48 protein-coding genes, 1 rRNA gene and 1 pseudogene (1 of these 50 running past the window's edge) are annotated in these 57671 nt (G+C 45.0%); 26 read left to right on the top strand and 24 right to left on the bottom strand.

Annotation, left to right across the window (positions count from 1 at the left end; genetic code table 11):
* The 4 genes from G517_RS0104115 to G517_RS0104100 all read right to left on the bottom strand — a co-directional run.
* Positions 1-282, bottom strand: the 5' end (the start) of a protein-coding gene (locus tag G517_RS0104115; RefSeq protein WP_028303359.1) for a 3'-5' exonuclease. Its footprint begins 453 nt before the window's first position; only the first 282 of its 735 coding nucleotides appear in the window; it begins with the start codon at positions 280-282; its stop codon lies beyond the left edge, outside the window.
* A gap of 72 nt (positions 283-354) precedes the next feature.
* Positions 355-2289 carry a putative nucleotidyltransferase substrate binding domain-containing protein gene (locus G517_RS0104110; RefSeq protein ID WP_028303358.1) on the bottom strand — a complete coding sequence of 645 codons (1935 nt, stop codon included), beginning with the start codon at positions 2287-2289 and terminating at the stop codon, positions 355-357.
* Between the two features lie 189 nt (positions 2290-2478).
* On the bottom strand, positions 2479-4110 hold the full coding sequence (locus G517_RS0104105) for a BCCT family transporter (protein WP_028303357.1): 1632 nt from the start codon (positions 4108-4110) through the stop codon (positions 2479-2481).
* A 294-nt stretch (positions 4111-4404) separates the two neighbouring features.
* Positions 4405-5187, bottom strand: coding sequence for a phosphotransferase (locus tag G517_RS0104100; RefSeq protein ID WP_028303356.1), 783 nt, complete (start codon positions 5185-5187; stop codon positions 4405-4407).
* Positions 5188-5450: 263 nt separating this feature from the next.
* On the opposite strand from G517_RS0104100, the gene thiB reads away from it, so the two are divergent.
* The 3 genes from thiB to G517_RS0104085 are packed head-to-tail and all read left to right on the top strand — an operon-like array spanning position 5451 to position 8840.
* Positions 5451-6467, top strand: coding sequence for a thiamine ABC transporter substrate binding subunit (thiB, locus tag G517_RS0104095; RefSeq protein ID WP_036590331.1), 1017 nt, complete (start codon positions 5451-5453; stop codon positions 6465-6467).
* Positions 6468-6469: 2 nt separating this feature from the next.
* A complete protein-coding gene (locus tag G517_RS0104090) occupies positions 6470-8149 on the top strand; it encodes an ABC transporter permease subunit (RefSeq protein WP_084632056.1) in 1680 nt (559 codons plus the stop codon).
* Positions 8142-8840, top strand: coding sequence for an ATP-binding cassette domain-containing protein (locus G517_RS0104085; protein WP_084632055.1), 699 nt, complete (start codon positions 8142-8144; stop codon positions 8838-8840). The genes G517_RS0104090 and G517_RS0104085 overlap by 8 nt, the downstream gene beginning before the upstream one ends.
* Before the next feature lie 63 nt (positions 8841-8903).
* Here the strand turns inward: G517_RS0104085 and G517_RS0104080 are convergent, their stop codons facing one another.
* Complete coding sequence (locus G517_RS0104080) at positions 8904-11123, bottom strand: EAL domain-containing protein (protein WP_051206013.1); 2220 nt, start codon at positions 11121-11123, stop codon at positions 8904-8906.
* 603 nt (positions 11124-11726) lie between these two features.
* Between G517_RS0104080 and G517_RS0104075 the strand changes: the two genes are divergently transcribed.
* Both G517_RS0104075 and G517_RS0104070 read left to right on the top strand, forming a co-directional pair.
* Complete coding sequence (locus G517_RS0104075; protein ID WP_028303351.1) at positions 11727-13565, top strand: Na/Pi cotransporter family protein; 1839 nt, start codon at positions 11727-11729, stop codon at positions 13563-13565.
* Positions 13566-13817, top strand: coding sequence for a hypothetical protein (locus G517_RS0104070; RefSeq protein ID WP_028303350.1), 252 nt, complete (start codon positions 13566-13568; stop codon positions 13815-13817). It abuts the gene before it with no gap.
* A gap of 74 nt (positions 13818-13891) precedes the next feature.
* Here the strand turns inward: G517_RS0104070 and G517_RS0104065 are convergent, their stop codons facing one another.
* Both G517_RS0104065 and G517_RS0104055 read right to left on the bottom strand, forming a co-directional pair.
* Positions 13892-15124 carry a multidrug effflux MFS transporter gene (locus G517_RS0104065; RefSeq protein WP_051206011.1) on the bottom strand — a complete coding sequence of 411 codons (1233 nt, stop codon included), beginning with the start codon at positions 15122-15124 and terminating at the stop codon, positions 13892-13894.
* A 444-nt stretch (positions 15125-15568) separates the two neighbouring features.
* Positions 15569-16942, bottom strand: coding sequence for a sigma-54 interaction domain-containing protein (locus tag G517_RS0104055; RefSeq protein ID WP_028303348.1), 1374 nt, complete (start codon positions 16940-16942; stop codon positions 15569-15571).
* A gap of 389 nt (positions 16943-17331) precedes the next feature.
* On the opposite strand from G517_RS0104055, the gene G517_RS0104050 reads away from it, so the two are divergent.
* From G517_RS0104050 to G517_RS0104025, 6 genes are all read left to right on the top strand, one after another.
* A complete protein-coding gene (locus G517_RS0104050; RefSeq protein WP_028303347.1) occupies positions 17332-17613 on the top strand; it encodes a hypothetical protein in 282 nt (93 codons plus the stop codon).
* On the top strand, positions 17610-19208 hold the full coding sequence (locus G517_RS0104045) for a cytochrome ubiquinol oxidase subunit I (RefSeq protein WP_028303346.1): 1599 nt from the start codon (positions 17610-17612) through the stop codon (positions 19206-19208). The genes G517_RS0104050 and G517_RS0104045 overlap by 4 nt, the downstream gene beginning before the upstream one ends.
* Positions 19205-20344, top strand: a complete 1140-nt coding sequence (gene cydB, locus G517_RS0104040) for a cytochrome d ubiquinol oxidase subunit II (protein ID WP_028303345.1) — start codon at positions 19205-19207, stop codon at positions 20342-20344. The genes G517_RS0104045 and cydB overlap by 4 nt, the downstream gene beginning before the upstream one ends.
* A gap of 100 nt (positions 20345-20444) precedes the next feature.
* Positions 20445-20564, top strand: coding sequence for a cytochrome bd-I oxidase subunit CydX (cydX, locus tag G517_RS20415; protein WP_028303344.1), 120 nt, complete (start codon positions 20445-20447; stop codon positions 20562-20564).
* Between the two features lie 130 nt (positions 20565-20694).
* Positions 20695-20970, top strand: a complete 276-nt coding sequence (locus G517_RS0104030; RefSeq protein ID WP_028303343.1) for a cyd operon YbgE family protein — start codon at positions 20695-20697, stop codon at positions 20968-20970.
* 178 nt (positions 20971-21148) lie between these two features.
* Positions 21149-22072 carry a DNA ligase gene (locus tag G517_RS0104025; protein ID WP_084632053.1) on the top strand — a complete coding sequence of 308 codons (924 nt, stop codon included), beginning with the start codon at positions 21149-21151 and terminating at the stop codon, positions 22070-22072.
* Positions 22073-22255: 183 nt separating this feature from the next.
* Here G517_RS0104025 and alr read toward each other — a convergent pair whose 3' ends face one another.
* The 3 genes from alr to G517_RS0104010 form a co-directional block, all read right to left on the bottom strand.
* A complete protein-coding gene (gene alr, locus G517_RS0104020) occupies positions 22256-23335 on the bottom strand; it encodes an alanine racemase (RefSeq protein WP_028303341.1) in 1080 nt (359 codons plus the stop codon).
* A gap of 119 nt (positions 23336-23454) precedes the next feature.
* Positions 23455-24708, bottom strand: coding sequence for a D-amino acid dehydrogenase (locus G517_RS0104015; protein WP_028303340.1), 1254 nt, complete (start codon positions 24706-24708; stop codon positions 23455-23457).
* Positions 24709-25222: 514 nt separating this feature from the next.
* Positions 25223-26728 (bottom strand): aldehyde dehydrogenase, encoded by a 1506-nt coding sequence (locus G517_RS0104010; RefSeq protein WP_028303339.1) that lies wholly within the window; start codon positions 26726-26728, stop codon positions 25223-25225.
* 301 nt (positions 26729-27029) lie between these two features.
* On the opposite strand from G517_RS0104010, the gene G517_RS0104005 reads away from it, so the two are divergent.
* On the top strand, positions 27030-28382 hold the full coding sequence (locus G517_RS0104005) for a ferredoxin reductase family protein (RefSeq protein WP_028303338.1): 1353 nt from the start codon (positions 27030-27032) through the stop codon (positions 28380-28382).
* Positions 28383-28430: 48 nt separating this feature from the next.
* On the opposite strand, the gene speB is transcribed toward G517_RS0104005, so the two are convergent.
* On the bottom strand, positions 28431-29387 hold the full coding sequence (gene speB, locus G517_RS17665; protein WP_051206009.1) for an agmatinase: 957 nt from the start codon (positions 29385-29387) through the stop codon (positions 28431-28433).
* A 151-nt stretch (positions 29388-29538) separates the two neighbouring features.
* Here speB and G517_RS0103995 point away from each other — a divergent pair, with 151 nt between their 5' ends.
* Positions 29539-30492, top strand: coding sequence for a LysR family transcriptional regulator (locus G517_RS0103995; RefSeq protein ID WP_028303337.1), 954 nt, complete (start codon positions 29539-29541; stop codon positions 30490-30492).
* 16 nt (positions 30493-30508) lie between these two features.
* On the opposite strand, the gene G517_RS0103990 is transcribed toward G517_RS0103995, so the two are convergent.
* Positions 30509-30970 carry a bacteriohemerythrin gene (locus G517_RS0103990; protein WP_028303336.1) on the bottom strand — a complete coding sequence of 154 codons (462 nt, stop codon included), beginning with the start codon at positions 30968-30970 and terminating at the stop codon, positions 30509-30511.
* 389 nt (positions 30971-31359) lie between these two features.
* Between G517_RS0103990 and G517_RS17660 the strand changes: the two genes are divergently transcribed.
* Complete coding sequence (locus tag G517_RS17660; RefSeq protein WP_102043346.1) at positions 31360-32748, top strand: cytochrome c; 1389 nt, start codon at positions 31360-31362, stop codon at positions 32746-32748.
* Positions 32741-33655 carry a c-type cytochrome gene (locus G517_RS0103980; RefSeq protein ID WP_028303335.1) on the top strand — a complete coding sequence of 305 codons (915 nt, stop codon included), beginning with the start codon at positions 32741-32743 and terminating at the stop codon, positions 33653-33655. Before G517_RS17660 ends, G517_RS0103980 begins: the two co-directional genes overlap by 8 nt.
* Before the next feature lie 168 nt (positions 33656-33823).
* Here G517_RS0103980 and G517_RS17655 read toward each other — a convergent pair whose 3' ends face one another.
* Both G517_RS17655 and G517_RS0103970 read right to left on the bottom strand, forming a co-directional pair.
* Positions 33824-34726, bottom strand: coding sequence for a DMT family transporter (locus G517_RS17655; protein ID WP_036590329.1), 903 nt, complete (start codon positions 34724-34726; stop codon positions 33824-33826).
* Between the two features lie 119 nt (positions 34727-34845).
* Positions 34846-36918 (bottom strand): alkaline phosphatase D family protein, encoded by a 2073-nt coding sequence (locus G517_RS0103970; protein ID WP_245543190.1) that lies wholly within the window; start codon positions 36916-36918, stop codon positions 34846-34848.
* 391 nt (positions 36919-37309) lie between these two features.
* Between G517_RS0103970 and G517_RS0103965 the strand changes: the two genes are divergently transcribed.
* Entirely contained in the window at positions 37310-38638 is a 1329-nt protein-coding gene (locus tag G517_RS0103965) for a sensor domain-containing diguanylate cyclase (protein WP_084632052.1), read from the top strand.
* Here the strand turns inward: G517_RS0103965 and G517_RS17650 are convergent.
* Positions 38635-39783, bottom strand: a complete 1149-nt coding sequence (locus tag G517_RS17650; RefSeq protein WP_157833142.1) for a GGDEF domain-containing protein — start codon at positions 39781-39783, stop codon at positions 38635-38637. The genes G517_RS0103965 and G517_RS17650 overlap by 4 nt on opposite strands.
* 352 nt (positions 39784-40135) lie before the next feature.
* Here G517_RS17650 and G517_RS0103955 point away from each other — a divergent pair, with 352 nt between their 5' ends.
* Both G517_RS0103955 and G517_RS0103950 read left to right on the top strand, forming a co-directional pair.
* The gene (locus G517_RS0103955) at positions 40136-41128 is read left to right on the top strand and encodes a response regulator (RefSeq protein ID WP_028303332.1); all 993 of its coding nucleotides are present in this window, start codon (positions 40136-40138) and stop codon (positions 41126-41128) included.
* Positions 41125-42090, top strand: a complete 966-nt coding sequence (locus tag G517_RS0103950; protein ID WP_245543189.1) for a GGDEF domain-containing protein — start codon at positions 41125-41127, stop codon at positions 42088-42090. The genes G517_RS0103955 and G517_RS0103950 overlap by 4 nt, the downstream gene beginning before the upstream one ends.
* 111 nt (positions 42091-42201) lie before the next feature.
* Here the strand turns inward: G517_RS0103950 and G517_RS0103945 are convergent, their stop codons facing one another.
* Together G517_RS0103945 and G517_RS0103940 are read right to left on the bottom strand one after the other, a co-directional pair.
* Positions 42202-42861 (bottom strand): DUF1826 domain-containing protein, encoded by a 660-nt coding sequence (locus G517_RS0103945; protein WP_028303330.1) that lies wholly within the window; start codon positions 42859-42861, stop codon positions 42202-42204.
* A gap of 113 nt (positions 42862-42974) precedes the next feature.
* The gene (locus tag G517_RS0103940; protein ID WP_028303329.1) at positions 42975-43469 is read right to left on the bottom strand and encodes a hypothetical protein; all 495 of its coding nucleotides are present in this window, start codon (positions 43467-43469) and stop codon (positions 42975-42977) included.
* 227 nt (positions 43470-43696) lie between these two features.
* Here G517_RS0103940 and G517_RS0103935 point away from each other — a divergent pair, with 227 nt between their 5' ends.
* Positions 43697-44137 carry a universal stress protein gene (locus tag G517_RS0103935; protein ID WP_036590328.1) on the top strand — a complete coding sequence of 147 codons (441 nt, stop codon included), beginning with the start codon at positions 43697-43699 and terminating at the stop codon, positions 44135-44137.
* A gap of 165 nt (positions 44138-44302) precedes the next feature.
* Here the strand turns inward: G517_RS0103935 and uup are convergent, their stop codons facing one another.
* The gene (gene uup, locus G517_RS0103930) at positions 44303-46240 is read right to left on the bottom strand and encodes an ATP-binding cassette ATPase Uup (protein WP_028303327.1); all 1938 of its coding nucleotides are present in this window, start codon (positions 46238-46240) and stop codon (positions 44303-44305) included.
* Positions 46241-46357: 117 nt separating this feature from the next.
* On the opposite strand from uup, the gene G517_RS17645 reads away from it, so the two are divergent.
* Positions 46358-46858 (top strand): DUF1499 domain-containing protein, encoded by a 501-nt coding sequence (locus G517_RS17645; protein ID WP_051206005.1) that lies wholly within the window; start codon positions 46358-46360, stop codon positions 46856-46858.
* Between the two features lie 125 nt (positions 46859-46983).
* On the opposite strand, the gene G517_RS0103920 is transcribed toward G517_RS17645, so the two are convergent.
* Positions 46984-47937, bottom strand: coding sequence for a chemotaxis protein CheV (locus tag G517_RS0103920; protein WP_028303326.1), 954 nt, complete (start codon positions 47935-47937; stop codon positions 46984-46986).
* Positions 47938-48045: 108 nt separating this feature from the next.
* Here G517_RS0103920 and G517_RS17640 point away from each other — a divergent pair, with 108 nt between their 5' ends.
* Positions 48046-48930 carry a TatD family hydrolase gene (locus G517_RS17640; protein WP_051206003.1) on the top strand — a complete coding sequence of 295 codons (885 nt, stop codon included), beginning with the start codon at positions 48046-48048 and terminating at the stop codon, positions 48928-48930.
* Positions 48899-49393 carry a hypothetical protein gene (locus G517_RS0103910; RefSeq protein WP_028303325.1) on the top strand — a complete coding sequence of 165 codons (495 nt, stop codon included), beginning with the start codon at positions 48899-48901 and terminating at the stop codon, positions 49391-49393. Before G517_RS17640 ends, G517_RS0103910 begins: the two co-directional genes overlap by 32 nt.
* Before the next feature lie 83 nt (positions 49394-49476).
* Here G517_RS0103910 and G517_RS17635 read toward each other — a convergent pair whose 3' ends face one another.
* From G517_RS17635 to G517_RS0103895, 3 genes are all read right to left on the bottom strand, one after another.
* The gene (locus G517_RS17635; protein WP_084632050.1) at positions 49477-51189 is read right to left on the bottom strand and encodes an ABC transporter permease; all 1713 of its coding nucleotides are present in this window, start codon (positions 51187-51189) and stop codon (positions 49477-49479) included.
* A 167-nt stretch (positions 51190-51356) separates the two neighbouring features.
* Positions 51357-52400, bottom strand: a complete 1044-nt coding sequence (locus G517_RS0103900; RefSeq protein ID WP_028303324.1) for a Fe(3+) ABC transporter substrate-binding protein — start codon at positions 52398-52400, stop codon at positions 51357-51359.
* A 284-nt stretch (positions 52401-52684) separates the two neighbouring features.
* Complete coding sequence (locus G517_RS0103895) at positions 52685-53236, bottom strand: elongation factor P hydroxylase (RefSeq protein WP_051206001.1); 552 nt, start codon at positions 53234-53236, stop codon at positions 52685-52687.
* Between the two features lie 271 nt (positions 53237-53507).
* Here G517_RS0103895 and G517_RS17630 point away from each other — a divergent pair, with 271 nt between their 5' ends.
* Positions 53508-54896, top strand: coding sequence for an MATE family efflux transporter (locus tag G517_RS17630; RefSeq protein WP_036590327.1), 1389 nt, complete (start codon positions 53508-53510; stop codon positions 54894-54896).
* A 110-nt stretch (positions 54897-55006) separates the two neighbouring features.
* On the opposite strand, the gene tusA is transcribed toward G517_RS17630, so the two are convergent.
* The gene (gene tusA / locus G517_RS0103885) at positions 55007-55249 is read right to left on the bottom strand and encodes a sulfurtransferase TusA (RefSeq protein WP_028303322.1); all 243 of its coding nucleotides are present in this window, start codon (positions 55247-55249) and stop codon (positions 55007-55009) included.
* A 270-nt stretch (positions 55250-55519) separates the two neighbouring features.
* Between tusA and G517_RS21350 the strand changes: the two are divergent.
* The 3 genes and pseudogenes from G517_RS21350 to G517_RS0103875 all read left to right on the top strand — a co-directional run.
* Positions 55520-56170 (top strand): annotated as a pseudogene (locus tag G517_RS21350) (methyl-accepting chemotaxis protein); the annotation flags it as partial.
* Positions 56150-56623: a CZB domain-containing protein gene (locus G517_RS21345; RefSeq protein WP_425413771.1), complete on the top strand. Its 474-nt coding sequence runs from the start codon at positions 56150-56152 to the stop codon at positions 56621-56623. The pseudogene G517_RS21350 and the gene G517_RS21345, both read left to right, overlap by 21 nt.
* A gap of 67 nt (positions 56624-56690) precedes the next feature.
* The gene (locus G517_RS0103875) at positions 56691-57476 is read left to right on the top strand and encodes a TSUP family transporter (protein WP_084632049.1); all 786 of its coding nucleotides are present in this window, start codon (positions 56691-56693) and stop codon (positions 57474-57476) included.
* A gap of 92 nt (positions 57477-57568) precedes the next feature.
* Here the strand turns inward: G517_RS0103875 and rrf are convergent.
* A 5S ribosomal RNA gene (gene rrf, locus G517_RS0103870) occupies positions 57569-57671 on the bottom strand; the annotation flags it as partial.

The raw sequence follows: 57671 nt of genomic DNA, 5'->3' as shown, positions 1-57671 counted from the left end.
TAACACCCAATGCTGCGACAAACGACAGCGAATACGCTCTAGTGTAAACGGCACAAGCCCAATACTGACGATACCGTTTTTTTGCGGATTAAGGCCGGTGGTTTCAAAATCCATCGCCACAAAAGGTACCTGATTTAAGGGGGTATCAGGCGCCACACAGCCTGCTTGGTAAAATGTCTTAAGTAGCGGATGCTGCGCTTGCTCGGCTAATTTAAGATACAGATCCGGCCAAGCCAGAGCCGTAGGTTCAGGCTTTTTCTTATCAGGAATCAGGTGAAGCATTATCGTTTTTAACCCTTTGTTTTTAAAACCTTGCTTCTTAACTCTGTTCTTTAACTCAGTAATCCGGCGTAATCAGTTCGCCCGATTCGGTTGGTAACGGAATTTCAGAAACTTCTGGGCATCACTTAAAATCTGAAAAGCTTCCTTCAAATTGCGGCGTTCAAAATGAGACATATTCTCCGGCTCAATATTGTTATCCGGCTCTTGCTCGGCTTCTATATCCAATGCTTGATGGCGAATCCGAACCGTGGAAATAAATTCCATCGCATCCCGAAGGTCAGGCCCGCGATCAGGGGGTAAAATCCCCGCATCAATCACATCATTTAACCGGTCAAAGGAGTTTGTTGCCCGTGACCCCACCGCCAAAGCATGAACACGGATCAAGTCTGCTAAAGGTGCTGTCCCACGCCGTTTTAAGTTAATGGATTTTTTGTGTTGGCCATCTTGCTCCATGACAAAGGTCTTAAAAAAGCCTAAAGGCGGCGTTCGGTTAAGGGCATTGCGAGCCATACACGCTAAAAAGCGCTGACTGCGACGAGCACGGCGACTAATCAACCCCTGTAGCTGATCAGCCCATTCGGTATGACCCCAAACACCGTCAAGATCAAAAAAGATATTACTGTTCAAAAGGGATTCTGCTGTTGGGCTATCAATCCAGTCAGTAAAGTATTGCTCCCAAACCTTTTTGGGCTGCCGCCACTGTTGATTGGTTGCCATCACATCACCGGTACAGTAACTGTAACCGCAGGCGGCGAGGCCATCACAAACAAACTGCGCTAATTGTTTAAAATAGCCATCGTGCAATTCAGGATCGAAACTGTCATCAAGAATCATAGCGTTATCTTGATCCGTAACAATCAGCTGTTCATCCCGCGCCATCGAACCTAGGGCTAAAAAGCAATAGGGGATAGGCGGTGGGCCAAACGTCTCTTCGGCTAGCTCTAACAATCGCTGTTTAAAGCTTCGTCCAATAACCGCCATAGCAGAGCCGATCATATGAGAATTAGCATCTTCGTTGACCATACGCACAAAACTTGATTGCACATCGGTCTGCAGGGCCGCAAGTTCCTCAACGGTCTGCTGGCGGAAAATACTGCTGACGACAAATAAGCTATTACGGGATTCATAGCGCACTAGGTCAGAAAGAGCAACGACACCAATCGGGCGACCTTTTTTTAAGATAGGCAGGTGGTGCACATTCGTACGTAACATGGTGAGCATGGCTTCAAACACATACTCATCACTGTTAATCATCACCAAGCCTTGAGACATAATCTCAAGAACCTGTGTATCAAAAGGTAAGCCTTGGGAAACAACACGGGTGCGCAAGTCTCGATCGGTAATAATGCCGCAAACAGTATGCTCGCTACCATCCGCACCGGACACAGAAGCTTTTGGCCCGATAAAAGTAGACTCATCCGCCGCAGGATCATTCGCTTCTACCTGAATAATCAGTAGCGATGAAACACCCTCTTCTGTCATTCGTTGGGCTGCTTCCTGAACACTGGCGGTATTAGGCATAACGACCGGTTCACGGGTAATTAGGGTGCTTATTTTTGAGGTTAAAAGCTCGTTGGTATCTTCCCGCCGTGAAACCGCCTGTCGAAGTCGGGTTTGATCTCCAACTTCAAAGAAATCCGCAAACTCTTCGTGTTGATCAAACAGTTCCCGAAAAACAGATTCCGGCAGAAAATAGATCAAAGTATCTTCAATCGCTTTAACAGGAAAACGAACTTTTTGCTTTATCAGCAAGCTTTGGTAAGCAAATAGCCCACCTTCACTCATGCGGTTGTAAAGCTCGCCATTTCTACGGTAAATCTCTACAGCGCCACTGCGCACAAAGTAAATATCGGTGACCGTATCACCGACCTCTAGAATTTGAGAACCCGCTTTAAAATAGGCGATCTCAACTTGTCGACTTAATGCCGAAAGCACATCTTCTGGCAAGCTCTTGAACGGCACAAAGCGGCGCAGATATTCGAAAATTTCAACCTGTTCAACTTCCATTGCAAGAGTCTCCCCACCGCCCCAAAGCGATTAATCAAAGTTACAAAGATAAACCAGAACTACAAAGATAAACTAGGCTCATAGTAACTCAGTCTGTCTGCCAAATAGCAAAAAGGGTAGTGAATGCAAAGCATTCCTACCCTTTTCTTTTGGTACTTCGTACTTCTTGATCTAATCTAGCACAAAAGTTTAGACACTTTTTGGCTCAGACGACAATCCCTTAATCAAAGAGATACAAGCTACCAATAACAGAATGGTGAACGGGAAGCCGGTCGATACAGCCATCGCCTGCAAGGCTGTTAAGCCGCCGCCTAAGATTAAAGCAATGGCGACCAAACCTTCAAAAGTACACCAGAAAACACGCTGAGGCTTAGGTGAATCAATTTTACCACCTGCGGCAATAGCATCAATCACAAGTGAGCCGGAATCCGAAGAGGTCACAAAGAACACAATCACAAGCACAATGGCAATCAGTGACGTGATCTCAGACATCGGTAGCGCATCAAGCATGCTAAATAACTGTAGCGGTAATGCCGCATCAGCCACGGCGTTATAACCCTCATTAACCAATTGGTTAATCGCGGTCTCACCAAAGGCCGTCATCCATAGCACGCAAGCCATAGAAGGAATTAATAGTACGGATACCATAAACTCACGCACAGTACGGCCACGGGAAACCCGAGCGATAAACATACCGACAAAAGGTGACCATGAGATCCACCATGCCCAATAGAACGCAGTCCAGCCAGAGGTAAAGTTCACATCTTCACGCCCTACAGGGTTCGCCAGAGCCGGTAAATTTTGCACATAACTCCACAAGTTAGTGAAGAATCCGGTAAAAATAGCCAGGGTTGGGCCAACGATCACCACAAACAACAGCAGCAAGCCAGCTAAGACCATATTGATCTCAGAAAGGCGCTTCACACCCGCATCAAGACCGGCTAGAACAGAAATTAACGCCAAGGCGGTAATACCGATAACCAGCAGAATCTGAGTGGTGGTGCCCATAGGGATGCCAAACAGATAGTTTAAGCCAGCTCCGGCTTGAGATGCCCCTAAACCTAGGGATGTTGCCAAACCAAACAGCGTGGCAAATACGGCAAGAATATCAATAAGGTGCCCAGGCCAGCCCCATACTCGCTCACCTAAAAGCGGGTAAAAAACAGAACGCATGGTCAGCGGTAGGCCTTTATTGAACGAGAAAATAGCCAAGCTTAAAGCAAGAACCGCATAAATAGCCCACGGGTGCAAAGCCCAGTGGTAGATAGTAGCGGCCATACCAAGTTTAGCCGCCGCAGCCGCATCACCTGCAGCCGCCCCTAAAGGTGCCCAGTCGGTACGGACACCGTTTTCCATACTGGTTCCGGCAAAGGAAGACCCAAAATGTGACAGCGGCTCAGATACGCCATAAAACATTAAGCCAATGCCCATTCCAGCGGCAAACAACATTGAGAACCAACCGGCATAGGTATAATCCGGTGTCGCTTCTGTACCACCAATTCTTACCTTACCCAAAGGAGATACAACCAAAAACAAGCACACTAAAACAAATATGTTTCCTGCACTTAGGAAAAACCAGTCTAAGTTTGTTGTTAACCAAGAACGCATCGCGCCAAAAATAGGAGCCACTTGATCTTGAAAAATGAGGGTTAGCAGTACGAACGCAACGATCGCCAACCCAGAAATCATAAAGACTCGGTTATGGATATCGAGGCCAAAAGGCCCAATTTGCAACGCGACGTTGTCTTGACCGACTTGGTAATCCGTATTAATCGGATTCACTTCGCCGTCAGGGGACATAATGTCCTTGTTGTCACTCATAAAAATATTTGCCCTATTTATTTAAATCTATCATTCCATCGTTCGCTATGACGGCTACTTAAAGGCTCTGTTCGCCATAAAAAAAATCGCCTATATAAAAGCGATTTATGGCGCGGTCAAAGTCATTAAGATAGAAGAAAAGCCTTACAATAGAAGCGGTTTATTTACTTACATACCTAAACATTATAGCACAAATAGATTGCCTTTTGGCTACACTGCCGACATTTCCACTGAAATATCCACTTGTCGCCCCTAATGCCAAAAAGCCTACTGCCGATAGATAAAAGCCCGTGATCAATGGCGGGCTTTATGCCAAAGCGTCTCTAGTAAACGGGCTGCTTCTTGGGCTTGCTGCAGTCCTAGTTCAAACATAGGTGCCGTCAAATGACGAAAGGCAGGTAACGCTCTTAGCTCTTTAGCGGAAATACTACAATGGCGGTATAGTGTGGCGGCATCAAACCATGGATTACCAATACCCGCGTATTCCCAATCAATAAGAACCAGCTGATCATTTCGCCAACAGCAGTTACCGGGATGAAGATCATGATGGGTATAACAGCGAGGAACGTTAGGCAAAGAAACAAATAGCTGCACCAATCGATTCAAAAGATTAAGCCAATGCAGCGGGTCTGATTCTTTATTCAAACAACGTTGGTAGTGCTCAAATAACTCGGGATAATCTAGGCTAGCTCGTTTTCTTTGTGCGGTATCCGCAGGCAAGGGTATTTCTTGCAGGTTTTTTACTGCCGTTAATAACTGGTATCGAATATTATCCGTAATAGCGTCGACACCAAGGCTTAGTCCGTGATGAGCCATAAGGCACCAGCCTAAATCAGGACGATTGCATAGCACCTGCAACCCCCAAGGCTGTCCTTGAATACGCTCTAATACCTCCGCCTCTCGTTGCCGAGAAACGCCAAACGCAAGCCCATTACGGGCATTAATGCGAAGAATCAGAACTTGATCATGGCTACTGCCCTGATAAAGCCTGTTACTGGTTCCTGCACGGCTCACCGGCATCCAATGAACATAGACATTCAACTGCCGGTTTACCTGTTCAAAAATTGCTTCGTGCATAGCGAGTCCGGTCAGTTTCCGATATGATTCATCTCATTTTTACACTGCGCGTTTTACGAAGTGTTCACTTTTTTTTACGACATCTTTACAACGCATTAACTGCAGCACAAATACATTAGCAAACAGCGTATTGCATCCTGTGGCGCAGTGTAACGCGCCACACTAAAAATTAAACGGATAATTCACTTCTGTTTCTTTCAATATGTAACATATTAAAAATAATGCTTCCCGTAATCCACCTCTCAACAGGGATAGAACTGTATATGAAGACTGACCTTACTCGCAAAAATCTTACCTGCAGAAAAGTATTTATCGCAATAGGGCTGCTATTTGCCAGCTTACAGGTACAGGCAGCCAAATCCGAACTCAATATTTATACCTACGACTCGTTTGTTTCTGAGTGGGGGCCAGGGCCGCAACTGAAAAACATTTTTGAAGCCCAATGCGACTGCAGCCTGAACTTTATCGCTGTAGAGGATGGTGTCAGTATTTTAAACCGTGCCCGTATTGAAGGTAAAAAAACCAAAGCGGATGTATTACTCGGCCTAGATAACGCTCTTATCGAAACCGCTCGTCAGCAAGCATTAGTACAGCCCCATAGTATTGATGTTGGTCATTTATCCCCAAGCCTGAACTGGCAAGACGATACCTTTGTGCCCTTTGATTATGGCTATTTTGCTTTTATCTACGATAGCAATAAAATCAAAAAACCGGCGACCTCTCTTGCCCAACTGATTCATTCTGACGCACAGGTTATTTATCAAGACCCTCGCACCAGCACCCCAGGCCAGGGCTTAATGACTTGGATGAAAGCTGTTTACGGTGACCAGGCAGCATCACAGTGGCAAACATTAGCCAGCCATACCGTGACCGTCACAAAAGGTTGGTGGGAAGCCTACAGCATGTTTTTAGAAGGTGGCAGTGATTACGTTCTCAGCTATACCACCTCACCGGCTTACCATGTGATTGCTGAAGAAAAAACACACTACAAAGCGGCACTCTTTGACGAAGGCCATGTGGCCCAAGTGGAAGTTGCGGCAATTAGCCGTTACAGCGATAAAAAAGAGTTGGCGAATCAATTTCTAGCTTTTTTGATCTCGCCAGAAGCACAAAGTATTATCCCCGTGACGAACTGGATGCTGCCTGTTATCGACAACGCAGAGCTGCCTGCAGCCTTTGACCAGTTGATCGAACCTAAAACCATCGGCTTCTCCCCAGAAGTGCTGGCGGAGAAACGCAGTGCATGGCTGCGGGAATGGCGTCAAGCGGCTAGCCGATAACAATGCGCAAAATCGCTAACAACCCTTCTCTTAACCTGTCGCAGAAACTTGGCCTGTCGCAAAAACAGCCGTCAAGCTCGCTGCTCAGTCGATGTCTGTCCCGATGCTTGCCCCTAGCCGTTGGCGCGGCTTACGGGCTAATTTTGCTGATGACAGGTTTGGCCTTCTATGGCTTAATCGGTTTCGACCAAGCACGGCTTCAGCCTGAGTTACTGGTCGACCCTTATATACTGCAAATTTTAGGCTTCTCCTTAGAACAATCGATATTAAGCGCCCTGTTCTCCGTTGCTCTAGCACTACCCATCGCACGGGCATTGCACTTTATTCCTCAGCTACAGGCGTCTAAACCGGCATTCTTAAGCCTTTGTTTATTAAGCTTTGTTATGCCCACCCTAGTACTGATCACCGGATTGGTCACACTACTGGGACGCTCAGGGGTTATCACGCCGTTATTACCTGACGATTGGAACCTATACGGTCTAAATGGCATTCTTATTGCCCATATTTATCTCAATACGCCCTTAGCGGTTCGCGTATTAAGCCAACAGATGAGCCATATCCCCGATTCTAGCTGGCGACTGGCCCAACAACTAGGATTAAGCCGCTGGCAGCAATTCACTCACGTTGAGTGGCCTGCGCTAAAGCCCAGCCTATTAATGCTCTTAGGCTTTATTTTTGTACTCTGTTTTAATAGTTTTTCAGTCGTCCTTGCACTGGGAGGCGGGCCGGGGTCAACCACGTTAGAGGTCGCTATTTATCAAGCGTTAAAATACGATTTTAATCTTAGCGAAGCACTCACTTTAGCGTGGCTTCAGTTTACGTTAGCGGGTTTAATTTTTGCTTTAATTGCTCGAATGGGCAAGCTCAACTGGCTTAGCGCCGACACCGCCAGTCAGCGTTTACAGCCACGGTTATCAACCCTCAGCGAATGGATTCATCAAACCTTGTACGGCTTGGCATGGGTGATATTGCTGCTACCCATTCTTGCGCTATTACCTGCTGTATTCGATGCGTCAATAGCAAAGCTCAATATTAACAGTCTCATCAGCGCTGCGGGTTATTCATTAGCCCTAGGACTGATCGCTGCCCTAATCGCAATGACATTAGCGTGGCTATTACTGATCCCTATACGCCAAGCCAGCCTTAAACGACAAGAAAATCGGCGTATTATTTATCAATGGCTGGCAACCCATTCTTTGGTTGCCCCTGCAATGGTGTTATCAGCGGGGCTATACATTTTATTACTGCCTAGAATCGACCTAGACCGCTGGGGCATGGTATGGCTTATACTGATTAACAGCGTATTGTTATTGCCTTTTATTATCGCCCAGTTAAAGCCTAGGCTGCTGCAATTTGATCAGCAATATAGCCGTTTAAGTGAAAACCTCCATCTTAATTTCACCCAAAAAATACAGGTGATATGGCCCTTTGTTCGCCCAATAACCCTAGGTAGCTTTGCGTTGGCGCTTTTATTGGCGTTAGGCGATGTTGCGGTATTTTCCATTTTTGGCGATAGCCACTACACCACACTACCTTGGCTTATTTATGGGTATGCCGGTAGCTATCGCATGGCAGAGGCCGCCGTTGCATCTTTAATACTTCTTAGTCTTTGCGCTCTATTGGTTTATCTTTTTGAGCGCAATACCTCAGCAAAAAACAAACGGAAATCCACTCATGGCTGACACAATAAAGCCCGCCAGCATCATCGCGCCCTCCGGCACCATCAGTCACAAGACGACAGTTCATACTCTATCCCAAGGGCTTATCGTTGATCAGCTAAAGGTTGTCCTTGATGGATACCCGCTGCACTATGATTTAGCTTTAGCCCCGTATGAGTGTTTGGCGATTCAGGGGAAAAGTGGTGTGGGGAAAAGTACGCTACTGCATACCTTGGCAGGCTTTGAAACAGCTAAGAGCGGTCAAGCTTTTTGGCAAGGTCAGGATCTTCTGGCATTACCCGCTCATAAGCGCCCTATCAGTATGCTATTTCAAGAACATAACCTATTCGAGCATTTAAGCGTATTAGCCAACCTACGCTTGGGATTCCAGAGCCAACCCGATATCCGCTTAATTCAACAAGCGGCAGAGGCATTAGATATTGCAGACCAACTGAGCAAGCAACCAACCGAGCTATCTGGCGGACAGCGCCAGCGTATTGGTTTAATTCGCACCTTACTGCGCCCAGAACCGTTGATTCTATTGGATGAGCCATTTGCTGAACTGGATCAAGATACTCGTCGAAAAGCCGCACGCTGGACCGCAGATGTCGCAAGAAAAAATAACAAGACACTCATCTTAGTCACTCATCAAGATGAAGATGCCGAGCTAATTGCCGATCGCACCTTGCAGCTCAAAGCCTCAGCAGAGCAGTAACAGGAAAACCAGCAATAAGAAAACGAATAGCAGAAAGAGGAAAGAAGTGAAACCGTCTTTTTCTTAATCTTCCGCTTTAACGTAGGCAATAACCTGAGGTGCAGGCTCACTAAATAGATAACCTTGAGAAAAACGAATCCCAAGAGATTCAACGACTCGTTGCACCGACTCCGAGTGTACAAATTCAGCCACCACAGGAATGCCCGCATTTTGTGCAAAAAATACAATCGCCCGAGTAATTTCATAACTCGTGCTATCAGTATCAATCGACTTAATGTATTTCGCATCAATTTTTATCATATCCACATCAAGCTCTAAAATTCGCTCGAAATTGGAATACTCAGTACCAAAATCGTCAATTGCTAACCGAAAGCCTTGTGCCTTAAGAGAAGCTAGCTGCTTCACATGGTTTTTCTTACCTGCAGCACTAACACCTTCAAGAATCTCTAATGTTATTCGACGAGGCGGGATACCGTATGTTTCACATCGCTGTACAAGATACTCTTCTAAATAATGATGGCTTAAATCATCTTCTGTAATATTGATAGAAAAATCACACTGATTATGCGCCATTACCTGACAGCTTTTTTCAATCACCGTACGGGTAATTACCGGCAACAAACCAGATAGTTTAGCCGGCTGAAGAAATTGATAGGGGCCATAGACTTTGCCATCAATTTGCATACGAATCAGGCATTCATAATAATTAATATCGCCACTATCATTATCTCGAATGCCTTGAAAATAAGGCACCAAGCAATCTTCATTTAACGCTCTGTGTAGCAGTGCGTTCCACTGCATATATTCAAGACGCTGATGCTGCTCAAGCTCATCCCGTTGATCAGCATACTGATAAAAACGACCTCGACCACCCTCCTTTGCTTTCTTTAAAGCCAGTAATGCTTTACGAATAAGATCGTCAGCACCTACTGCACCACCATAAGAAAAACTGATGTTAAAGCTAAGATTATCTACTTGAAGTTGGTTTAAGAAAAAATTTTCACGTACTTTATTGAAGACCGCCTGCAAAGACACCTCTTCATCATAATGCACCGCAAACTCATCGGCATTTAAACGATAAATGCATGCACCTTCTAAAACAATCTTCAAACGATCCGTAATCGCGGCCAGTAAACAGTCGGCAAAATCTAAACCATAGGCTGAATTAATCAGGCTAAAATTATTAACATTTAGCACTAACAGGGCGCTATCACAACCACAAACATCCAGTGCTTCTTGCAGTTGATTTTTATTTGGCAAGCCTGTTAACGAATCTGTTTTCAGGGCTTCAACGTGACGGTCTCGCTCGCTTTTAATCTCGGTTAAGTCCGCAAACACACCCACATAATTTTGAATAACGCCCCGATCATCACGCAGCACACTCAAGCTAAGCCATTGAGACCATTGCCGCCCATCTTTGCATTGGTTAATCACCTCACCAGACCAGCGCCCTTGCTCCAGTAACTCTTGCCACATACTTTGGTAAAAGTCTTTAGAGTGAGATCCTGAAGAAAGAAAGCTCGGATTGCGACCCATTACCTCTTCATGGGTGTAACCTGTAACCTGCTCAAAAAAGGGATTGACCTCTATAATGTTATTGTCGGCATCAGTAATAACAACCCCTTCCGATGCGCTTTCAATCGCCTTTCCTAGCAATTCAAGGCGCTTGCGCTGTTCCGATATCGCTTCTTCTTGCTGCTGACGCGCTAAAACCAAACCGGCCATATCAGCACCAATCTGCAAAACTCGGCAATGAAAGCTCGATGGCATTCTATTTTCAAAAGAAGAAAGCGCAAAACTGCCTACCGCTTGCTGCTCAGGATTACGTATCGGCATAGACCAACACGCCCGCAGATTAAAGCTTTCGGCTAAATGACGCAGATCCGCCCAACGTTCATCAGACAATGTATCACGGACAAAAATAGGTTCATTACGAAAAATCGCATTACCACAGGAGCCACCACGAGGCCCAACCACCAAACCCGACAATGCTTGATGTTGCTCTTGAGGAACACTCGGTGCCGCTAAAAGGCTCAAGGCATTCTCTGCAGAATCATACACCATTAAAGTAGCAACGGAGTTTGGTAGTAACTGTTCAGCTAAAAGACACAGATTATCTAAAATAGACTGACAGGATTTATTAGTGACGACATCATTAAAAACAGACTGCTGGAACTGAAGGACTTGCTCTTGCTCTGCCGTCGTAATCGGCACTTGGTCAGCACCACTACGAGCACACAGATCAGCATCTAGAGTACTTTTATGCATAGCACTTAATCTCATTGTGCAAATTCCTTCCGTAATCATCTGTCATCACTGTTTCCATCAAGCCCCATCCTCTTTAGCTATTACGATCAACCGTTACCTATTTAAAGCCAAGCCTGATAAAACATCAAAAGTCACTCGTTACAGCAATCACAGTACCAAACCAACCGATTATCGGCGTACCTAGGTAGACTTATGTATTAGAATGAAACATTCTAGCAACATTTAGATACATAAAGAATCAAATTCCAATCAATGTCTTTGTTCAAAAAATATTTTTTATTTTTGAACAAAGTCGCATATTTTAAGAAAAATGCTTCCTTTTGCCCCAGTACCCATTTATAGGCTGCAACTAATGACACTGCCTGTCACATTAGAGCCAAGGCTCTTATAAATATCACCCCACAAATCAACCTACCAGATATTTTATGTAAAGCTTATCTTCCTTTTGCCTGTGATATGTGACAAAAAAATGACTTTGATAACGTAAACCTACCTTTACCCTCTAGCCAATACTGTTACATAGCCCTTTATCTGCTATGGTTATGCCAAACACCACCTATAAATCAACATGTTAATACCTCTGGGTATGGGCCCAAGCCCGCAAGGATAGCCCCATTTATGATGCGAAAAATTATTCTCCCTACCATTTTAGCCGTACTGGGTTACGGCTTTTGGCTGAGCCCTGACTTTAAAGTCATCACCGCTGGCGTAGCCATCTTTCTGTTCGGTATGCTCGCTCTTGAAGAGGGCTTTAAAGCCTTTACTGGCGGCTTACTCGAAAAACTACTAAAAAGAACCACAAACAAACTCTGGAAAAGCCTTAGCTTTGGCGTTGTTTCCACAACTTTGATGCAATCCAGTTCCTTGGTATCGGTTATCACCATCTCTTTTCTTTCTGCGGGCTTAATCTCGTTAACTGCAGGTGTTGGTATTATTTTTGGTGCCAACCTAGGAACAACCACAGGCGCGTGGCTCGTTGCAGGCCTTGGGCTAAAAGTCAAAATCTCCGCTTATGCCATGCCAATGCTGGTCTTTGGTATTCTACTGATCTTCCAAAAAAGCAAAGAACTAAAAGGCATTGGTTATGTGCTGGCAGGTTTAGGTTTTCTTTTCCTTGGTATTCATTATATGAAAGAGGGCTTTGAGGCCTTTAAGGATACTATTGATCTAACAGCCTACGCCGTTGAAGGTTATGCTGGGGTATTTCTTTTTACACTGATAGGCCTATTTGCAACGGTCGTTATGCAATCAAGTCATGCCACCTTAGTCCTGATCATCACCGCTTTGTCGGCGCAACAGATCACGTATGAAAATGCCTTGGCACTCGCCATTGGTGCCAACGTTGGCACCACTATTACCGCGATCATTGGCTCTTTAAGCGCCAATTTTGAAGGTAGAAGGCTAGCGATTGCTCACTTGATCTTTAATGCGACAACAGGCTTCGTAGCCATTCTATTTATCTATCAGCTAACAGCAGCGGTTGATAGCGTAAGTGCGATGATCGGCATTGCCAATGATAACTACACACTAAAACTGGCTGTCTTTCATACCATCTTTAATAGTATTGGTGTTGCCTTAATGTTGCCGGTGATACCTGCAATGGTGCGCTTCTTACAACGCGTTATTCGTGATGATAAAGCATCTGAAACATCAATGCCTCGCTATCTAAATCAAGCGGCAACAGGCTTACCTGAAACAACACTTGCGGCAGTGCGCCAAGAAACATTACACCTCTACGACAACGCCGTAGGTATTATTGCAGGTGGCTTAAGCTTAAAGCTTGATGATATTCATGGCAGCCAGCCATTAGAAGAGGTCATATTTAACTCTCGTAACGTGATCCCCACCAACATTGATCAGCAGTATCAAGATTCGGTGAAATCGCTATATGCGGCCATTGTCGATTTCAGTAGCGATTATCAAGGCGCGATGTCATCCAGCCAAGTTGAAGAGCTTTTCCGCCTAAGAGCCGCAGGGCGAGATATTGTAGAGGCCATCAAAGATACCAAGCATCTACAGAAAAACTTATCCCGCTATTTTTTAGCCGAGAACCCTTATATTCAGCATGAATATAACACCATCAGAATGCGCCTAGCGTCGGTGCTAAGAGAGCTACACAAGGTTAGAAACAAAAAGGGGAATGACTCCACTATCATCTTATCTCTTGATCGCCTTCGATTAGATATGGAAGAGTATGACCAGAACCTGAACCAAAGCCTAAGTAGCCTAATACGCCAGAAGCTTATTAATGGCCCTATGTCCGTATCCTTGATGAACGACAGCGGTTATGCCTCTGATGTCACTCGCAAGCTCGTCATGATGGGCGGGACTCTATTCTCGCACAGTGATTTAACGGTAAAAAACATTGAACAAAGCCTGTCATTGGATGACGAAGAACTTAGCGAAATGATGCGCGAGCAACAAAAAAATGCCCAAAGGAACAGGAGCGATGCTTAAATGAATATAAAAAAGCTTATCCGCAAAGCTGAGGTCATGCTTCAGTCAGAAGAAGAAGCCCGCAAAGATAAGAAAATTCAGATAAAAAAAATTATTAGAAAACTGCGTAAGCATGAGAAAAAGCTTAAGCACGAATATACCGAATGCAATGACTTTGAAGAAAGTCGTCAGATTAAGCAAGAGATCGCCCTTGCTTACAATCAGCGAAAGAAAGGTATTAAAATGCTAAAAAGCCTGAAAAAGAAAAAATAGGCAAACGCAGCCCCTCGTACCCCCCCCTTCTTATTCAAAAGAAGGGGACTTGAATCTATGTCACTTACGGTCAATCAATCACTACTCGTCTCTGCCCGCACCTTGCGGGTAACAAGCCATGCGCTTAAAGAAAATATCGCAAACGCAGTAAACAATGGATATAAAGTGCCATTATAGGTTTGCCCAAAAAGCATCCCCATTAACATTGAAATAAAGGTTGTCGCAGAGCCAATCACCGATGATGCAACCCCTGCAATATGTCCCATGGGCTCCATCGCTAACGCATTCATATTGCCAAATAATAAACCAATACAACTAAAAACAAGCGCACCAAAAATCATAAAGAGCCATAAGGGTACAACGCCATCCATAACACTCAAAATCGCTAGAAATATCACCGCACAGGAAAACATCATCATCAGCGCACGATTAGCAATCAGCGTCATACCGTACCGAATAACTAAACGTCCATTCATAAAAGAAGCTAAACCAACCGACAGAGCCAAAACAGCAAAGTAGATAGGAAAGGCCGCGTCTACTTGAAAAATCTCTTTAAACAACAGTTGCGCAGTGGAAAGATAAGACACAAACGCCCCAAAAATCAGCCCTGCACCAAAAATATAAGATAAGGTGACTTTGTGCGAGAGGACCTCCTTAGTGTTATGCCAAATAGTAGCAACAGACATTGCTATACGTCGATCCGCAGGTAAGGTTTCTGGCTGACGAAGAGCAAACCAAGCTAAGGTGATTAGCGTTAGTACAATAAAGAATTCATAAATACCACGCCAATCGGCAATAAATAACACTGCTGCACCAATGCTCGGAGCAAGGGCTGGCATAATAATAAAAACCGCCATCACAAAAGACATCACCCGAGCCATCTCCCGTCCTTTATATCGGTCGCGAACCAAAGCAACAGCCACAACCTTAGGCCCAGAGACCCCAATACCTTGGATAAACCGCCCCACAAGCATCATTTCGTAACTGGATGAAAAAGCAGAAACTAACGAACCGACCAAGAAAATCAGTAAGCCAAGATAAATTGAAGGTTTGCGCCCTACCGCATCTGATATTGGGCCGTAGGCGATCTGACCAAATGCTAGACCACCGAAAAGTGCCACCACAATCCACTGTAAATCTTTCACATCTTTAACGGCAAAATCATCCCCGATCGCACTCATCGCAGGCAGTACGGCATCAATCGCAAGGGCAACCATCGACATGAGCAATGCTAATAATGCAATAAACTCAGCAAACGAAGGCTTAAAGTCAGAAGCAGAAGCTTCACCAGAAGAATGAGGGGTCATAGAAAACCTATAAATAAGAAAACACAACGGGCTTTGCGCCCTAAGGAAAACAGATGCAGAGGCGCGTATTTTAGCAGCTCGACTGAAAATGCGCCCAAGCAATAATTATTCATAAAGCACGAACTGTTTAGTGCTCATCGGTAACGCGCTTGCGGTTATGAGTAGGAAAAATATCTAGCATTTTGGCGAAAACTAAACGCACGTTGTCAGGCTTAATGTGCGGTTTACCCATCCTCAATGTTCGGATAAGCTGCAAATTCAATAAATGATGGGAATCATGACCGCTTATTTTTTAAAATAAGCAGACAGCGGTGATACCCCTCTATATCAATATTTTTTAGGAGCTACTATTTTGGGTAACAATCCTTTTATGCAGAAAATAGTGTTAGTCGTTATCTCCTTAGCACTGATCGGTGTTATGGGAATGCGTTTGCTGGGAAAAGCTTAATAGGCTTTGGCCTGTTTGAGCTTACGGTATAACGTGCGTTCACTAACCTGTAACAGCCTCGCTAACATGGCTTTGTCACCTTTTAATTGATGCAAAGCCCACTCCAGATAGGCGGACTCTAATTCATCAATAGGCAGAATACGGTTCTCATAAAAAGCCTGCTCAAAGCGGTTTTTATCTTCTCCTCGATCAAGGCTAATTCCGCCATCAATAGCAGCGCCAGCACTTACATGGCCTGTATTTTGGCAAGTATCGGGTAGATGCTTCTCTTCAATCCAGTGATCATCAACCAATAAGCAAGCACGCTCTAAAATATTACGCAGTTCTCGAATATTGCCAGGAAAAGAGTAACGCTCAAGCAATGTCATCGCATCCGGCGTAACCTGAATATCTCGCCCCTTGGCAAACTGAGGTAACAGACTTTCAACCAAAAGCGGAATATCCACCATCCGCTCACGCAATGATGGTAAAACCACAGGGAAAGCATTAATCCGATAATAAAGATCCATGCGGAACGCCCCCTTCTCCACTTGCTGCTCAAGATTACGATGCGTTGCGCACACTAAACGGAAGTTGGCCTTTAACGGCTCAATACCTCCCACACGACGATAAGTGCCGGTTTCTAATAAACGCAATAACTTAACCTGTAGTGATAATGGAATATCACCAACTTCATCCAGAAAGAGTGTTCCACCACTAGCAGCTTCTACTAAACCTGTTTTGCGACTATGGGCACCAGTGAACGCGCCTTTTTCATGACCAAACAACTCACTTTCAAATAGCGTTTCCGTTAAACCAGAGCACTCAACCGGTACAAATGCCCCTTGGTTGCGCGGACTTCCCTGATGTACCGCCTGCGCCATAAGTTCCTTACCCGTGCCGGATTCCCCTAACAGTAAAACGGTGGTTTCACTAGGTGCGGCCCGCTCAATTAGCGCCAGCGATGCCATAAATGCAACGGAACGCCCGATCAATCCTTGTCCTCCGGCCCTAGGGCTGGCCAATTTGCTATAGCGCATAACCTCAAGATAATAACGGGTCTCACCGTCAGCGGCCTCTACAGGGTGTAGTTCAACATCAACATGCTCTTCACCCTGCGGCGTATGGTGAAGATGAAACACCCTTTGCGCCTTATTGCTTTGCATACACTGTCGCATCGGACAGGATTCTCCCATTTGATCACAGGGCCTGTCGTAATGATGGGACACTTCATAACAGTGACGTTTTGCCACGCTGACATCACCATAGGTCTGGCGGTATGCTGCATTTGCTGAAAGAATTCGATAATCTGCCGATAATAAAACAGCGGGATCGGGGTAGCTTTGCAACATCGAAACCAGCTCTGTCGGTAAACGATTTGGATCTGTCATTAAGAGTTCCTAAAAAGTCCTTAAATTTAATGAAAGAATTCAACTCGGCAATGCAATACCAAGCCAAGCGATTAATGATTCAATCAGAGCCCCGTTACTGCCGTCAGTTATGGCACAACTAAGACAGTATTGTCACAACTGACAAAAAACAAAAATAAACAGTTGTCTCGATCTCTTAAAAAAACCTATAAAAATCAATAAGATACAAAAAAAGAGAAACAGGCATAAACCTTGCTACAAAGCTAGTCAAAGGTATCACTTTTGATTGTTAGTTCTGGGAAGGCGATGCTTGCTGTCGCCATCAATCACTGCAGGATCAGAATGCTATGCAACGGAATACGCTGTTTTCACAAACACGGTGTTTTTGCACAACTGTGTGGGAAAACTCAATGTTTGCAAAACATAAATTAGTACGAGAACTCAGTCTCATACTTCTGGTAAAGCTGATATTGCTCTATGGCATTATCAACTTTATTGTTCCTTCCGCCACTGTCATTAATGACAGCGATGTTGGCGCTCGCCTGCTTAATACCCGAATGCTTCCGCAGCCTTCAGAGACGGCCACTGTTAACCAACGTGACGCTGTCTCTCAATCTGCTCCGGCATCTTCCAATCCATCTATGGCGACTACGTCAGACGTTGACATTACTTCACCACGGGAAACACCATGATTACAGAAGAAGTTGTTGATCTGTCCCGGTTACAGTTCGCGATAACCGCGCTGTATCACTTTATCTTTGTCCCCCTGACCTTAGGCTTAGCCTTTTTACTGGTCATTATGGAATCTGTCTATGTGATGACCCGTAAGCAGGTCTACAAAGACATGACCCAGTTTTGGGGCAAACTCTTCGGGATTAACTTTGCCTTAGGGGTAACCACGGGCCTAACAATGGAGTTCCAGTTCGGCACTAACTGGGCTTATTACTCGCATTATGTGGGTGATGTCTTTGGTGCGCCATTGGCCATTGAAGGTTTAATGGCTTTCTTTTTAGAATCCACCTTTATCGGCCTATTCTTCTTTGGCTGGGATCGATTATCCCCTCGCCGCCATCTAATGGTGACATTCCTAATGGCCTTAGGTTCGAATCTATCGGCCCTTTGGATTTTAATCGCCAATGGTTGGATGCAAAATCCAGTCGGTGCAGAATTTAGCTACGAAACTATGCGCATGGAGATGACCAGCTTCGCCGATCTGGTATTTAACCCCGTTGCTCAAGTGAAATTTGTACACACAGTTGCAGCCGGTTATGTCACAGGCTCTATGTTTGTACTGAGCATCAGTGCCTATTATCTGCTGAAAAAGCGTGATCTACCGTTTGCTCGCCGCTCATTCGCCATCGCATCTGCCTTTGGCTTGGCTTCTATTCTATCGGTCATTGTACTCGGCGATGAGTCCGGTTATGAGCTAGGTGATGTTCAAAGAACCAAGCTAGCCGCCGTAGAAGCCGAGTGGGATACACACCCTGCTCCAGCGTCATTTACTCTATTTGGCATTCCTAATCAGGAAACCATGACCACTGATTATGCCGTTAAAATTCCTTATGCCCTAGGTTTGATTGCGACCCGCTCTCTAGATGGCCAAGTGACCGGCATTAAAGATCTTATTATCGCACACGAGATCCGCATTCGTAACGGTATGATCGCCTATGATCTACTGACAAAACTGCGTGCCGGCCAAACCGATGAGGTAACGATCGCCGCCTTCGAAGCGGTCAAAAAAGACCTAGGTTATGGCCTCCTGCTAAAACGCTATACCGAGAATGTGATTGATGCTACCGAAGAACAGATAAAATTGGCAGCCCAGGATACGATTCCTAACGTTACGCCGCTTTTCTGGAGCTTCCGTATTATGGTCGCCAGTGGCTTTACCATGCTGCTAATCTTCGCGCTGGCCTTCTACTTTAACGCCACCCGTAAACTGGAAAGCAAGCCGCGTTTCTTAAAAGCCATTGTTTGGGCGCTACCCTTACCTTGGATTGCCGCTGAAACCGGTTGGGTTGTCGCAGAATATGGCCGTCAACCTTGGTCGATTGGTGAAATTTTACCAACGCACCTAAGTACCTCAACCCTTGAGGCCAGCAATCTCTATATCAGCATTGGTGCTCTGGTTTCTTTCTATACACTGCTGCTCGTGATTGAGATGTACTTGATGTTTAAGTTTGCACGCCTTGGCCCCAGTGCGCTGCATACAGGTCGATATCATTTTGAAGAGAAAAGCACTGATAACAAGTCTCATCAGGTTCCATCTGAAGGAGGTGCGGTATGATTATGGATTATGAAACGCTCAAGCTAGTCTGGTGGATATTGGTTGGCGTATTACTCGTCGGCTTTATGATCACCGATGGCTTTGATATGGGTGCCTGCGTATTACTGCCTTTTCTGGGTAAAACAGATACAGAACGCCGTATTATCATTAATACCGTTGGCCCCCACTGGGATGGTAATCAGGTTTGGTTTATTACCGCTGGCGGCGCGCTCTTTGCGGCATGGCCTGCAGTTTATGCGGTGGCATTTTCCAGTTTTTACTTTGCGATGATGCTGGTGTTGTTTGCTCTTTTCTTTCGACCAGTAGGCTTTGACTACCGCAGTAAAATTGCAGATCCACGCTGGAGAAGCACTTGGGACTGGGGTTTATTTATTAGTGGCTCCGTACCTGCGTTAGTTTTTGGCGTGGCTTTTGGTAATCTTTTATTGGGCGTCGACTTTTATCTGGATGATTTTTTACGCCCTAATTATACCGGTAGTTTCTTTGGCCTATTCCACCCCTTTGCTTTGCTTTGTGGTGTGGTAAGTTTATCTATGCTTACAGCTCATGGGGCTATTTGGCTACAGATGCGCGCCGACCAACCAATTGCTGATCGCGCAGGTCGAGCAGGTATCATTGCACTTATCATCATGCTTGCTGCCTTTGCTGGTGCGGGTCTTATGCTGCTGCAAGGTATGCCAGGCTTACATATCGATATGATGCCGGCGAAAGATGCGATGCCGAATCCTTTAAGCAAGCAGGTGAGTATTGTGGATGGGGCTTGGCTTTCAAACTACGCCACCTATAGCTGGATGATAGCCGCTCCTGTGGCGGGATTTGTTATGGGTTTGCTCACGCTATTACTGGTAAAAGCTCGCCGCTCTGGTTTGGCATTTGCCTGTAACAGCCTAACGATGACGGCAATCATCAGCACAGCAGCATTCTCATTATTCCCGTTTGTATTACCATCAATGACAAGCCCGAATAGTAGCTTAACTCTTTGGGATGCAGCGTCTAGCCACTTAACCTTGAACGTTATGTTTATCGCCGCAATGATTTTTGTACCCATCATTTTGCTTTATACCCTTTGGACATATCGAGTGATGTGGGGCCGTGTGACGAGCAAGCAGATTGAAGGCAACCCGCTTTCTTATTAATTTAAAGCTTTATTTATCCGAGCAGGTTTCCCATCAAGAGTATAGCGCCTTATCTATAGGTAATGAGTTGATGGTTAACCTGCTAAAAAGGAGATTGATTATGTGGTATTTTGCTTGGATTCTGGGTGTGCTTCTGGCTATTTCATTCGGCATTATCAATGCGATGTGGCTAGAATCTGATCCCGATTTCGATTTGGATAACGACCAGCCACAGGGCTAAGCCTTACACTGATATCAAAGAAGCCTCTGATCAATGCGTAATAACGCAGACCTGCAAAAAGGGTCGTCGGTCAGGGGCTTTCTTAAATTGAACCATTACATCGCTAAAATTGAGCCAGTAGGTAACTTAGATGTTAATCCCCTATCCCAGGTCATATTGGAGCCAAGGGCTTTCTCTTATCAGCGCTATTATTATTAGCGTAGTGCTAACAGCCTACCCTAAGCTTATTGCGGAATCGATTCACGAAGTGGATCATGGTCTATTCACTCTTTTTATGTGGGCCGTTAGTGCAGGCTTTATTCATGGTGTCGGCTTTGAACCAAAAGGCAACCTTTGGCGACTGCTATTTAATCCGATGATAGCTTGGGCTCTGATGGGTTACGGTCTTGTCCAATTTCTGTCGTAATTTTTTGAACTGTTGTCTTTTTCACATATCGCCCTGCCCACCCCGTCAAGCCTTCCGTCGCTGCCATATTAAATAGATCATTATCAAAAAAATGGCAGCACACCCTTGCAGGTTTACGTTATAGGATCTAGCTTGAAAGGGAATAAACATTCAATAATCACTCAAGGAGGATGTGATCATGGCAAAACCGTCAATAGGCCAGCAGTGCTTATACTTAAGAGCGGCGCTACCCATCAATATAACCCGAGTGTTAAACCCGTTATGGCTTAGCCTAGGTGTCAGCAGCTTATTGCTGCCTAATTTTGCAGCGGCAAGTCATCATGGTGTCGCAGAAGTCTTGCCATTGATGTTAGCTAAGCATTATCAGCAACAGGATAACATTAGCGATTACTGGGTTAGCGAGAAACTTGATGGCGTCCGAGCCTTCTGGGATGGTCAGCAGCTAAAAACGCGGCGCGGGCATATTATTCATGCACCAACATCTTTTCTGGCCGCCCTACCCAAAGTCGCCCTTGATGGGGAGTTATGGTTAGGCCGCAGGCGCTTTGCAGAACTATCAGGCTTAGTACGCCAACAAAACCCTGATGAGCAAGAATGGAGCAAAGTACAATACCGTATCTTTGATCTACCGGAACAACTCACGCCTTTTGATCAGCGTTATGCAGATATTCAGCATCTGTGCGAACAGATCGGACGCCCTTGGCTGCAACCGGTTGAACAGAAAAAGCTCCCCAGCCGACAGGCGCTTAACATCTATCTTCAACAACTAACCGATGCTGGAGCAGAAGGTTTGATGCTCCACCGAGGCAGCGCACTACATCAAGTGGGACGCTCTGATGACCTCTTGAAAGTTAAACTCTACGAGGATGCTGAAGCCGTGGTTTTAGGCTATACCCAAGGCAAAGGGCAATATCAAAATATGATGGGAGCATTACGGGTGCGGTTAGCGAACGGTCGAGAGATGAAGATTGGCTCAGGATTCAGCCGGGAAGAACGGCAATCACCGCCACCCATTGGCAGCACCATCACTTATCGTTTTAATGGATCAACAGCAACAGGCTTACCACGGTTTGCTCGCTTTATGCGTATACGACCTGATTAGCCATCTCGCCGGATTCAATAGAACACCATCAACATATAAAAATGCCGCTGCCTCGGTTTAAGAGACAGCGGCTTTGCTTGTTCAGTCGTTCAGCAGAACCCTAGTAGTTAGTAGGGCCATGTATAGTAGGTAGGATCGTGTACGATAGCCCACTGTTAAACAGCGATTAAGCTATTCAATAAACTATTTTTTATAAACCCGAGGCACTCGCGTTGTAATACCAGTAAACAGGGTATACGAGATGGTATCAGCACACGCTGCAACTTGATTAACGTCCACTTGATTCCCCCATAGCTCAACAGGATCACCCACTTTTGCATCAGGCTGATCAGAGAGATCAACGGTCATCATATCCATAGAAACCTTACCGATAATACGCGTCATCTTGCCATTTACCGCGACGGGGGTTCCATCAACCGCATGGCGCGGATAACCATCCGCATATCCCATGGCGACAACACCAACCCGCGTAGGATTTTCGGTAATAAAACGGCGACCATAACCGACGGACTCACCTTTTGGTAATTCCCGAATCGCTATAAGTTCAGAGCTTAGTGTCATCACTGTCTCTAAACGTGCGGCATTAGCCGTGTCTTGATCTAAAGGAGATGCGCCATAAAGCATAATACCAGGACGAACCCAATCACCATGGGTTTCAGGCCAATGCAATGTTCCTGCGGAGTTCGCCATACAATGGGCGATGTCAAAACGATCACAGGCATGATGAAAGTTCTTAATCTGCTGCTGAGTGTAATCGGATTCCAGCTCATCGGCACAGGCAAAGTGTGTCATCGCGATCACGTCAGAGATATGATCCAGTTTCTGCAAGCGGGCAACAGCCTTAGCAAAACCCTCGGCATCAAAGCCTAAGCGGTGCATACCAGAATCAAACTTAATCAACACCGGCAACGGCTGCGAAAAAGCATACTGTTCTAATGCATCCAACTGCCATTCACTGTGTACAGCCGTCATCATTCGATAGCGGTTGATCGGCTCTAATTCATCCGCTGTAAAAAAACCTTCCAGCAAAACAATCGGCGGCTCAATACCGGACTCAGCCAGTTGCAGGGCTTCCTCAATACAAGCAACACCAAACGCATCGGCAACATCAGATAAATAATGTGCGGCTTCAATAGCACCATGCCCGTAAGCGTTCGCCTTAATAATGGCAACTGCTTTACGGCCTGAGGCCAGCTCTTTAGCCAATAGATAATTATGTTTTAATGCAGCCAGATCAATAACCGCTTGAGCAGCCCGAGCCATGAGCAGGTCTCCGTATGTGTTCAGGAATAAGATTTAAGTCATTAACAATGCTTGATTTATCAGCCGATAGCCTCTTCCTTTACACGCAAAGCGACTATCGGTGAATTATATTCGTTATTTTAGCGGTAACGAGCCACATCTAGATCTGTTGGGTCTATCTCAGGTGTATTCCCTGAAATCAAGTCCGCCAGTAAACGAGAAGAGCCACAGGACATGGTCCAACCCAAAGTACCGTGACCGGTATTTAACGACAGATTAGAAAACTTGGTCTTACCAATAATCGGCGTACCATCAGGCGTCATAGGTCGCAGTCCTGTCCAGAATTCCGCTTTTTCTACATCACCGCCGTCAGGGAAAACATCAGAAACAACCATAGCAATAGTAGCGCGACGCTTCTCAGGCAGATCAAGATTATAGCCTGATAACTCTGCTGTTCCGGCGACACGAATGCGGTCATCAAAGCGTGTAATGGCAACTTTATAGGTTTCATCCATAATGGTCGAAACGGGGGCGGCATCATAATTCGTGATCGGCAACGTTAGTGAATAGCCTTTAACCGGATACACCGGTAGATCAATCCCTACGTGTTTCATTAGGTGCCTAGAGAAGCTCCCCATCGCCACAACATAGTGATCGGCTTTCAGTAGGCCTATCGATGTTTTAACCCCTGTAATTTGACCTGCATTATCTTCTAAGCCATGAATATCGGTATCAAATATAAATTTAACCCCCATCTCTTTGCAGAGATCGGTTAGCTTATTAGTAAAAGCAAAACAATCACCGGTTTGGTCGCCAACCATCCGTAAAGCACCGACAAATTTTTCTTTTACGCGATCTAATGCAGGCTCATATTGAATCGCACCAGCCATATCAAGCTCTTGGAAATCAACACCAAATTCACGCAGCACTTTAATATCCTGCTGAACCGCTTCTACCTGCTTCTCTGTACGGAATAGCTGAGTAAGGCCTTGCTGGCGATCTTCATAACGAATGCCGGTTTCTTCACGTAATGCATCAATGGCTAACCGTGAATATTCAGAAACACGAACCATGCGAGACTTATTCACCGCATAACGACTTTCTGTGCAGTTAGCTAACATCTGAGTCATCCACGCATATTGAAATGGCTCTAAGGTTGCTGACATTTTTAGCGGCGCATGGGTTTGAGTTAGCCATTTCATCGCTTTATAAGGAATGCCCGGTGCCGCCCACGGCGTAGAATAACCAAAAGAAACCTGCCCTGCGTTAGCGTGGCTGGTTTCCATCGCAGGGGAAGACTGACGATCAACAACGGTTACCTCATGGCCCTGTTTTGCCAAGTAGTAGGCCGTGGTTACACCCACAACACCGCTGCCCAAAATCAGAATATTCATAGACGTACCCACCCCATCGCATTTAGGTTTAAAACACAGGTTGTTTTCTATACTCAGCGGAAGCCAAGCAGATGATTTTTCTATAGCGCCAGCTATATGCCAGCGAATGGCTATAGACTATTACAGTTCATTCAAAAAATGACACTCATTTAAGCCACATAAAAAGCAAAAACAACTATTAGTTTTATGTTTTTTAGGTTAAATACACCAAAAAAAACAGCAGAGCAGATCATGCACCTTTTAATAGATATATTCTCTTTATTATCAATAGGTTAAAAGAGTTAGGTAGTAAAAAATAAGGAGAAAGCCAAACCAGAAGGAAAAATAGAGATAGGCGAATATTAAGCTGGAAGGTACCTTGCAACTTAACCTGATTGAGATAAAAAAGCACCCAAAAGATGCTAGAGGGTGCTAAGGCCAAGAAGATCCCACGGGAGTGAGGTTTCTTGGTATGAGCATGAACAGAACACTCAGGTTAATTTATGGTACGAGGGTTACTCGATTAACCGGTGATTTAGTCGATATTGATCCAGACATTTTTAATCTCAGAGTATTTATCCAAGGCGTGCAGGGATTTATCTCGTCCGTTACCAGATGCTTTTACGCCACCAAATGGAACCGTGGTATCACCTTCACCCCATGTATTTACCCAGACCATACCGCTATGAATTTTACGACTTACTCGGTGAGCTCGAGATAGGTTTGATGTCCAAATAGCCGCACCTAAACCGTATTGAGAGTCATTAGCTAACTCGATCGCTTCCGCTTCGGTCTCAAAATCACACACCGCAAGCACTGGGCCAAAAATCTCTTCTTTCACGAAGGTCATACCGTTGTGGGCTTCGGTCACAATCGTTGGCTTAACAAAGAAACCTTTTCCGTCTTGATACTCAGGCTCACCACCCAGAATCACATCACCGCCTTCCTCTATTGCCGAGCGAATATAGCGGCTTACGGTATCCAATTGCATTTTGTCAACCAACGGCCCCATGTTGGTATTCGGGTCGAGGGGATCACCGGGCTGATAGCCTGATGCCGCTTTAACCAAGGCTGCGATAAACTCTTCTTTGATGCTTTTCTGTACATAGATACGGGAACAGGCAATACACACTTCACCTTGATTAGAGAAGATCGCGGCAGCGGCACCAGCAGCAGCTTTTTTAATATTGTCGCAATCCTCAAAGATCAAGTTAGGTGATTTACCACCGGCTTCTAGCCAAACCCGTTTCATGTTCGATTGACCGGCGTACTCCATTAACATACCCGCCACGCGGGTAGAGCCGGTAAAGGCCAATACGTGTACATCATGGTGCAAGGCTAAAGCTTTACCAGCGGTGTGGCCGTAACCAGTGACGACGTTAAATACGCCATCAGGAATACCCGCCTCGGTAGCCAACTGAGCTAAGCGCAGGGCACTTAGGCTCGTTTTCTCAGAGGGTTTCAAGACAACGCTATTACCCGCAGCCAAGGCTGGAGCGATCTTCCAGCTGACCATCATCAACGGATAGTTCCACGGCGTAATAGCCGCCACAACACCTACAGGCTCACGGCTAATCAGTGCCAGAGAGCCCGGCGCCGTTGGTGCAATCTCACCATACACCTTGTCGATGCACTCTGCTGTCCAGCGGATGCAATCGATCGTGTCCGGCACATCAATGGCCATCATCTCAGAGATCGATTTCCCCATATCCAAGGTATCCAGCAGAGCAAACTCGTGCTGGTGTTGCTCAACTAAAGCCGCCAGTTTTAACAATACATTTTTACGATGTTTGGGAGAGGCTTCAGCCCACTCTCCGCTGCGATAGGCCGTTAGCGCAGAAGCAACTGCCTTATCAATATCAGCCTTATCGCAACTGGCTACATCAACCAGATGTGCCTCTGTCGCCGGATTAATGCTGGTAAACGTCTCGCCACTTTCAGCATCACAAAACTGTCCATTGATATACGCCTGACCATGCAGGGTTAGCATTTTACTGAGTTCAAACCACTCGTTATGGGTCGCAGGTGCTTTAACTGTCATTGTCTACCTCAGCTTAAATTTGGTTCAGTTCAGATCATAAGATCTTTTCTTTGATATTAGCCAGTTTAGAAAGGGGTGATGGCAAGAGCTATACCCCTCAAGGGATAGAGGAAAAAGCCTACTGCATCAAACCTTACTTCTAAAATAATCTCTAATTAATCACTCTGTTAAATGTGACTGACAATTTTCTTTTTTAAGGGTATTTTAATCTTAAAAATCGAGAATATTTAATCTAGCCAGAATTAAGCAATAACAGAGTCTCAAGCCCTTCTATTTCAGTCATTTCACAGGTTTTGTCATTATGGATCGATATAAAACAGCATTTTGGAGCCTATTGGCGGTATTAACAGTTAGCTGGCTAATGGCAGATACCTTCCTGCCCGAGCCTTTAACTTATTTCTCATTCCGACATGTTTTTACGCAATACTCTGGGGTAATGGCTATTGGGGTAATGAGCTTGGCGATGATTTTAGCAACTCGCCCTACTTGGCTGGAACCTTTTCTAGGCGGCTTAGATAAAGCTTACCGTCTGCACAAATGGCTAGGCATTACGGCACTGGTGATGGGGTCACTGCACTGGTGGATGGCTAAAGGTACAAAATGGATGGTGGGCTGGGGCTGGCTGACAAAACCAGAGCGCAACCCCCGTAGCGAACAGGTGTTACCTCCTCTACAGGACTGGCTAAATAGCCAACGTGGTCTGGCGGAAGATATAGGGGAGTGGGCATTTTATGCCATCGTGCTATTTATTGTGCTGGCTCTAGTGAAGCGTTTTCCATATCGCCTGTTTCGTAAAACTCATATTTGGATTGCTATTGCCTATTTATTCCTGGTTTTCCATAGCGTTGTTTTGATGAATTACGATTACTGGTCACAACCGATTGGCTGGGTTTCTATGCTACTTTTAGTCAGCGGAAGCATCTCTGGGATATGGCTGTTAACAGGAGAAGTAGGCTCCAAGCGGATCGTCAAAGGTAAAATCGCTCATATTAAGCATTATCAAAACACCCTTGAAGGTCAGATCAAACTTGATCCATCCAAACAGTGGCAAGGACATAAAGCTGGACAGTTTGCCTTTGTTACCTCAAATGCTAAAGAAGGCCCGCACCCTTACACCATTGCCTCCGCATGGAACCCTAAAGAGTCACAGTTGACCTTTATGATCAAAGAGTTAGGCGACTGGACGCAGCAGCTTAAAACTCGACTAAAAATTGGCACCGAGGTAACAATAGAAGGCCCCTACGGCTGCTTTGATTTTGATGATAAGAGCAACCAACAGATCTGGGTCGCTGCAGGTATTGGCATTACGCCCTTTATCGCTCGGTTAGAGTTCCTTATACAGAGAAACAAGCAGAAACACATTCAAAATGGTCGCCGTATCGACCTCTTCTTTTGCCTTGAGAAACCAAACCCCGACCTTATTCGGAAGGTTGATTTACTGGCGAAAACAGCCGGAGTCAACCTATACCTCACCATAAGCTCTCTTGATGGCCGCTTAAGTGCAGACCGAGTACGAGACCAAATTGTTGGCTGGAGTCAATCCAGTATTTGGTTTTGCGGCCCCAAGGCTTTTGGTAAAAGTCTGAGAAAAGATTTCCGGCACTTCGGCCTATCAAACCATCAAATTCATCAAGAGCTATTTGAGATGCGTTAAGCGTCGCTAGAGTGAATACTGGCTTTCTATTTTACCCGCAGGCGGCTATCACTTAGCCGCTTGCTTATTGGCCGCCAGTACATAGAGGTACTCTAGCGACAAGGTGGCCGCTGCCAGTGCAGTGATTTCCGCATGATCATACACGGGTGCCACTTCAACCAAATCCATACCAATAAGATCAAGCCCCTGTAGCCCTCGTACCATTTTTAGGGCGCAATCAATACTGATACCCGCGGCGACAGGTGTCCCTGTACCCGGCGCAAAAGCAGGGTCTATACCGTCAATATCAAAGCTTAAATAAACTGGCTTATCCCCCACACGCTGACGTATTTTTTCCAATACGGCATGAGGGCCATGATCACCAACCCAAGCGGCATCTAACACTTCAAACGGATGGCCCTCATAGGTATAAGCGGTACGGATACCGATCTGAATCGAGTGCTCGGTATCAATTAACCCTTCTTCTACCGCACGATGGAAAATCGTGCCGTGGTCATACTGACTACCACCTGAGTAGGTATCCGTATGGGCATCTACATGAATCAAGGCAACAGGGCCGTATTTTTTCGCATAAGCGCGCAATATCGGCAGCGAAATAAAGTGATCGCCACCAAAAGTAAGGGCGCTTTTTCCAGACGCTAAAATGTTACCAATATGAACCTCTAAAGCATCAACCATGGTTTGTGGTTCGCCATGCTTAAAGCGCACATTGCCGCTATCAGTCACGGCAAGATGATCATCTAAAGCGAAAGTCCAAGGCCACCGTGCCCCTTCCCAAATTAGGTTCGCAGATGTTTGACGTATCGCCTGAGGCCCTAAACGAGAACCTGAGCGTCCTGATGTTGCCATATCAAAGGGAACACCACTGACCACAACATCAGCCGTTGATGCGGGAATATCTCGCTCCAAAGGAAACTGCATAAAGGTCATGCCCAGTTCGCCGTAAAGAGGAAGATCGGCATTCGCAACATGGCCTGCATGAAGAGCGGCGGCGGTGGTCGTCATAACCTGTACTCCTAAACTTAAATTCTGATCGCTTTATTGCGTTCATTACACTTAACGCTAGCTTAGGCTTGCAAAAATAATTAGTGAAACGCATAGTTATAATAGACCTATGCATAAAATTAATACCAATAAGCTATGACCAGGGTATACGATGAATTCGTTACGTCAATTTGATCTCAATTTACTGGTTTTATTTGAAGCGCTCATCACCGAACGCCACGTCAGTCGTGCTGCTGAAAAAGTTTTTCTCAGCCAGTCCGCCATGAGCCATGCTCTAAATAGATTGAGAGAGCAGCTGGATGACCCCCTTCTGATTCGCACCGAAAATGGATTACAACCCACCCCTCGCGCCCTTGAAATGTTACCAGAAGTGCGCAACGCCCTGCGCCAAATAGAGCGCAGCCTAGCGCCACCAAATGCCTTTGCACCAGAGAACAGCCAACGGGACTTTGTGATCGCTTGTACAGACTACTTTGAGGCGGCCGTTTTTCCACAGATGATGAGTTATTTTCAGGTTATAGCCCCCAATATCACGATAGAAGCCCGCATGATTATTGATGATGCCTTTCTGTCTGATTTGGAAACAGGAGCCGTTGACCTAGTGGTGGGAATGGATATTTGCGAATCCATACCGAGCCATCTTGAAGCTCAAAGCTGGATAACAGAACAACAAATTTGCCTATTAGCTAAGGACAATGAGACCCACCTAAAACAGTTGAGTTTAGAGGACTATATTCAGCGACCCCATATCGTGTTTTCTGATCTAGCAGGGAGTAATGCCAACGCGATTGATCATTGGTTGGCTGAAAGAAAACTTAGCCGTCGCGCCATCGCTCGCACCGTGAATTATATGGCTGCAGCCAAGATCGTTGCCCAAAGCCAGGCAATTATGACTCTACCCTATCAGATGGGGTTACTGTTCAGTGAGATGCTACCGGTACGCTTAGTACAGCCCCCAGAAGGGCTGCCCAGTGTGCAGATGACGCAGATTTATCACCCATTATTTGCGAAAGAACCCGGCCGAATTTGGTTACAACAACAGGTACAGCATTTCGGTGATCAACTGTTAGCAACCAGCGGCAAAGAGAATATTAGCCCTGTATAAAAAGACCAGCTAAAGATTAGGCAGAAGCCTCATGCCAACTGGCTCGGCATCGTAAGAAGTCCGCTAAGGGATAATCCCACTTTTGCTGATGGCTATCTTGCCATGCACACATTTTTAATTGCAGATCGACCGCACTAATCGACTCGCCAGCGGCGATATTTGCTTTACAGGACTCCAGCTCAGCAAGCAGGGTGTCATGTTCTACTTTATGGGCCGCATATTGATCAAACGCGGTGGTCTGCATAAAACGTTCTTCTTGCGCAAAATGTTCTTTAGCTTCTTGGAAAATTTGCTCTAGAACATGACCAAAGGCCTCTTTTTTCAACAGAGGCAAAGCACCTAACAGGGCCGTAAACTTATGATGAGCACGATCCATCGCTGCATGTTCAAAATACTTTAGCCCCATGTTTGGTGCAATCTCTGAGGTACCAAGCTTTCTCAATGTGGTCTTCTCAGAAGCTTTTAAAGATTTCATCATACTAGTTATACCTCATATACAAAAAGAACATCACGCATCATGCTTAGCCTCTGCCCATTTTATTCTGTCGTTTCTTTTTTATAGGGAGAGTTGCCTTGCTAAGACTGCTTGTTTTTCAGGCTGTACATCCTCTGTGTTCATAGCTTTTAAAGCAATGCTACGGGTCAAGAGTCCAGCTGTTTTCTAAAACAGAAACCCGATTTTCAAAAAAAGTAGCCTGCTTACTTCTCATAAATCTTACAAATGCCTATCTGATAAACCAAAGAGAAAGGCGTAATATTTTTACATTAATTAGATTTGCTTGATATATATGCCGAGCAACTTAAGATACAAGGTGCGAAACCACACAGATAGGATCGCAAACGGATTGCTTGATGGAGCAGGTATTTATGAGAATTAAAAAGTGGTTACCAACGATCATTATCGCCGGAGTTGCAGGCTTGGTATTAGCCTTTGCTTTAGGCCAGTTACTACCCACGCTACGCACAACGGAAAGTGGCATAGTGGTTGATATTAATGATCCGAAATTAATTAATCGGGGAAAATATATTGCTCGAACGGCAGATTGTGTGGCTTGTCATACCACCCTAAACGGTGAAGCTTACGCTGGGGGCTTACCCATGCTAACGCCTCTAGGCGCGATCTATTCTACAAATATTACGCCAGACAAAAGAACAGGGATTGGCGATTACACCTTCGATGACTTTAATAATGCCATCAAACATGGCGTGCGTAAGGATAATAACGCCCTGTACCCTGCCATGCCCTACCCCTCGTACCAGATCATGCCGGATAAAGATGTCGCCGCGATGTATGCCTACTTTATGACCGAGGTTAAAGCTGTTTATCAGCCAAACAAAGACAGTGAGCTACCGCCTATCTTTAACTGGCGCTGGCCTTTGGCATACTGGCAAGCCATTTTTGCACCAAAACGTGAATTTATAGCTGAGGCAAGCACAGTGGCTTTAACTCGCGGCCAATATTTAGTTGAAGGCCCCGGTCACTGTGGTTCTTGTCATACCGAACGCGGTATTGGTTTTCAGGAATTAGCCCTATCAAATGCGGAGTCTAATGCTTTTCTAGGTGGTGCGGTTATTGATGGATGGCGTGCCAAAAGCCTACGTGGTGAATACGAAGGATTAAGCACATGGAGTACCGAAGAACTCATCGACTTTTTTAAAACAGGTCGAACCGATACCACATCAGCCTTCGGCGCAATGGCAGAAGTCGTTGAACACAGTACACAATACATGACAGAAGAAGACCTTTATGCCATGTCGGTGTATTTAAAAGCACTCAGCCCAACGGATGGAAAGCCTGTTTACACACCTAAAAAAACGGACACAACCACTCAGAAATTATTAGATGGCGTCTACGATTCACGAGGGGCTATTTTGTATGCTGAATATTGCCAAATCTGTCACCGTGCCGATGGCCAAGGAGTTCCACGTATATTTCCTGCACTGGCAGGCAATAGTGCTGTTTTCTCAAAAGAAGCGGACTCAGTTTTACAAATCACGCTAAGCGGCGGACGTATGCCTAAAACCCCCCATGATCGCATGGCTTTCACGATGCCAGAGTTTAGCCATCTTAGTGATGCGGATATAGCCGAGGTTGTGAACTACATTCGCAATAGCTGGACCAACCAAGCCTCAAAAATTGATGTTAATGATGTGGTAAGAATGCGGCATTTTCTCAGAAAAAAACCAAAAACAGGTACCGATATAGCGCCCAACTTGAGTATTAATGCGGCATCAAAAGGAGCAAGCCATGAATAAGTCTTTCATTAAACACGCGACTGCTGCCCTCGCCTTAACATTAATAACGCTAGGCACAAGTGGCTGCTCTGACCCTGATCCGGTTGAACATAATCCCGCACAATACGACCTTATACTCACTGAAGACGCTAATGCTGATATTGGCCATTATAAGCTTCCCCAAGATACGTCGATTCTGAAAGAACCGAATGCGGAGCAAATCTTTTACGGTAAGCGGTTGCTGAATGAAACCAAGCGCTTATTACCAGACCATGTCGGTGCCGAAATGAACTGCAATAGCTGCCATATTAGTCAAGGTAAAGTCCCTCTCGGTGACCCCTACATTAATAGCTATAATACCTATCCTCGCGTGATGCCCCGCTCAGGCACTGAAGTGGATTTAGAAGCCCGTATTAATGGCTGCTTCCAACGGTCGATGAATGGCACACCACTAGATCGTGAGTCACCGGAGATGCTGGCTATGATCGCCTATATGAAATGGCTGGGACAAAATACGCCGAAGACCCAAAAAGTAGCTATTAATAACGCAGGCAAAGTTGATACATCCCTGGTGGCCGATACCGCACGAGGTGAAAAAATCTATTACGCCCAATGCGCCGCCTGTCATGGCGATAACGGTGAAGGCCTAAAAGACAGCCGAGGTGATATTGTTTTCCCTCCGCTTTGGGGAGATAAATCATTCAATATCGGAGCAGGTATGGCGCGTACTTATAAAGCAGCAGCCTTTATTAAATACAATATGCCAATGGGTATTCAGACGAAGGGGTTATGGGGACACGGCAATGTGCTCAGTGATCAAGATGCCGTTGATGTTGCGGAGTTCTTTGCACATAAACCACGACCTGATTTTCTTGGCAAAGTGCATGATTGGCCAAGTGGCAAAAAACCAAAAGATGCGCGTTACTAAGTGCTATAAAGTAATATATTACAAGAGCATTTGAAAAAATAACTCAACCTTGAAACCTCCAGGTATTGTTATAAATACTGGAGGTTTTTATATCAAAGACAATAATAGAGGCATATCGAAAACAGAGAAAATGAGTTAAAACATCGACTAGAAGATAAACAGTCATTATTAATCAGCGATCACAGCAGCAGGCTCTGATTTACTTTGTATCAATACAGCTTGAGCAATACCCGACAGTACAATTAAAGCACAACCCGACAGCTGCAGGCCGTTCAAGGTTTGATCAAACAAGACCCAACCCAGTGCAACAACGGTAATAGGCTCCAGATAAGCTAAAGTGCCGAATGTTGCGGCAGGTAAGGCCCGTAGCGCAACGACCGCTAAAACAATCGCAAAAAAACCCGGAATGAGACCCGCCACGGCTAACCAACCCCACTGTTGGCCTGAGATACTATCGGCCTGCTGAAGCATCATCGGCAATATACATAAGGCTCCCGCAAACATCTGGTAGCCACTTCGTGTTAATACATGTACTCGCTCTTCAATTAGGCGGTTCGTCAGCATAAAGGCGGCATAACAGAGCATGGAACAAAAGCCGTAAAGTATCCCTAACGCTTCATCTTCATTATTGCCAAAAGTCAGTTGAAACTCCATCATCATTGCAAAGCCCAAAAGGGCCAGTAAGATCAGACCAACACTGGCAGTAGAAAGGCGCTCTCCCATAAGGAAATGCGCCACAATGGAGGCTGTCACGGGAGCTAAGTAGATCAACATAATGGCGTTTGCCATGCTAGTGTAGCTCATAGCCAGAATATAAAAGACCACGAAACCCGATAAAAAAGCGCCTGTAATTAATACCTTGAACCCCGGCCAAGTCATTATCTTCTCACGCTGCCCGGTCAAAAGCAGATAGCCCCCCATCAACATAGCGCCAAAAAATAGTCGATAAAAGGTGACAGCTTCAGCACTGACGCCAGCATAGAAAGAGATGGTGCCAATCGTCCCCATAAAAAAAGCAGACATCGCAGCGGCAACTAAAAAAAAACCTGATGAAGATGTATTTGATGGCATAACAATGTTCCTGACAATAAAAAAACCGACACTATTTAGAATAAGTGTCGGCCTAGATAATAAGTTCTTACTGATAGCATCAGCACCCCGTCAGATTACCACCATAAGAGGTACAGCCGCTACTCCCAGCGGGCTTCATCTTCCTGTAGTTTAAAGCGAATATCACGACCATCGGCGCAAAGTTGAACTACTTTAGTGGGAGCGCCTTTCTCATCCAATTCAACCAAGCCGATACCAGCGCCATTAGCCAGGCGCTCGCCAGGATCGGCTGTTTTTGGTTTCCGTGGAATAACACGCATTTTTCGCCGCTTAGTAAACCAGTTTAACGGAGATCGTGGCGAATAAAGCCAACGGTTAAGGCGATCAAATACCGTGAGTAATCGCTGAGGAAACTCATTTTTAAAGCCACTGCTGGTGATCTGCCAAAGGTCAGGCCCCCGTTCATGGCCTCGTAGCTCAATATCGTAAACAAAGGAGTAATGCACATCGCCAGAAAGAATCACAAAGTTCTTGGGGGTTTTCGGGTGCCGAAACAAATTCATCAAGGCATAAGCTGAGCCTTGATGGGCCATCCAGTTTTCAGCATCCACCATTAAAGGCTTACCAAACCATGTAAACAACCGTTGAATCGCCTCAATCAGCTTGACGCCAAAAACGGGCGCTGGAGACACCATAATAACCGCATCGTGTCCAATCAGGCTTTGCTGCAGATCCGTCAGTGCTTCCCAGTCCATCAAGCCAGAAGGTTTATCCAATGAGACCTCTGAGCGCCAGCGATGGGTTCGGGTATCCAGTACGATTAAAACCGGCTGAGTATCCCATTGATAGTGCCAATGGGGGAAGCGTAACAGCTCGTCAATCAGCCTCTGATGCTCACTCCCCCCCAAGTTTGTCATTGCCTGCTCTGCCAGTGTTAATAGCTGACTGGGAATCTGCTCTGGCGCATTCCCCCAACCCTGACACAATAGATAACCCACTAACGTGTTACCGATAATTCGACGGGAAAGATCATGCCCATAGGCTGTTTGCTCCCAAGCCGCTGTTAGGTTCCAATCATCAGTAATATCATGATCATCAAAAATCATAGCCACTGGAAGATGCGCCATTAAGCGACGAACTTTAGCTAAACCACTAACAAAGTGCTCTATTTCTTGCCGTTCTTGCTGATAGGTTTCTGTCTGATCCAGCGTTAAAGCGTTAGGCAACTCTGCGGATTTAGGCAGATCAATGCCTTGCCAACCTGCTGGCGACCAAACCAGAAGATACATGGCAAGCACTTCACCCAAGCTAATTAAGTGGTTATGGGCATTATCGGAGGTGAATACAGGCTTGCGAGCGCCACCAAAGACCATATCGCTTACTTTTTGACCGCTTTCGGTTTTTGGTAATAACTGCTCACGCTGGTAATAATAAGGCTGAGCCTGATGCAGTTGATGGGAACTGGCCACTTCAGAGCTTGGTAAGCTTTCATCAGAAAAGCCCAACTGCTGATTCAACTGATGAATTGCGGCTAAAAAGGGAGCAGCAACATCATCGGCATAGATCTGATCACCGCTCATAATCAGCACGGCGGGCCAGTCCTCAGGGTGATTATTGGCTAGTTCCTCATCGGCTCGCCACAAGCCATCATCACTGGCATGGTGAGGCTTTCGGCAAGAGCCATGCAGTAACCGATTCAGCCGGCTTTTTAAGATAAAACCAGGGGTTTCTCGATTAGGATACGCCAGATCCGGTGCCCATTCGCGCCAACTGACAAATGCATCCTGTGGCAAATCCCTAAGCTCATCTGTTGGTAACAAGGTGGAAATAGGCGCTAAACTGAGATCATAGCCAACCCAGCAATCTTGGGGCAAGGCTTGTTCTAACGGCAGATCAACCAATTGCAGCCAAAGATTATCTGCCACTTTAATTTGCCGACAAGCCTCTTGCCATTGCACTGCTGAGATTGTCTGCTCTGCTGTGGATTGGGCTTTTGATAACGGTGCAACTTTTGATAACAGCGCTATATCCGGCAAGAGCACTAAACGCCCGGCAACAGGCTGCGAAGTTGCCAACCAAAAAGTAAGTCTTTTGGGGCTGCAGCGCCGAAGTATGGGGCCAGCTAATACCAGAGGCAATATCGCATTTTCTTGAGATTGAATGAACTCTGGGGAAGCAGACGGCGATAACGGATCATCCTTACGATGGGGCATATCGGTAAAGCTCCTTAACGAAACCGTGTTAATCAAGTTTCAGCGTGACATATTAAATTATCGATTAAAGTCAGATACCCTACTTTTCTGATAGAGCTATAGTTTTCTTATTTTCAAGGCATTCTATAGAAAACATCAACCTATTTAGAGTCGCTCCATTAGAGCCAAGCTATTAATAGCTAATAGCCAGTGCTCTCTTTAAAAGCGATGTGCTTCAATCGCTAAATACGGCAAATCATTAAATACGATCAATCACGGAATACAGCCAATGTCTCAACATTCCTTCCAATACATTACTTTTATATGAAATATTGAGACATACTCTGTTTATTGATTGTTATTTTACCCATATAATTCGTCCTCTCATTAAATCAACGGACACTTTTAGCCCATGTCAAACTCTACACTCACTAAACCGTTGACGACTCATCACAATACCATCCGTAAAATATCGACCTACAAAACGCTGCTCTACACATTTCTATGTTTTACCTTAGTGGGCTTGTTGTGTTCTTTTTTATTATCCAGCTATCTTAAAAAACAGACCATTCAGGAGCTAGCAACAACCCAGGCTGAGCAACAGGCCGACATTATTTTCAAAGCATTATGGCAGGGGATGATGCAGGGTTGGTCTAAGCCCGATATGGATCAGTTTATTCATTCCTTAGAGTTAGGAAGCCAGGATAATACTCAGAACGTGCTGCTTGTGCGCAGTAAAATAATCGAAGATCAATTTGGCGTTTCTGATGCCAGCAGCCAACGCTTAGCAAGTGACCCTGTTCTTGCCCGCGCGATGGCATCGGGTCAAACCATAACCGAACAGGAAAAAGGACAACTACGCTACCTTTATCCCATTGTTGCCACCGAAGCCTGCTTAGCCTGTCATATTAACTCTCATGCAGGAGCGATCCACGGGGTTATTGATATTCGCTTTAATGATAGTTTATTAGATGCATCTCTGAGCCAAACCTTCAATAGCTATATAACCGTGACCCTATTAGTGATTCTAATATTTTGCACGGCACTTTTTTTTCTTATTCGCTTACAAATTGTTCAACCGCTTCGCCAACTCTCACTCCAGATCAGGGAAGCCATACAGGATGATTTAAGTGTTAATCGTATTAATGTTAATCAGTACCGTCTGCAGGAGCCGTTTTTACTGGCTCAAAGCTTTAATCAATTAGCCCAAGAACTGGATGATTACCATCATCAGTTAAAGGAAAATTCCTATATAGATGCGCTTACAGGTCTGTGTAATCGGCGTTATTTTAGTGAAAAAATGCCTAACTTCTTGAAGAAAAGTCATTCAACGGAACAGCCACTGACATTAATGCTGATTGACCTCGATCGGTTTAAAGCTATCAACGATACTTACGGCCATGAGGCGGGAGATTTAGCGCTGATATTTTTCTCCGAGATACTAAACAAACATGTTAAACAAGGCGACTTAGTTATCCGTTTAGGTGGCGATGAATTCGTTGTGGTACTAGCTCAAACAACCGTTGGTGGTGCCCAAGCGATTAAACGTCGGCTGGCTGAGGCTCTTAATGAAAATCGAGCCAATTTAGGGGTTGTAAAGCTGCATCTTGAAGCCAGTGTCGGCTACGCTACTTACCCTAATGATGCCAGTACAACCGACGGCCTTTTGCAAAAGGCTGATGAAGCGATGTATCACGAGAAACGAGCCCGCCGAGAGCGGCACACAACTGAGACGGCCTAACCTACAGCGGATTTATCGCTCAAGATTTGCCCTCCTTGAGCGATTGTGATTCTATCCCGTCCTTCTTTTTTAGCTCTGTAGAGGGATTCATCGACATACCGGATAGATGTTTGTACATCAACCAACACCTCACCAAGCCCTGCACTCACCGTAAATGAGATTTCTTTATTTTCATAAACAACCGAATGCTGATGACAACTATCAAGCACTCGCTGAATAACTTTTTCAGCTTCCTCGACGGTCGTTTCAGGCAGGATAATAATAAACTCCTCACCGCCAAATCGACCGATCAAATCCGTTGTCCGCAGCACATCTTTTAATAATCCTGAAAAAGTAATCAGCACACGATCACCAGCTTGATGGCCATAGGTGTCATTTACATTTTTAAAGTGATCAAGATCCAAAAGAGCCATGGTTAAAGGTCGATTATAGCGTTCAGCACGGTTGAGTTCTGATTCGGCTAATGACATAAAAGAGCGACGAGTCAAAAGGCCCGTTAAAGCGTCAGTTGTAGCCTGCTCAAACAGCTTTAATTGCATATGCAGTTGCGAGAGCTGTGCCCAAATAGCAATTCCCATAATCACTAATAACAACCATAAATTATTCAACGACTCCAATGTAAACATCTGGTGCTGAACCAACTCATCCAGCGATAGCGTGAAAATGGTAAAAAAGGCCAATAAACACCCTTCTTTTAGCGTCAGTGGGAAAACGCAGTGAATAGCGATAATCAAAAAAGGTAAAAAGGTATAAGACGCCAGATGCTCATCGTTCAAATGATCACCAAGAATAAACTGAGTAGACAGGTGAAATAACGCAGGCATAACCATTAAAACCAACAGCCTAAAGCGAGCATGGCTAATGGAAAAAACATACGTTGCCTTAACCCAAAGCGCTAGCAATGAGAGAGAAAATAGCAGCCTTGCGACCATTACCGGCACAAAGTCTTCTTCTTGTAAGATAAAGAAATCAACAGGAATCCATAACGGTGTCAACACAGAAAAAAGCAACGCCAAAAACCGTACACGAGTATTAATATACTCAGCGCGAACGAGATTAAAATCTGCAGGATGCTGGCGGCTCCCAATTAATTCATAACCACGGATCTGTTCAAAAAGTAGCTTAATTTTTTCTAAGTTCGTCAAAATATTGTGATTGCCCAAAATATTTTTCTCTTATTATTAATATTTTCTGATAAATTGTCGCTAGCCTCAGCAAACCGACTATCATCCCTTAAATCCCTCTCTAAATTTTGATGATTATCATAAATCTTCAAAAAAAGTGAGGTAAATAGGCATTATGTGACACAGCTTTCTGTTTAAAACTTTTTTTCTGTTAAGATCTATTGTTGAATGCAAAAGATTGTATCATTTTGTTGTAATAAATAACAATAACAGTCGCCCTGTTAATCCATGGGTCAGTTTATAGGCCTGAGGGTTTGTCGGGCCTGTTGATTTAATACAAAAGCCGCAAAAGCCAAAAGGATCTATACCGCTAATGACTACCCCCATCGTCATATGTGATGATTCGAGCTTTGCCCGAAAACAGATGGCTCGTTCCCTGCCTGGTGGCTGGGATGTAGAGATCAGCTTCGCTAATAATGGCGAAGAAGCGATTGAAGCGATCAAAGCGGGCAAAGCCGATATTCTTTTTCTTGATCTAAATATGCCCGTTATGGATGGTTATGCCGTACTTGAGGCTATCAGGAAAAATGATCTTCCAACCATGACCTTGGTTGTTTCTGGTGATATTCAGGCCTCAGCGCACAAGCGAGTACTGGAACTAGGTGCCATTGATTTCGTCAAGAAACCAGTAACCACTGAAAAAATAACAGAAATATTAACATCTTATGGCATCATCAGCAGCTCCAAACCACAGACTGAAAGTGAATTAGCTCGGTTTGATGAAGAAGTCGGCCTAACAGATCTTATCCAGGAAGTTGTTAATGTCTCCATGGGGCAAGCAGGCAGCCTATTAGCAGGTCTGCTGAATACCTTTATTCACCTTCCTGTCCCTAAAGTACATCTAAAACGTTACAGCGCGTTGAATCAAATATTAGCATCCAAAGATTCACCATCATTAACCGGTGTATCCCAAGGCTTTAGTGGTGCAGGGATCGCTGGAGAAGCTGTTTTATTAGTCGGTGATGAAAGCTTTCCTCATATGGCGCGTTTAATGCACTACGACCCGAAGACCTCTGGCAATAATGACTTAGAAGTTTTAATGGATCTCTCCGGCATTTTGATTGGAGCATGCCTGAAGGGTATCGCCGAGCAGCTTGATTTAGAGTTCAGTTACAGCCACCCCGCTATTTTAGGCCGTAAAAAAACATTGCCTCAACTGATGGGGACCCCTGATAAAGACCAAACCATTCTGGCTATTGAGATCGATTACGGCATCCCAGACCATCAAGTTGAATGTGATCTTATTCTAATTCTAACAGAAGATTCATTACCAGCCTTAACCGAGCGTGCAGGATACTTAAGATGATGAATGGCAATAACGATATAGAGCTATCGCGCCTGCACTGGTTGATGCAAGTATTACAAACCGTTGACGCAGGCTTAGTCGTGGTTGATCGCCAGTTTGAGATTCAGCTATGGAATGGCTTTATGGAGAACCATAGCGGCATACGAACCTCTCAAGCTCGCAGCAGTAATATTTTCAATCTATTCCCTGACCTACCAGAGCAATGGCTCACCCGAAAACTAGAGTCGGTTTTTACCTTAGACAGTCGTGCCTATTCTACATGGGAACAGCGCCCCCATTTGTTCAAATTTAAAAGCTACCGCCCATTAACGGGCAAATCAGAACAGATGTATCAGAATGTTACCATTATCCCGCTAACAGGCACCGATAAAAGTGTGTCCCATGCCTGCCTTTTAATCTATGACGTAACGGATATCGCCACCAGTAAAATTGAGTTGGAGAAAGCCAACGAAGAACTGGCCAGACTAAGCCGTACAGATCGACTAACAGGGCTAAACAACCGAGGGCACTGGGAAGAACGTCTTGAGCAAGAATTCCGTCGCGTTAAGCGAAGTAAAACCCCATCATCTCTTGTTATGCTTGATATCGATCATTTTAAGCAGGTTAATGATACCTATGGCCACCAAGCCGGCGATGAAGTTATTCGAGTCGTTGCTGCCACACTCATTCAGCTACAGCGTGAAACCGATATTTCTGGACGTTATGGCGGTGAAGAGTTCGGTATTATTTTACCTGAAACCAATGCAGATCAAGCGATGGTTATGGCTGAGCGTTTGAGAGGCTCAATTGAGCAATCACCGGTTACTTACGAAGGTAAGCAAATCAGCTTTACGGTCAGCTTAGGTATTTGTGAAATTACACCGGAGATGGAAGAGTATACTCAATGGCTTGAGAATTCAGATCAGGCCCTGTTTAGCTCTAAACGAAATGGCAGAAATCAAACAACGATCTATACATCATAAGCACAATGATACCGCAAATACGATGATATGCTCGCCTTAAAGAGAAAACCCTAACAAAGAAAAAGGGAGGCTTAATATAAGCCTCCCCTTGCGCAAGCGGAATTTAGGTGCTCAAGCGAAATCTAGAGTTAATAACAAGCGATACTCGCCAACCTCTAAAGCTGGTGACCGATGTACCGCTCCTCGACCGATATTATTCTGCCAATGCTCCCCTTTGAGCAAAACCACGTCCTGTGTCTCTGCCTGAGAAACAGGGTTCTGTGTATCGTACAGCCCAGAATTCTCATCATCCAAACCACCACATCCGTGGCCTAACTTAGAACGATCAACCCTGTCATGGGCGAGCCATTCAGAGCCTTGCCCCACATAGGTTGCAACCAATCGGCAAGGAACTCTATCAACATGAAAACGGGGACACATCGCTTGAGACAACTTGGTCAGCCGAAGTGCTGTCTGATCGAGTTCAAATAGTGTACAAAAAATATCAATTTGTAGCGCAAGATCTGCCACCAAAGCATCTTTTCCAGCGAAGCTAGGCAATGCTAGAGAAAGCGCATCAACTGCTTTATCAGGTTGATACAGCCCTGTTAGGGGTGGGAATCCTGGCGTATTAATAAGGGCTTTAGCGGACGCTGTAAGCGAAGGCTGCTCCGGTCTATGCCAAACGACCACTCCGACATTATTGTCATAGATGGTCGCAAAATCTAAGCACTCCTCAGACTGCACTACAATCGGAGCACCCTGTTTAGCCTCCGCTGATTCAGCCAGCATACGTTTGTCCTATTACTATTACTATCAAATGTTATGTTATAACATTATATAGTGAAAGCGATAAATAAGCAAAAGACTCAACCCGGCTGAAGAGCCAAACCTTTGTTAATCCCTTAAACCTCTAGTCCAGAAAGCTGTTTCGCTAAGGCCTCCACTTGTTCTGGAGTACCATTTTCACGCCACCAAAGCGTGAGTGCAGCAGTACCAGACTCTAGCATCAATGTATCTTTTGGTAACTCTGCCAATAGTATCTTCAGCTTATCCATTTGTTGCTCTGACAGTGCAGGACGCGCAGGCTCCGCCCACCACCAATCCTCAATAAATTCATCACCACGCACCTCTATCTGCTCTTTTTCTAGGCGCGGTTTATGGGCTAAACAAAAACGATGGGCCGATTTTTTGTCTTCCGCATCTCTCATCCAACGATAGGCAATGGCCGACACTTTACAGCCCAATAACTCAAAGGTTTCTAAGCGCACTTTAATGCCTGCATGCATCGCTAGTTTTCTAAGGTGCATTTGATAGCGCTGTCGCCGAGAAGGCACAATCCAAGCAATAGGGCTTAAAATCGCCGCAAAGATTAAAACAACAATAATCCAAGTACTCATGTATTACCTCTAAAAGGGATTAAAAAAAGGGGGGACTAAAAAGCGACAAAAGAAAAACGACGGAACCGTTGAAAAGCTCATGAAAGAGGCTCGAAAAACAAACAATTTCTCTAAATATATAACCACTCATTAATATTCATTTTTTGATTGATCTAAGGCCTATACTAATCGATAGACAAGGGATAAAGTACAACTGGATAAGGATTTTTTAGCAAGGGGGTATAAAAATGAGCCAATATAAACACGTACTTATCGCCATTGACCTAACAGATGAATCTGGACAGGTTATTGAGAAGGGCAAAGCGATTGCTGATCGTAATGGTGCAAAAATAAGCTTGATACATGCTCTAGAACCACTTGGTTTTGCTTATGGTGGTGACATTCCCATGGATCTTACCAGCATTCAAGATCAGCTGGAGCAACATGCCAAAGATAAAATTGCTGAACTGGCAGCGCCAATGAATATTCCTGTCGATCAACAACACCTGTTGGTTGGTATGCCAGACAGTGAAATTCATCGCCTAGCTAAAGATCAAGGCGTTGATCTTATTGTTGTTGGTAGTCATGGTCGCCACGGCTTATCGTTATTGCTAGGCTCGACATCGACGGGTGTATTGCATGGCGCTAAATGTGACGTGCTTGCTGTTCGTATCCAGAAAGAAGATTAATGCCTAGTAGGATAGATCTGCGAGGCATTCACTAAAAAGCCCGTAACTTCTCTTATTCTAGCTAACCGCTGCTACGAGAATAAGAGATGGTTACGGGCTTTTTTTATGGGAAGGACTCAAGTCCAAACAGAGACTCGCATCTAAGCAAAAAAAATGGAAGAGGTATTAATCTTCTTCTCTCATCGCTTCAAGCTCAACCCAGCGCTCCATAACGGCTTCTAACTCCGTTTCGGTTTCCTGTAGCTTCGCCAATGTTTTTGCGACGGTATCAGGATCACCCTGATAAAAAGCACCATCACCAGTTATGGTGTGCAGCTCTTCAAGAGCCTGCTCCAAAGTTTCAATTTTAACGGGTAGCTGATCTAGCTCACGCTGAATCTTATAGCTTAGTTTTTTGCCTTTGGTCGCTGCTGTTTTATCTACCGGCGAAGGGGAGTCTTCAGGGGTCGTTGGCGATATATCGGCCTGAAGCGTTGCCGTATCATTGCCATCACCACCGGCAGCTTCTGGTGGGAATTTACCCCCTTGGCGAACCCAGTCGCTATAGCCACCCACATACTCTTTAACAACACCTTCACCTTCGAAGGCAAATACGCTTGTCACCACGTTATCCATAAAGGCACGATCATGGCTGACCAGAAGTACGGTGCCGTCAAAGTTCAGTAGCAACTCTTCTAACAGTTCTAGGGTTTCTACATCGAGATCGTTGGTTGGCTCATCCATTACCAGCATATTGGCAGGCTTGGTGAACAGTTTTGCTAACAACAATCGATTGCATTCCCCACCAGACAGGGCTTTTACAGGGGTACGAGCACGCTCTGGGCTAAACAGGAAATCCTGTAGGTAGCTCATAATATGCTTGTCGCGACCACCAATAGTGATACTGGTTTGCCCTTCAGCCACATTATCCATCACGGTGCGCTCTGGCTCCAATTGAGCACGAAGCTGATCAAAGTACGCGACCTCAAGCTTAGAGCCCATTTTTAACTCACCGCTTTGAGGCTCCAACTGACCCAAAAGCAGCTTCAGAAGAGTACTTTTACCTGCACCATTTCGACCTAAAAGACCAATGCGGTCGCCGCGCATAACTCGCGCCGTCAGGTTTTTGATAATCGGTTTATTACCCCAGCTATAGCTGACATTTTCCAGCTCAGCAACCAACTTACCCGAGGAGGAAGCCTTATCAAGACTAATATTAGCAGTACCTTGACGCTCTCGGCGCTGAGACCGCTCTTTACGCAGATCCTGTAAAGCCCGAACTCGACCTTCGTTACGGGTACGTCGCGCTTTAATACCCTGACGAATCCACGTCTCTTCTTGGGCTAGTTTTTTGTCGAACTCAGCATTTTGCCGATCTTCAACTTCTAGCATATGCTCTTTGTGTTCAAGAAAACTGGGGTAGTTACCTTCCCAAATGGTTAGCTGCCCACGGTCTAACTCGACAATACGTGTTGCAAGCTTTTGTAGGAATGCCCGGTCGTGGGTGATAAAGAGCACCGCACCCCGAAAATCATTAACCTGCTGCTCAAGCCATGCGATAGTGTCAATATCCAAATGGTTGGTCGGCTCATCGAGCAAGAGAAGATCAGGCTCTGAAACCAAAGCTCTTGCCAAAGCCACTCGGCGTCGCCAACCACCTGAAAGCGATTTCATCGGCGTCTCTGCCGGTAGGTTTAGTCGGGAGATAATTGACTCAACCCGTTGCGTTAATGCCCAGCCATCTTTACTTTCCAGTTCATCTTGAAGACGCTCTAACTTTTTCAGGTCGGCATCTGTTTCAATCGACATCACAAGGTGGTGATAATCCCGAATAAGCTTGCCAACACCTGGAATACCATCCGCGATAATATCAAATACGGTGTCTTCACCAGCAACAGGAAGATCCTGTGCTAACTGTCCGATTTTCAACCCCGGCTGGCTCCAAAGCGATCCAGAGTCTTGAGATATTTCTCCAGACACAAGCTTTAACATCGTTGATTTACCAGCCCCATTACGGCCTACAACGCAAATGCGCTCACCTTTACTAATAACAAGGGAGGCTTCATCTAGCAACGCATGATGTCCAAATGCGATACTGATTTTTTCTAGTCTAACTAACGCCATGAAATGCCTGTAAATAATGTCGATTTATTCAGAAAAAAATGGATCCGCTGTTGAGGTCTATACCTAAAACTTGCTACTTTACACAGTTGTATCAGGATGACCACACAGGAAGCCCGAATGACACATTTTCGCTTATTGAGACAAACGGTTATGTTAGGAACTATTATCGCCTTTTTAACAGGCTGTATGCACGATATTCCTAAGCTTGGCGTCGAAAACAATCGCTTACAGCCTTGCCCAGACAAGCCGAACTGTATTGCGTCCCACCCAGACACACCTGAATCACAAAAGGTTTCTCCGATTCTTTATACGGCGGATCAAACCCTAGCCTATGACCAGATGGAAGCGCTACTTGAAAACCGTTCAGATGCCATTATCGTCACCCGAGAGCATGCGTACTATCTACGGGCAGATTTTAAAACACCAATGCTAGGGTTTATCGACGATGTTGAATTTTACTTTCAAGTACCAGGGGTAATAGCCGTACGTTCTGCATCTAGATTTGGCTACTCTGATTTTGGCACTAATAAACGTCGTATTAATGATATCCGCGAACGCTTTAGCCAACTGATGGCTCAGCCTATATTAGAGAACAAAGTACCTATTCAGACGGACTAACTCAGACGGGCTAATGATGGACGACTAAACAAATAGGCCACTAAACAAAATAGGGCACTAAAAAAGCAGCTCACGAAAAAGGCCTGTATTTTTCATAAAAAATTCAGGCCTTTTTCGTATTAATGTTACTCAGATGGACTCGGCGCATCCAGTCCTTCAACTTCCGCAATACGTCTAACAACGAGGTCAAATAATTGCTTTGGCTGGAATTTAGACAAGAAATCATCACAACCGACTTTCTGGACCATAGCTTTGTTAAAACTTCCGCTTAACGAGGTATGCAGCGTGATAAACAAACTTTTAAGTCGAGGATCTTCACGAATCTCTCGAGTTAAACGATAGCCATCCATTTCGGGCATTTCTGCGTCCGTAATTAGCATCAGCAGCTTACTAGGCACATCATCACCGGCATCCGCCATCGCCCGTAATTTATCAAGTCCTTCACGGCCATCCCGGGCTTCATGGATCGTAATACCCAAGTGCGCTAATGTATCTTTCACTTGAGATCGAGCGGTCGCAGAATCATCCACGACCAAGATTTCCATCTTACTTGCAGCCATCCGAAGCTGATCGTCTAGATTTTCTGTATCTAAACTAATGAGGTACGGTGAAATTTCAGCCAGTACTTTCTCAACATCAATGATTTCAACAATCTGTTCTTCAACTCGTGTAATAGCGGTTAAATAATGCGAACGCCCTGTTGTACGAGGCGGCGGCATGATCTCATCCCAGTTCATATTGATAATGCGGTCAACACCGCCCACCAAAAATGCCTGCACTGAATTATTATACTCAGTTACAATCAAACTACTGTCTTCTGTCGGCTGCAAAGCAGGCATACCGATTGCTTGACTTAAATTGATGACCGTAACGGTTTGTCCACGCAGATGCGTAACACCAACCACATAAGGGTGGTGGTGCGGCAGATTAGACAGCGCAGGCAAACGCATAACTTCCTGAATTTTAAATACGTTTATGGCAAATAGTTGCCCCGTAAGTAAACGAAACATCAAAAGCTCTAATCGGTTTTCACCAACCAACTGTGTACGGGAATCTACGCTTGCTAATACCCCTGCCATGGGATGCTCCAATTTTGTGGTATCTAATGAAAGGCGATCAATGCCGCTTTCTTTGGGGGTTAATAGTAGTTAAATTTTTAGGTTATTTCTATCAGGATTCAAGATCAAATGAGCGTTACATCACAAACTGCTTTATTAAAGTCACCATCACCATTAATTGATATTGGTGTCAATCTAGCCAGTGAGCGTTTTAATGGCAAGCATTCTGAGGTTATTGATCAAGCTTTAGCGGCCAATGTCACGACGCTTATCATTACAGGGACATCATTGGAAAGCTCAGAAGCAGCCTTAGCGTTATGCCAACAGTTTCCTGAACAGCTCCGCTGCACTGCGGGCATACATCCCCATGATGCATCCGAGCTAACAGCCCAGTCGCCGATACATCTAAGCGACCTTATTCAACAACCCGCTTGTGTGGCCGTGGGTGAAACAGGCTTAGATTTTAACCGAAACTTTTCAACACCTGAAGAGCAAGTAAAAGCCTTTGAAACACAACTAGAATTGGCTATAACACACCAAAAACCGTTATTCCTACATGAACGAGATGCCTTTGATCGTCAGCATCAGATCTTAAAAAGCTACCGAGATGAGCTAGCCGATGCTGTAATCCACTGCTTTACCGGTAATCAAAAATCACTCTTTGGCTATCTTGATTTAGATCTTTATATTGGCATTACAGGTTGGGTATGCGATGAACGTCGGGGCACAGAACTACAAGCTCTGATACACAATATTCCCCATGATCGACTTATGATCGAAACCGATGCACCGTACCTACTTCCACGCAATATGTCCCCAAAACCCAAAGACCGCAGCAATCGACCGGCCTATCTACCCTGGGTATTACAGAAGATGGCTCAGCATACAGGGCTAACAGAACTGGATCTTGCCCATAAAACCAGTGACAATGCCCGTCGTTTTTTCCGTTTACCTGAAACCTGTAGTCCTAATGAGGTTATCCATGACCCAGTATCCGATTTTTATCGACTTTGAGTGCAGTAGTCCTGATGAAGATGGCTTCCCAGTAGCAGTGTGCTGGTCTACGCCTGATGGGCAGGTAAAAAGTACACTCATTACACCAGAAGACTCTTGGTTAGAAAGTCAGAGCCATCTGTTTGATGATTCTCGCATTGATATTAATGACTTAATGCTTCACGGCGTTAGCCCTTTAGCGGTGATTCGTGAGCTACAGGGCGATATCGACACCGACGTAGTCTATGTTGATGGCAGTGGTGAAGATGAGCATTGGCTGGATATGCTGCTCGACAGCTACCAAATGAATGCGCAAGTCGCCGTCGAGCCTGCTCCTAGCTTGTATGATGTCAGCTACGATGAGTGGGTGCAAATTCGCGATGAGTGGCTTGCCGAACGAGGCATGGACCCTTATCAATCGGAAGCCAATGTGCTAGCCATGTTACATCTTCATCAAGTATTAACTGATGGAAGTAACGAGTAACGGCAAGCCGCAGTAGTGCCGCCAAAAAACACGTCAAAAAAATGCCAGAGATTTATCTCTGGCACTTTTTTTATAACGCTCTTTTATGGTTCAGTCGTTTCATTACGGGAAGCAATAATCGACCGACTCAATAGTACGACGGGAACAACCCCTACTAATACAATAACCAATGCAGCCAACGCAGACTCTTCAAGCAACTCATCTGAGGCAAACTGATAAACGTGGGTGGCTAAAGTATCAAAATTGAAGGGACGCAGTACCAAGGTTGCCGGTAGCTCTTTCATCGAATCGACAAAGACCACCAACGCCGCCGTTAACACACCAGGCTTAATCATAGGTACGTGCACTTTCCACAAGATCTGTAGCGTATTGTACCCCAGTGATCGGGCAGCCATATCCATACTCGGTGTTACTTTATCAAGGCTTGATTCGATACTTCCTGCAGAAACGGCTAAAAAACGTACCACATAAGCAAAAATCAGCGCAAAAACAGTACCACTTAACAACAACCCTGTTGAGATACCAAACCAGCTCTCAAACCAGCGATCAACAGCATTATCAAATGCCGCTAAGGGAATAATCACCCCCACAGCTAAAGCAGCACCAGGCATGGCATAGCCTAAGCCTGATAAGCGCACCGCTTTTTGTACGCTAGGCGTTTTTACCAGACGCTTACCATAGGCAAGCACAAGCCCTAATATAATAGTGCAAATGGCGGCTATAGCGGACAACATAAAACTATTCCAGCTCATCTGGAAAAAGTCCGGTGTCCAAGAAACATCAAAATAAACAACCGCATGTCGCGCCAAGGCCCCCACAGGAATAATAAAGCCAAATGCCAGAGGAATAAAACAGATCAACCAGCAAGCGACTGCTTTTCGGCCCGTCAGCTTAGTACGACGGAAGGCTTTAAAACGATCCCCTCGGGAAAATTGCTTTTGTTTGCGCCTAGAGTGCTGTTCCAAGCCGATTAGAACTAGAATAAACACCATCATAACGCTAGCGATCTGGGCGGCACCGCCAATATTGCCCATATTGAGCCAAACATCATAAATGCCAGCCGTTAATGTCCTTACTGCAAAATAGTCGACAGTACCAAAATCATTTAATGCTTCCATCAATACCAACGCGAGACCTACGGCTAAAGCTGGCCGAGCCGTTGGCAGGGATACACGCCAAAATACCGCCCTACGGCCACAACCAAGAGTGCGAGCCGCATCGCGCAAAGATGCAGACTGTTCGATAAAGGTCGCTCTAACCATCATAAAAACATAAGGATAAAGCACGAGGGCCAGCATAGAGACAGCGCCGCCTAGACTTCGGATCTCAGGAAAATAATAGTCCCGCGCCGTTGTCCAACCAAATAGGTCTCGCAGTCCCGATTGAAACCAGCCTGAATACTCCAGCATATCCGTATAGACATAAGCGATAACATAAGCCGGTACAGCGAAAGGAAGTAGTAACGCCCACTCAAAAATCCGTCGACCAGGAAACTCATACATGGTCGTCACCCATGCCGTAGAAACTCCCAGCCACGCCGCAAGGACACCAACACCAAGCATCAAACCCAAAGTTGTTTGTATATAACCTGGTAACACCGTTGATAATAGATGAGGCCAAATATTTTCATCAGGAAAAAATGCCAACCACAAAACCGCAAACACAGGTAACAAAACAATCCCAGCAATAACCCAGACAGACAACTGCCAATAACGGTTATCCGAACGGCCTTGAAAAAAAGATCGAAGGCCAAAACCGCTTGCAAGCTTAGGCTTGTCTTCTGCTTGGGAGTACATATAACGCCACCTGTTCAACATCCAAAAAAGCGCTTTTCAGAACGCACAAAAGGGCAGCCGTGGCTGCCCCATATTTTGCAATTATAACAGCAGATAAAGCCGTGCTGTTACCGTAACGATCGCAAGGTTAAATCTAACCATTGCGGCTCGTGCTACTTAACTTGTAATTAATCATTGTAACCAACTTCATTCACCATCATAGCGGCTCGTTTACGGTACTGATCAACCTTGGATAGCGCGATATCATCTGCTTTAAATTCACCCCAGTGGTCAACCACTTTACTTGCTGAAACGCCTTGCTTAACAGGGAATTCGAAGTTCTGTTCTGCGTAGATTTTTTGTGCGTGATCTTCTGTCAAAAAACGCATGAGTTTCAGTGCAGATTCATGGTTAGGTGAGCTTTTTGTCATCACCATGCCGCTGATATTAACGTGGGAACCACGGCCATCTTGGTTCGGATAAACAATATTAACCGACTCAGCCCATGCACGCTGCTCATCATTGGTTAGCATTTTACCGTAATAGTAGGTATTACCTACGGCGATATCACACACACCTTCTTTAACCGCTTTTACCTGTGCACGATCATTACCTTGAGGCTTACGGGCAAGATTCGCTTTCACCCCTTCCAACCATTGTTTTGTATCGGCCTCACCATGATGAGCGATCATAGACGCAATTAATGCAACGTTATAGGTATGATCGCCTTTACGAGTACAGATACGACCTGCAAACTTAGGATCAGCCATATCTTCATACGTCTTAATCTCACCCGGTTTAACACGCTCTTTTGATGTGTAAATAACTCGTGCACGAGTGGTTAAACCAAACCACTGACCATTTTCATCACGGTATTTAGCCGGAACATTTTTGTTAATAACAGGATCATCAACTTTCTGAGTAACACCAGCTTCAACAGCCCGGGTCAAGTTACTCACGTTAGAGGTCAGCATAAGATCAGCAGGACTATTCAAACCTTCACTTTTAAGACGCTGAATCAAACCACTTTTGGCAAAAACAATATTAACCTTGATTCCAGTGTCTTCAGTAAAGGCATCAAGAATAGGCTTCATTAAGAACGCTTGGCGATCAGAATAGATATTAATTTCATCTGCAGCTTGAACGCTTAATGCGCTACCAGCACCTACAGTTAAAATGAGTGCTGCAATCGCTTTTTTAAATGTGTTCTGAGTAAGAAGTTGCTGAGCCATTAAAGGTCGTCTCCTAGCAAGAAAAAATGACAGACCGGCAAAAGAAGCATGATAAACCGGTATTAATCAGTAATGAGAATAATTGTATTTAACCGAATAACACGCTTAAATGCAATGCTTATTAAGAATCGTTTTCATTACTTGATCCGGATCAAGGCACTCTACTTTACCTCGGCTTAACCTCTATTTAATCCGAGTGATGCTTCCATATATACGTTTAATAGTCAGTAATGAGCAATCTTAGCGGTGCCGTCGATAGAGAAATTGAACCGCAATACTTAAATTCAGGCAACAATACCCTCACTTTCTGTGCGATAGAAACGGGCAAGTGCATCAAAAAAGCGTTGTGCACGATCAGGCAGCCCTTTACTCAGATAAACCTGAAACTGCTCATCGACATGACGCTCAAAATCCTGGCTATCGCCAGGAGAACCGTTTAAATTATCCGCGCTGACACGAAAGCGAAAGCCTGCGGCAAAACAAAAACATTTCTCCATCGCTTGAGGAATAACTTCAACCTGCTCAAAAAGGCGCTGCTGAGCCTCTGTGCGACCATCCGGTTCATACCAATAACCATAGTCTTCAAGCTGTCGACGCTGTTTTCCAGCCACACACCAGTGGGCAATTTCATGCATTGCACTGGCATAGTATCCATGGGCAAACACCACCTGATTCTCCGAGCCAGTCATTGCTGCCGGTAAATAGATAGGCTCATCATCGCCTTTAACTAAAATGGTATTTTCATCTGTTTGGAATAATGTATTAAAAATCTGAATCAGGTCTTCATATCGGTGTGGACTATCCAAGCGAACCTCTTCCCTTAAACGTTTGATCATCGTGCTACCTGTTTCTAAATAGGTCGTGCTAAATAAAACAGAGCATTATACCTCTAACCATAACCTGTCGAAAAAATAGACCTATTTCATTGATCAATAACAATGATTAATGATCAACAAAGCCAACAGACAAAAGCGCTTTGACTGAGTACAATCCGCCCAACGATCTCCATTTATCACGGATAACAGTCGTTTAACATTGATAATTGCGGTTTAACACCATCAATCCCTCGACAGACAAAGGGAATAGCCAAGGATTTTCAAGTAAGTTATGCAAACCTCAGAAAAAAAACCTTTTCTCGCCCCTCCTGTTGCAACAGAGACAAAGTACCTACTCGCAATAGCACTACCAATAATGGGCGCGCAGCTTGCACAGTCGGGTATGGGGGTTATTGATACATTAATGGTGGGGCGCTTAGGGGCAGATCATCTTGCCGCAGTAGCGCTTGGTGCTAGTATCTGGATGCCGTTATTCCTTTTCTTAAGCGGTACGCTATTAGGTTTAACGCCCTTTATTGCCCAGTGGCTAGGAGAAGACACTCCTGAAAAAGTTGGCCCCTTTGCTTTTCAAGGTTTTTGGCTTGGCTTAACAGTCAGTATGCTCAGTATTGCTGTGATACTACTCCACCCCATGATACTGGATATGATGTATGTCCCAGAGCATCTAGTACCTTTAGTGAGCGATTACTTACTGGGCATCATGTTTGGTTTCCCTGCTTTAGGCTTATACCAAACCCTTAGAAGCTACACCGAAGGGCTCGGCTTTACTCGGCCAGTACTTATTATCAGCGTCAGTACACTGTTAATCAATTTGGTTTCCAACTGGATTTTAATCTATGGCATGGGGCCAATTCCCTCTATGGGCGTATTAGGCTGTGGTTTTGCCACGGCTATAGCCATGTGGTCAGGCGTTTTTATGCTTGGGCTGATTATTCGCCATAACCGCCGTTACAAGGACACTAATTTATTACAACACCCCGCCAAACCCAATTGGAGTGCTATAAAAGAGATGTCTAAAGTCGGCATACCTATTGGTGTTTCTATTTTCTTTGAAGTGGGTCTATTTACCACCATCGCTCTTTTTATTGCCCGTCTAGGATCAACGCAAATTGCGGCTCATCAAATCGCGCTAAACGTTACATCGGTCACCTTTATGGTTCCCCTAAGTTTAGCAATGGCCTTAACCGTACGAGTGGGAAATGGTATCGGGGCAGGTGGTATTCAGTATGGTAAGCGCGTTAGTCATGTCGGGATTTTCTGGACTCTGATCGCGTCTATTTTTACAGCCAGTATTATGTATTTCTTGCCGGGAATCATCGCAAAATTTTATACCGATCAAGCCGAGGTGATTGCCTTAGCCATAACCTTGTTACATTTAGCGGCCATCTTCCAGCTATCGGATGCGCTTCAAGTTGCCTTAAGCGGTGCACTACGGGGCTATAAAGACACTCAAATTATTATGCCGATTACTCTATTTTCTTACTGGGGAATCGGTATGGGCTTAGGTTACGTACTGTCGTTAACCGACTGGATTGTGCCCGCTATGGGAGTGGCCGGTTTTTGGTATGGGCTAATAGCAGGCCTAAGTTCTGCGGCCATACTGCTTGGTTGGCGCTTTCATATCACGAATAAAAGAGGCCTGATCTATCAGAATGTTTAAATAGGCCGCTATGTATAAGACACTCATACGGACTAACGACCCGTATGAGTGAACCGTTCATAATCCAACTCTAGGTAAGGATAAGCCAATTTCAGATTAAAACGTCTAATTTAACTGGCTGATTTTTCTATATAGTAAAAGTAAACATCATCTTCTTCGTTTTGGCTCAGCAGGGGAAAGCCCAAAAATTGACAAAACTTAGGAATATCTCGGGTCGTGGATGGATCTGTAGCCGTCACCTTCAATATATCACCGACAGCCATCTCTTTAACCTTACCATGAAGCATCATAACCGGCTCAGGACACATTAAGCCGGAGGTATCTAATTCGTGCGTGTAGGTGATGCCCGTCATGATTTATTCCTTTCAAAATGAAAGGGATAAAGTTTACCAGAGACATTTGAGGGATTAAACGCTCAGTAAACGTCACGATTATTTTTTCCATTATAACCTTGACCAATTCGCTGTACTTTTAACCCGTTCCTCCCAGCTTCTCTGGCAAAGGTCATATTAAGACAAATTGAGAACTTCTTATTAAGTTAATATGATTATTTGGTTACACTATAACAAGCTTGAGGGGGGATTTAATGAATACCAAAACAGAACAACGGCTCGGAGCATGTCATGTGGAACCGCAATAAACAAAAAGTCGTTGAATTAGAAAAACGACTAAGCCAAGTTGAGCAACAAAATCAAGCATTAATAGCTGAAAACCAAATGCTACAAACACAGCTGGATCAGCATGATCAAAGCTCAAAGCAAAGCAGCGATCAGGCGATTTTAAATAAGAAATTTCATACGCTTTGGGGTGCAGGCCATCAATCAATCAGCGAAGTAAGAGAAAAAGTAGCCTACTCAGCAGAAACCCTGATGCAGCAAAGTTTATCCCTGAAAGATTCAAATGAGTTGTTTGACCTTTGTCTTAGCCTTCTGAGCAAAATCAATAAACAATCCCAAGAAATCAATCAACAGTCCAGCTCCACTCATAAAGAGGTTGCTGTACTTAACGAAGCTTCGGGCAGAATATCTGAATTTGTTAATATTATTCATACTATTTCAGAACAAACAAATCTTCTCGCACTAAATGCAGCCATTGAAGCCGCCCGTGCAGGCGAGCATGGCCGTGGCTTTGCTGTTGTTGCCGATGAAGTCCGCAATCTAGCCCAAAGAACAAGCAACGCAACGGCTGAAATCACCAATCTAGTTTCTGTCATCGAGGAGCAAACGGATAAAACATCTGTCAGTGCTAAAGCGATGGACGAAGAATCTAGTGATATTAATAATGCCGTTGGAGAAGCTGAAACACTGATTCATTCCGTAATCAAGCTATCCCGCAGCATGAAGAAAACGATTGATAGCTCAACCACATTAGGCTTTATCGAAACAGTTAAACTGGATCATATTGTCTATAAAAATGAGATTTATCAGGCCTACTTAGGCTTAAATAATAAAGCTGCTGCTGACTTCACGGATCATACGCAATGCCGCCTAGGCAAGTGGTACTACCAAGGTGACGGCCAAGAGCGTTTCTCATCGTTACGTAGCTTTAATCATTTAGAAGCTCCCCACGAAGCTGTGCATAGCGAAGGGCAGGCCGCTGTTGCTGCTGCAAAGTCAGGCGATTGTATGACAGCACTGAAACATCTAGCTGTTATGGAGGAACAAAGTAGCCTTGTGGTCGATGTGCTCAACGCAATAGCAGATGAGGATAGGCAGCGTCATCAATAACGTACCATTTAGGCCATAAACGAATGATCAACGACAACCTTCTATCAACAATAACAGTGCGAGCACGATGGATATTATCTTGCCTTGGGTGGAAAACCTAACACTTGGCCACTTACTCTTTCTGATGTTAGTGGCTTTTTTTGCGGGGTTTATCGATGCTATTGCAGGAGGTGGCGGGTTGATTACAATACCAGCTCTACTCACTGCCGGTATTCCTCCTCACTTAAGTCTTGGCACTAACAAGCTATCCTCTAGCTTTGGTTCATTAACAGCGACAATTACTTTTTTCCGTAAAGGTTTTTTTAGCCCTTCGCTATGGAAAGCAGCGGCCTTTGGGACGCTCATTGGTGCAGCATCGGGAACCTTACTAGCGAGTATTTTAAATGCTGACTTTATCGCCAAAGCTTTACCTTTAATTATTATCTGTACTGCAATATATACTCTGTTTGCTAGCCCTTCATCATCAAGCATGCCCACAGAGAAGAAAGGAACTTTATTTCAGAGTGTTCACGGCTTTATTTTAGGTGGATACGATGGCGTGGCAGGCCCAGGAACAGGGGCTTTTTGGACAGCCAGTGCTCTCCATTTCTACAGGATGGAGATGCTTAAAACACTGGGCCTTGCTCGAACGATGAATTTTATCAGCAACTTCACGTCCCTAGTCACATTTGCATGGCTTGGTCATGTTGCCTGGGGTCTAGGCATCGCCATGGGATCAACCCTTATGCTAGGAGCCTGGTGCGGATCACACTCTGCCATTCGCATGGGAAACCTCTGGGTTAGGCGTATTTTCGTACTATTGGTTATATTAATCAGCTTACGGCTTGCATGGCAGCACTGGCTAGCCCTATAAGAAACAACTAGCATCTATATAACCCATACAAATCAAATATAGCTGAAACGAAAAAAGCCCGTCTCTGTCGAGACGGGCTTTTTTAAATAAGTGCTTGATAATGTCCTACTCTCACATGGGGAGACCCCACACTACCATCGGCGCTGAGCAGTTTCACTTCTGAGTTCGGAAAGGAGTCAGGTGGTTCCTACACGC

It is taken from the genome of Oceanospirillum maris DSM 6286, from assembly GCF_000422865.1.
Classification (GTDB): Bacteria; Pseudomonadota; Gammaproteobacteria; order Pseudomonadales; family Halomonadaceae; genus Oceanospirillum; species Oceanospirillum maris.
The sequence above is the reverse complement of the archived record's forward strand: the minus strand, read 5'-3'. Positions and strand labels throughout refer to the sequence as shown.

Excerpts from the sequence above, each read along its gene's own strand:
- G517_RS0104110 (WP_028303358.1), bottom strand. The coding sequence starts at position 2,289 with ATGGAAGTTGAACAGGTTGAAATTTTCGAATATCTGCGCCGCTTTGTG.
- G517_RS0104105 (WP_028303357.1), bottom strand. The coding sequence starts at position 4,110 with ATGAGTGACAACAAGGACATTATGTCCCCTGACGGCGAAGTGAATCCG.
- G517_RS0104100 (WP_028303356.1), bottom strand. The coding sequence starts at position 5,187 with ATGCACGAAGCAATTTTTGAACAGGTAAACCGGCAGTTGAATGTCTAT.
- thiB (WP_036590331.1), top strand. The coding sequence starts at position 5,451 with ATGAAGACTGACCTTACTCGCAAAAATCTTACCTGCAGAAAAGTATTT.
- G517_RS0104090 (WP_084632056.1), top strand. The coding sequence starts at position 6,470 with ATGCGCAAAATCGCTAACAACCCTTCTCTTAACCTGTCGCAGAAACTT.
- G517_RS0104085 (WP_084632055.1), top strand. The coding sequence starts at position 8,142 with ATGGCTGACACAATAAAGCCCGCCAGCATCATCGCGCCCTCCGGCACC.
- G517_RS0104080 (WP_051206013.1), bottom strand. The coding sequence starts at position 11,123 with ATGAGATTAAGTGCTATGCATAAAAGTACTCTAGATGCTGATCTGTGT.
- G517_RS0104075 (WP_028303351.1), top strand. The coding sequence starts at position 11,727 with ATGATGCGAAAAATTATTCTCCCTACCATTTTAGCCGTACTGGGTTAC.
- G517_RS0104070 (WP_028303350.1), top strand. The coding sequence starts at position 13,566 with ATGAATATAAAAAAGCTTATCCGCAAAGCTGAGGTCATGCTTCAGTCA.
- G517_RS0104065 (WP_051206011.1), bottom strand. The coding sequence starts at position 15,124 with ATGACCCCTCATTCTTCTGGTGAAGCTTCTGCTTCTGACTTTAAGCCT.
- G517_RS0104055 (WP_028303348.1), bottom strand. The coding sequence starts at position 16,942 with ATGACAGATCCAAATCGTTTACCGACAGAGCTGGTTTCGATGTTGCAA.
- G517_RS0104050 (WP_028303347.1), top strand. The coding sequence starts at position 17,332 with ATGTTTGCAAAACATAAATTAGTACGAGAACTCAGTCTCATACTTCTG.
- G517_RS0104045 (WP_028303346.1), top strand. The coding sequence starts at position 17,610 with ATGATTACAGAAGAAGTTGTTGATCTGTCCCGGTTACAGTTCGCGATA.
- cydB (WP_028303345.1), top strand. The coding sequence starts at position 19,205 with ATGATTATGGATTATGAAACGCTCAAGCTAGTCTGGTGGATATTGGTT.
- cydX (WP_028303344.1), top strand. The coding sequence starts at position 20,445 with ATGTGGTATTTTGCTTGGATTCTGGGTGTGCTTCTGGCTATTTCATTC.
- G517_RS0104030 (WP_028303343.1), top strand. The coding sequence starts at position 20,695 with ATGTTAATCCCCTATCCCAGGTCATATTGGAGCCAAGGGCTTTCTCTT.
- G517_RS0104025 (WP_084632053.1), top strand. The coding sequence starts at position 21,149 with ATGGCAAAACCGTCAATAGGCCAGCAGTGCTTATACTTAAGAGCGGCG.
- alr (WP_028303341.1), bottom strand. The coding sequence starts at position 23,335 with ATGGCTCGGGCTGCTCAAGCGGTTATTGATCTGGCTGCATTAAAACAT.
- G517_RS0104015 (WP_028303340.1), bottom strand. The coding sequence starts at position 24,708 with ATGAATATTCTGATTTTGGGCAGCGGTGTTGTGGGTGTAACCACGGCC.
- G517_RS0104010 (WP_028303339.1), bottom strand. The coding sequence starts at position 26,728 with ATGACAGTTAAAGCACCTGCGACCCATAACGAGTGGTTTGAACTCAGT.
- G517_RS0104005 (WP_028303338.1), top strand. The coding sequence starts at position 27,030 with ATGGATCGATATAAAACAGCATTTTGGAGCCTATTGGCGGTATTAACA.
- speB (WP_051206009.1), bottom strand. The coding sequence starts at position 29,387 with ATGACGACCACCGCCGCCGCTCTTCATGCAGGCCATGTTGCGAATGCC.
- G517_RS0103995 (WP_028303337.1), top strand. The coding sequence starts at position 29,539 with ATGAATTCGTTACGTCAATTTGATCTCAATTTACTGGTTTTATTTGAA.
- G517_RS0103990 (WP_028303336.1), bottom strand. The coding sequence starts at position 30,970 with ATGATGAAATCTTTAAAAGCTTCTGAGAAGACCACATTGAGAAAGCTT.
- G517_RS17660 (WP_102043346.1), top strand. The coding sequence starts at position 31,360 with ATGAGAATTAAAAAGTGGTTACCAACGATCATTATCGCCGGAGTTGCA.
- G517_RS0103980 (WP_028303335.1), top strand. The coding sequence starts at position 32,741 with ATGAATAAGTCTTTCATTAAACACGCGACTGCTGCCCTCGCCTTAACA.
- G517_RS17655 (WP_036590329.1), bottom strand. The coding sequence starts at position 34,726 with ATGCCATCAAATACATCTTCATCAGGTTTTTTTTTAGTTGCCGCTGCG.
- G517_RS0103970 (WP_245543190.1), bottom strand. The coding sequence starts at position 36,918 with ATGCCCCATCGTAAGGATGATCCGTTATCGCCGTCTGCTTCCCCAGAG.
- G517_RS0103965 (WP_084632052.1), top strand. The coding sequence starts at position 37,310 with ATGTCAAACTCTACACTCACTAAACCGTTGACGACTCATCACAATACC.
- G517_RS0103955 (WP_028303332.1), top strand. The coding sequence starts at position 40,136 with ATGACTACCCCCATCGTCATATGTGATGATTCGAGCTTTGCCCGAAAA.
- G517_RS0103950 (WP_245543189.1), top strand. The coding sequence starts at position 41,125 with ATGATGAATGGCAATAACGATATAGAGCTATCGCGCCTGCACTGGTTG.
- G517_RS0103945 (WP_028303330.1), bottom strand. The coding sequence starts at position 42,861 with ATGCTGGCTGAATCAGCGGAGGCTAAACAGGGTGCTCCGATTGTAGTG.
- G517_RS0103940 (WP_028303329.1), bottom strand. The coding sequence starts at position 43,469 with ATGAGTACTTGGATTATTGTTGTTTTAATCTTTGCGGCGATTTTAAGC.
- G517_RS0103935 (WP_036590328.1), top strand. The coding sequence starts at position 43,697 with ATGAGCCAATATAAACACGTACTTATCGCCATTGACCTAACAGATGAA.
- uup (WP_028303327.1), bottom strand. The coding sequence starts at position 46,240 with ATGGCGTTAGTTAGACTAGAAAAAATCAGTATCGCATTTGGACATCAT.
- G517_RS17645 (WP_051206005.1), top strand. The coding sequence starts at position 46,358 with ATGACACATTTTCGCTTATTGAGACAAACGGTTATGTTAGGAACTATT.
- G517_RS0103920 (WP_028303326.1), bottom strand. The coding sequence starts at position 47,937 with ATGGCAGGGGTATTAGCAAGCGTAGATTCCCGTACACAGTTGGTTGGT.
- G517_RS17640 (WP_051206003.1), top strand. The coding sequence starts at position 48,046 with ATGAGCGTTACATCACAAACTGCTTTATTAAAGTCACCATCACCATTA.
- G517_RS0103910 (WP_028303325.1), top strand. The coding sequence starts at position 48,899 with ATGACCCAGTATCCGATTTTTATCGACTTTGAGTGCAGTAGTCCTGAT.
- G517_RS17635 (WP_084632050.1), bottom strand. The coding sequence starts at position 51,189 with ATGTACTCCCAAGCAGAAGACAAGCCTAAGCTTGCAAGCGGTTTTGGC.
- G517_RS0103900 (WP_028303324.1), bottom strand. The coding sequence starts at position 52,400 with ATGGCTCAGCAACTTCTTACTCAGAACACATTTAAAAAAGCGATTGCA.
- G517_RS0103895 (WP_051206001.1), bottom strand. The coding sequence starts at position 53,236 with ATGATCAAACGTTTAAGGGAAGAGGTTCGCTTGGATAGTCCACACCGA.
- G517_RS17630 (WP_036590327.1), top strand. The coding sequence starts at position 53,508 with ATGCAAACCTCAGAAAAAAAACCTTTTCTCGCCCCTCCTGTTGCAACA.
- tusA (WP_028303322.1), bottom strand. The coding sequence starts at position 55,249 with ATGACGGGCATCACCTACACGCACGAATTAGATACCTCCGGCTTAATG.
- G517_RS21345 (WP_425413771.1), top strand. The coding sequence starts at position 56,150 with ATGGACGAAGAATCTAGTGATATTAATAATGCCGTTGGAGAAGCTGAA.
- G517_RS0103875 (WP_084632049.1), top strand. The coding sequence starts at position 56,691 with ATGGATATTATCTTGCCTTGGGTGGAAAACCTAACACTTGGCCACTTA.